The sequence below is a fragment of the Streptomyces sp. NPDC058295 genome (assembly GCF_042880655.1).
Classification (GTDB): Bacteria; Actinomycetota; Actinomycetes; order Streptomycetales; family Streptomycetaceae; genus Streptomyces; species Streptomyces coriariae.
Genome location: NZ_JBHVYO010000005.1, coordinates 224,927 through 278,671, shown reverse-complemented (window position 1 = coordinate 278,671; position 53,745 = coordinate 224,927). Strand labels below are relative to the sequence as shown.

General features: G+C 68.5%; 64 protein-coding genes and 2 pseudogenes (2 of these 66 only partly in view). 23 read left to right on the top strand and 43 right to left on the bottom strand.

Annotation, left to right across the window (positions count from 1 at the left end):
* The 31 genes from truA to rpsJ all read right to left on the bottom strand — a co-directional run.
* A protein-coding gene (gene truA, locus ACFVYS_RS08120; protein ID WP_389499897.1) for a tRNA pseudouridine(38-40) synthase TruA crosses the window boundary here: on the bottom strand, positions 1-337 show its start. It extends 521 nt beyond the left edge of the window; the window shows 337 of its 858 coding nt (coding positions 1-337); it begins with the start codon at positions 335-337; its stop codon lies off the left edge, out of view.
* Between the two features lie 134 nt (positions 338-471).
* The gene (gene rplQ / locus ACFVYS_RS08115) at positions 472-969 is read right to left on the bottom strand and encodes a 50S ribosomal protein L17 (RefSeq protein ID WP_020132192.1); all 498 of its coding nucleotides are present in this window, start codon (positions 967-969) and stop codon (positions 472-474) included.
* 218 nt (positions 970-1,187) lie between these two features.
* On the bottom strand, positions 1,188-2,210 hold the full coding sequence (locus ACFVYS_RS08110) for a DNA-directed RNA polymerase subunit alpha (RefSeq protein ID WP_081553201.1): 1,023 nt from the start codon (positions 2,208-2,210) through the stop codon (positions 1,188-1,190).
* 154 nt (positions 2,211-2,364) lie between these two features.
* Positions 2,365-2,769: a 30S ribosomal protein S11 gene (rpsK, locus tag ACFVYS_RS08105; protein WP_010354218.1), complete on the bottom strand. Its 405-nt coding sequence runs from the start codon at positions 2,767-2,769 to the stop codon at positions 2,365-2,367.
* 71 nt (positions 2,770-2,840) lie between these two features.
* On the bottom strand, positions 2,841-3,221 hold the full coding sequence (rpsM, locus tag ACFVYS_RS08100) for a 30S ribosomal protein S13 (RefSeq protein ID WP_020132619.1): 381 nt from the start codon (positions 3,219-3,221) through the stop codon (positions 2,841-2,843).
* A 229-nt stretch (positions 3,222-3,450) separates the two neighbouring features.
* Complete coding sequence (rpmJ, locus tag ACFVYS_RS08095; RefSeq protein WP_003998809.1) at positions 3,451-3,564, bottom strand: 50S ribosomal protein L36; 114 nt, start codon at positions 3,562-3,564, stop codon at positions 3,451-3,453.
* A gap of 72 nt (positions 3,565-3,636) precedes the next feature.
* Positions 3,637-3,858 carry a translation initiation factor IF-1 gene (gene infA, locus ACFVYS_RS08090; protein ID WP_003948620.1) on the bottom strand — a complete coding sequence of 74 codons (222 nt, stop codon included), beginning with the start codon at positions 3,856-3,858 and terminating at the stop codon, positions 3,637-3,639.
* Between the two features lie 391 nt (positions 3,859-4,249).
* Positions 4,250-5,086, bottom strand: coding sequence for a type I methionyl aminopeptidase (map, locus tag ACFVYS_RS08085; protein WP_389499894.1), 837 nt, complete (start codon positions 5,084-5,086; stop codon positions 4,250-4,252).
* A gap of 104 nt (positions 5,087-5,190) precedes the next feature.
* Complete coding sequence (locus ACFVYS_RS08080) at positions 5,191-5,853, bottom strand: adenylate kinase (RefSeq protein ID WP_389499892.1); 663 nt, start codon at positions 5,851-5,853, stop codon at positions 5,191-5,193.
* A complete protein-coding gene (gene secY, locus ACFVYS_RS08075) occupies positions 5,853-7,166 on the bottom strand; it encodes a preprotein translocase subunit SecY (protein WP_020132622.1) in 1,314 nt (437 codons plus the stop codon). Before secY ends, ACFVYS_RS08080 begins: the two co-directional genes overlap by 1 nt.
* A gap of 257 nt (positions 7,167-7,423) precedes the next feature.
* Complete coding sequence (gene rplO, locus ACFVYS_RS08070) at positions 7,424-7,879, bottom strand: 50S ribosomal protein L15 (protein WP_389499890.1); 456 nt, start codon at positions 7,877-7,879, stop codon at positions 7,424-7,426.
* A gap of 2 nt (positions 7,880-7,881) precedes the next feature.
* Positions 7,882-8,064, bottom strand: coding sequence for a 50S ribosomal protein L30 (gene rpmD / locus ACFVYS_RS08065; protein WP_005313525.1), 183 nt, complete (start codon positions 8,062-8,064; stop codon positions 7,882-7,884).
* The gene (gene rpsE / locus ACFVYS_RS08060) at positions 8,064-8,669 is read right to left on the bottom strand and encodes a 30S ribosomal protein S5 (protein ID WP_020132624.1); all 606 of its coding nucleotides are present in this window, start codon (positions 8,667-8,669) and stop codon (positions 8,064-8,066) included. The genes rpmD and rpsE overlap by 1 nt, the downstream gene beginning before the upstream one ends.
* A 64-nt stretch (positions 8,670-8,733) precedes the next feature.
* Positions 8,734-9,117 (bottom strand): 50S ribosomal protein L18, encoded by a 384-nt coding sequence (rplR, locus tag ACFVYS_RS08055; protein WP_020132625.1) that lies wholly within the window; start codon positions 9,115-9,117, stop codon positions 8,734-8,736.
* A gap of 3 nt (positions 9,118-9,120) precedes the next feature.
* On the bottom strand, positions 9,121-9,660 hold the full coding sequence (rplF, locus tag ACFVYS_RS08050; protein ID WP_171398928.1) for a 50S ribosomal protein L6: 540 nt from the start codon (positions 9,658-9,660) through the stop codon (positions 9,121-9,123).
* Positions 9,661-9,684: 24 nt separating this feature from the next.
* A complete protein-coding gene (rpsH, locus tag ACFVYS_RS08045; protein ID WP_028807312.1) occupies positions 9,685-10,083 on the bottom strand; it encodes a 30S ribosomal protein S8 in 399 nt (132 codons plus the stop codon).
* A 209-nt stretch (positions 10,084-10,292) separates the two neighbouring features.
* On the bottom strand, positions 10,293-10,478 hold the full coding sequence (locus ACFVYS_RS08040; protein ID WP_030890724.1) for a type Z 30S ribosomal protein S14: 186 nt from the start codon (positions 10,476-10,478) through the stop codon (positions 10,293-10,295).
* Between the two features lie 5 nt (positions 10,479-10,483).
* Complete coding sequence (rplE, locus tag ACFVYS_RS08035; protein ID WP_307661676.1) at positions 10,484-11,041, bottom strand: 50S ribosomal protein L5; 558 nt, start codon at positions 11,039-11,041, stop codon at positions 10,484-10,486.
* Positions 11,041-11,364: a 50S ribosomal protein L24 gene (gene rplX / locus ACFVYS_RS08030; RefSeq protein ID WP_006376030.1), complete on the bottom strand. Its 324-nt coding sequence runs from the start codon at positions 11,362-11,364 to the stop codon at positions 11,041-11,043. The genes rplE and rplX overlap by 1 nt, the downstream gene beginning before the upstream one ends.
* A gap of 2 nt (positions 11,365-11,366) precedes the next feature.
* Positions 11,367-11,735: a 50S ribosomal protein L14 gene (rplN, locus tag ACFVYS_RS08025; RefSeq protein WP_003992364.1), complete on the bottom strand. Its 369-nt coding sequence runs from the start codon at positions 11,733-11,735 to the stop codon at positions 11,367-11,369.
* Between the two features lie 129 nt (positions 11,736-11,864).
* Positions 11,865-12,152: a 30S ribosomal protein S17 gene (gene rpsQ / locus ACFVYS_RS08020; RefSeq protein WP_389499885.1), complete on the bottom strand. Its 288-nt coding sequence runs from the start codon at positions 12,150-12,152 to the stop codon at positions 11,865-11,867.
* Positions 12,152-12,376, bottom strand: a complete 225-nt coding sequence (gene rpmC, locus ACFVYS_RS08015) for a 50S ribosomal protein L29 (RefSeq protein WP_005481220.1) — start codon at positions 12,374-12,376, stop codon at positions 12,152-12,154. Before rpmC ends, rpsQ begins: the two co-directional genes overlap by 1 nt.
* Positions 12,376-12,795: a 50S ribosomal protein L16 gene (rplP, locus tag ACFVYS_RS08010; RefSeq protein WP_006140905.1), complete on the bottom strand. Its 420-nt coding sequence runs from the start codon at positions 12,793-12,795 to the stop codon at positions 12,376-12,378. The genes rpmC and rplP overlap by 1 nt, the downstream gene beginning before the upstream one ends.
* Positions 12,796-12,800: 5 nt before the next feature.
* The gene (rpsC, locus tag ACFVYS_RS08005; protein WP_054238784.1) at positions 12,801-13,634 is read right to left on the bottom strand and encodes a 30S ribosomal protein S3; all 834 of its coding nucleotides are present in this window, start codon (positions 13,632-13,634) and stop codon (positions 12,801-12,803) included.
* Positions 13,634-13,981 carry a 50S ribosomal protein L22 gene (gene rplV / locus ACFVYS_RS08000; RefSeq protein WP_054238783.1) on the bottom strand — a complete coding sequence of 116 codons (348 nt, stop codon included), beginning with the start codon at positions 13,979-13,981 and terminating at the stop codon, positions 13,634-13,636. The genes rpsC and rplV overlap by 1 nt, the downstream gene beginning before the upstream one ends.
* Positions 13,982-14,022: 41 nt before the next feature.
* Positions 14,023-14,304: a 30S ribosomal protein S19 gene (gene rpsS / locus ACFVYS_RS07995; protein ID WP_020132632.1), complete on the bottom strand. Its 282-nt coding sequence runs from the start codon at positions 14,302-14,304 to the stop codon at positions 14,023-14,025.
* Positions 14,305-14,316: 12 nt separating this feature from the next.
* Positions 14,317-15,153 carry a 50S ribosomal protein L2 gene (gene rplB / locus ACFVYS_RS07990; RefSeq protein ID WP_020132633.1) on the bottom strand — a complete coding sequence of 279 codons (837 nt, stop codon included), beginning with the start codon at positions 15,151-15,153 and terminating at the stop codon, positions 14,317-14,319.
* Between the two features lie 40 nt (positions 15,154-15,193).
* Positions 15,194-15,613: a 50S ribosomal protein L23 gene (gene rplW, locus ACFVYS_RS07985; protein ID WP_020132634.1), complete on the bottom strand. Its 420-nt coding sequence runs from the start codon at positions 15,611-15,613 to the stop codon at positions 15,194-15,196.
* Complete coding sequence (gene rplD, locus ACFVYS_RS07980) at positions 15,613-16,269, bottom strand: 50S ribosomal protein L4 (protein ID WP_020132635.1); 657 nt, start codon at positions 16,267-16,269, stop codon at positions 15,613-15,615. Before rplD ends, rplW begins: the two co-directional genes overlap by 1 nt.
* Before the next feature lie 7 nt (positions 16,270-16,276).
* Positions 16,277-16,921 (bottom strand): 50S ribosomal protein L3, encoded by a 645-nt coding sequence (gene rplC, locus ACFVYS_RS07975; RefSeq protein WP_020132636.1) that lies wholly within the window; start codon positions 16,919-16,921, stop codon positions 16,277-16,279.
* Between the two features lie 18 nt (positions 16,922-16,939).
* Entirely contained in the window at positions 16,940-17,248 is a 309-nt protein-coding gene (gene rpsJ / locus ACFVYS_RS07970) for a 30S ribosomal protein S10 (protein ID WP_003948644.1), read from the bottom strand.
* 533 nt (positions 17,249-17,781) lie between these two features.
* Between rpsJ and ACFVYS_RS07965 the strand changes: the two genes are divergently transcribed.
* Together ACFVYS_RS07965 and ACFVYS_RS07960 are read left to right on the top strand one after the other, a co-directional pair.
* A complete protein-coding gene (locus ACFVYS_RS07965; protein ID WP_389499880.1) occupies positions 17,782-18,387 on the top strand; it encodes an RNA polymerase sigma factor in 606 nt (201 codons plus the stop codon).
* Entirely contained in the window at positions 18,380-19,387 is a 1,008-nt protein-coding gene (locus ACFVYS_RS07960) for a hypothetical protein (RefSeq protein ID WP_389499878.1), read from the top strand. Before ACFVYS_RS07965 ends, ACFVYS_RS07960 begins: the two co-directional genes overlap by 8 nt.
* Before the next feature lie 104 nt (positions 19,388-19,491).
* Here the strand turns inward: ACFVYS_RS07960 and tuf are convergent, their stop codons facing one another.
* The 5 genes and pseudogenes from tuf to ACFVYS_RS07935 all read right to left on the bottom strand — a co-directional run bounded on the left by tuf (position 19,492) and on the right by ACFVYS_RS07935 (position 25,188).
* On the bottom strand, positions 19,492-20,685 hold the full coding sequence (tuf, locus tag ACFVYS_RS07955; protein ID WP_351757707.1) for an elongation factor Tu: 1,194 nt from the start codon (positions 20,683-20,685) through the stop codon (positions 19,492-19,494).
* A 156-nt stretch (positions 20,686-20,841) separates the two neighbouring features.
* The gene (gene fusA, locus ACFVYS_RS07950) at positions 20,842-22,968 is read right to left on the bottom strand and encodes an elongation factor G (protein ID WP_389499876.1); all 2,127 of its coding nucleotides are present in this window, start codon (positions 22,966-22,968) and stop codon (positions 20,842-20,844) included.
* A gap of 39 nt (positions 22,969-23,007) precedes the next feature.
* The gene (rpsG, locus tag ACFVYS_RS07945; protein ID WP_020132641.1) at positions 23,008-23,478 is read right to left on the bottom strand and encodes a 30S ribosomal protein S7; all 471 of its coding nucleotides are present in this window, start codon (positions 23,476-23,478) and stop codon (positions 23,008-23,010) included.
* A 3-nt stretch (positions 23,479-23,481) separates the two neighbouring features.
* Entirely contained in the window at positions 23,482-23,853 is a 372-nt protein-coding gene (gene rpsL, locus ACFVYS_RS07940) for a 30S ribosomal protein S12 (protein WP_003948652.1), read from the bottom strand.
* A gap of 257 nt (positions 23,854-24,110) precedes the next feature.
* Positions 24,111-25,188 (bottom strand): annotated as a pseudogene (locus tag ACFVYS_RS07935) (glycosyltransferase family 2 protein).
* A gap of 140 nt (positions 25,189-25,328) precedes the next feature.
* Here ACFVYS_RS07935 and ACFVYS_RS07930 point away from each other — a divergent pair.
* Positions 25,329-26,606 (top strand): hypothetical protein, encoded by a 1,278-nt coding sequence (locus ACFVYS_RS07930; protein ID WP_389499874.1) that lies wholly within the window; start codon positions 25,329-25,331, stop codon positions 26,604-26,606.
* Between the two features lie 99 nt (positions 26,607-26,705).
* Here ACFVYS_RS07930 and ACFVYS_RS07925 read toward each other — a convergent pair whose 3' ends face one another.
* From ACFVYS_RS07925 to ACFVYS_RS07915, 3 genes are read right to left on the bottom strand one after another with little or no spacing between them, the layout of a single operon-like run.
* On the bottom strand, positions 26,706-26,912 hold the full coding sequence (locus tag ACFVYS_RS07925) for a hypothetical protein (RefSeq protein ID WP_389499872.1): 207 nt from the start codon (positions 26,910-26,912) through the stop codon (positions 26,706-26,708).
* Positions 26,909-27,571 carry a hypothetical protein gene (locus ACFVYS_RS07920; RefSeq protein WP_389499870.1) on the bottom strand — a complete coding sequence of 221 codons (663 nt, stop codon included), beginning with the start codon at positions 27,569-27,571 and terminating at the stop codon, positions 26,909-26,911. The genes ACFVYS_RS07925 and ACFVYS_RS07920 overlap by 4 nt, the downstream gene beginning before the upstream one ends.
* On the bottom strand, positions 27,564-27,881 hold the full coding sequence (locus ACFVYS_RS07915; RefSeq protein ID WP_389499868.1) for a WhiB family transcriptional regulator: 318 nt from the start codon (positions 27,879-27,881) through the stop codon (positions 27,564-27,566). Before ACFVYS_RS07915 ends, ACFVYS_RS07920 begins: the two co-directional genes overlap by 8 nt.
* Before the next feature lie 221 nt (positions 27,882-28,102).
* On the opposite strand from ACFVYS_RS07915, the gene ACFVYS_RS07910 reads away from it, so the two are divergent.
* The 5 genes and pseudogenes from ACFVYS_RS07910 to ACFVYS_RS07890 form a co-directional block, all read left to right on the top strand.
* Positions 28,103-28,594, top strand: a complete 492-nt coding sequence (locus ACFVYS_RS07910) for a helix-turn-helix transcriptional regulator (protein ID WP_020132647.1) — start codon at positions 28,103-28,105, stop codon at positions 28,592-28,594.
* An 804-nt stretch (positions 28,595-29,398) separates the two neighbouring features.
* Positions 29,399-29,812, top strand: coding sequence for a hypothetical protein (locus ACFVYS_RS07905; protein WP_054238775.1), 414 nt, complete (start codon positions 29,399-29,401; stop codon positions 29,810-29,812).
* 145 nt (positions 29,813-29,957) lie between these two features.
* The gene (locus ACFVYS_RS07900) at positions 29,958-30,560 is read left to right on the top strand and encodes a phage tail protein (RefSeq protein ID WP_389499866.1); all 603 of its coding nucleotides are present in this window, start codon (positions 29,958-29,960) and stop codon (positions 30,558-30,560) included.
* A 94-nt stretch (positions 30,561-30,654) separates the two neighbouring features.
* A complete protein-coding gene (locus tag ACFVYS_RS07895) occupies positions 30,655-30,945 on the top strand; it encodes a hypothetical protein (RefSeq protein WP_054238774.1) in 291 nt (96 codons plus the stop codon).
* 65 nt (positions 30,946-31,010) lie between these two features.
* A pseudogene (locus ACFVYS_RS07890) lies at positions 31,011-31,265 on the top strand (hypothetical protein); the annotation flags it as partial.
* Positions 31,266-31,569: 304 nt separating this feature from the next.
* On the opposite strand, the gene ACFVYS_RS07885 reads toward ACFVYS_RS07890, so the two are convergent.
* Positions 31,570-32,727: a hypothetical protein gene (locus ACFVYS_RS07885; RefSeq protein WP_389499865.1), complete on the bottom strand. Its 1,158-nt coding sequence runs from the start codon at positions 32,725-32,727 to the stop codon at positions 31,570-31,572.
* 318 nt (positions 32,728-33,045) lie between these two features.
* Between ACFVYS_RS07885 and ACFVYS_RS07880 the strand changes: the two genes are divergently transcribed.
* Positions 33,046-33,252 carry a hypothetical protein gene (locus ACFVYS_RS07880; protein WP_389499863.1) on the top strand — a complete coding sequence of 69 codons (207 nt, stop codon included), beginning with the start codon at positions 33,046-33,048 and terminating at the stop codon, positions 33,250-33,252.
* Positions 33,253-33,314: 62 nt separating this feature from the next.
* Here ACFVYS_RS07880 and ACFVYS_RS07875 read toward each other — a convergent pair whose 3' ends face one another.
* Positions 33,315-33,959: a hypothetical protein gene (locus ACFVYS_RS07875; protein ID WP_389499861.1), complete on the bottom strand. Its 645-nt coding sequence runs from the start codon at positions 33,957-33,959 to the stop codon at positions 33,315-33,317.
* 130 nt (positions 33,960-34,089) lie between these two features.
* Between ACFVYS_RS07875 and ACFVYS_RS07870 the strand changes: the two genes are divergently transcribed.
* The 14 genes from ACFVYS_RS07870 to ACFVYS_RS07805 all read left to right on the top strand — a co-directional run bounded on the left by ACFVYS_RS07870 (position 34,090) and on the right by ACFVYS_RS07805 (position 46,963).
* A complete protein-coding gene (locus tag ACFVYS_RS07870; protein WP_389499860.1) occupies positions 34,090-34,707 on the top strand; it encodes a hypothetical protein in 618 nt (205 codons plus the stop codon).
* Between the two features lie 28 nt (positions 34,708-34,735).
* Positions 34,736-35,929 (top strand): phage tail protein, encoded by a 1,194-nt coding sequence (locus ACFVYS_RS07865; protein WP_389499858.1) that lies wholly within the window; start codon positions 34,736-34,738, stop codon positions 35,927-35,929.
* On the top strand, positions 35,926-37,215 hold the full coding sequence (locus tag ACFVYS_RS07860; RefSeq protein ID WP_389499856.1) for a tape-measure protein: 1,290 nt from the start codon (positions 35,926-35,928) through the stop codon (positions 37,213-37,215). The genes ACFVYS_RS07865 and ACFVYS_RS07860 overlap by 4 nt, the downstream gene beginning before the upstream one ends.
* Before the next feature lie 19 nt (positions 37,216-37,234).
* Entirely contained in the window at positions 37,235-38,155 is a 921-nt protein-coding gene (locus ACFVYS_RS07855; protein WP_389499854.1) for a phage distal tail protein, read from the top strand.
* Positions 38,156-38,159: 4 nt separating this feature from the next.
* Positions 38,160-39,476: a hypothetical protein gene (locus ACFVYS_RS07850; protein WP_389499852.1), complete on the top strand. Its 1,317-nt coding sequence runs from the start codon at positions 38,160-38,162 to the stop codon at positions 39,474-39,476.
* Positions 39,477-39,559: 83 nt separating this feature from the next.
* Entirely contained in the window at positions 39,560-40,774 is a 1,215-nt protein-coding gene (locus ACFVYS_RS07845) for a hypothetical protein (protein WP_389499851.1), read from the top strand.
* A gap of 26 nt (positions 40,775-40,800) precedes the next feature.
* The gene (locus ACFVYS_RS07840) at positions 40,801-41,988 is read left to right on the top strand and encodes a hypothetical protein (RefSeq protein ID WP_389499849.1); all 1,188 of its coding nucleotides are present in this window, start codon (positions 40,801-40,803) and stop codon (positions 41,986-41,988) included.
* Between the two features lie 43 nt (positions 41,989-42,031).
* A complete protein-coding gene (locus tag ACFVYS_RS07835; protein WP_389499847.1) occupies positions 42,032-43,129 on the top strand; it encodes a hypothetical protein in 1,098 nt (365 codons plus the stop codon).
* Entirely contained in the window at positions 43,126-44,268 is a 1,143-nt protein-coding gene (locus tag ACFVYS_RS07830) for a hypothetical protein (protein ID WP_389499845.1), read from the top strand. Before ACFVYS_RS07835 ends, ACFVYS_RS07830 begins: the two co-directional genes overlap by 4 nt.
* On the top strand, positions 44,268-45,008 hold the full coding sequence (locus tag ACFVYS_RS07825; protein WP_389499844.1) for a hypothetical protein: 741 nt from the start codon (positions 44,268-44,270) through the stop codon (positions 45,006-45,008). The genes ACFVYS_RS07830 and ACFVYS_RS07825 overlap by 1 nt, the downstream gene beginning before the upstream one ends.
* Positions 45,009-45,038: 30 nt before the next feature.
* Positions 45,039-45,455, top strand: coding sequence for an ATP-binding protein (locus tag ACFVYS_RS07820; RefSeq protein ID WP_389499842.1), 417 nt, complete (start codon positions 45,039-45,041; stop codon positions 45,453-45,455).
* Positions 45,456-45,554: 99 nt separating this feature from the next.
* A complete protein-coding gene (locus ACFVYS_RS07815; RefSeq protein WP_389499840.1) occupies positions 45,555-46,442 on the top strand; it encodes a peptidoglycan-binding protein in 888 nt (295 codons plus the stop codon).
* 15 nt (positions 46,443-46,457) lie between these two features.
* Positions 46,458-46,706, top strand: coding sequence for a hypothetical protein (locus ACFVYS_RS07810; protein ID WP_267018877.1), 249 nt, complete (start codon positions 46,458-46,460; stop codon positions 46,704-46,706).
* The gene (locus tag ACFVYS_RS07805) at positions 46,703-46,963 is read left to right on the top strand and encodes a hypothetical protein (RefSeq protein ID WP_054238759.1); all 261 of its coding nucleotides are present in this window, start codon (positions 46,703-46,705) and stop codon (positions 46,961-46,963) included. The genes ACFVYS_RS07810 and ACFVYS_RS07805 overlap by 4 nt, the downstream gene beginning before the upstream one ends.
* Before the next feature lie 80 nt (positions 46,964-47,043).
* Here the strand turns inward: ACFVYS_RS07805 and ACFVYS_RS07800 are convergent, their stop codons facing one another.
* Together ACFVYS_RS07800 and rpoB are read right to left on the bottom strand one after the other, a co-directional pair.
* Positions 47,044-50,943, bottom strand: a complete 3,900-nt coding sequence (locus tag ACFVYS_RS07800; RefSeq protein ID WP_171398903.1) for a DNA-directed RNA polymerase subunit beta' — start codon at positions 50,941-50,943, stop codon at positions 47,044-47,046.
* Between the two features lie 97 nt (positions 50,944-51,040).
* Positions 51,041-53,745: the 3' portion of a DNA-directed RNA polymerase subunit beta gene (rpoB, locus tag ACFVYS_RS07795; protein ID WP_389499837.1), read on the bottom strand. Its footprint extends 781 nt past the window's final position; only the last 2,705 of its 3,486 coding nucleotides appear in the window; the start codon falls outside the window, past its right edge — the gene reads right to left on this strand; its stop codon occupies positions 51,041-51,043.

Genomic DNA, 53,745 nt, shown 5'->3' with positions numbered 1-53,745 from the left:
CGGCGGGTGCCTCCTCCAGGGACCAGATCCGCACATCCTTGGCGAGCCGCCCGGCGAGCCGCTTGAGCAGCTTCTCCCGGTGCTCGGCCCAGAGGTCCTCCGGCAGGTCGACGTGCGCCACCTGCCCGCGCGCGTGCACACCGGCGTCCGTCCGCCCGGCCACGGTCAGCTCGTACGTGGTCTCCCGCGACCGGGTCACGGTCCGCAGGGCGTCCTCGATCTCCCCCTGCACGGTCCGCCGCCCGCCGGCCTGCTTGGCCCACCCGGAGAACCCGCTCCCGTCGTACGAGAGGTCCATCCGCACCCGTACGAACCCGGGCTGTACTTCGTCACTCACTCCTGGATCCTCTCAAGCCTGCGACCTTCGGAGACGCCTTCCGAGACGCATCCGGAAACGCCTTCGCAAACGCCTTAGGAAACGCGGAACGGGCCCGCCCCGAAGGGCGGACCCGTCCACTGCGAGGCGATGCCTCAGGCGTCCTTGGACTCCTCGGCCGCAGCCTCGTCGGCCGGCTTGGCGTCCTCGACGGCCTCGTCCTTCTTGAGGCTGTCTTCCTTGACCGCACGCTTGGTGGCGGCCTCGGCCTCACCAGTGGCCTGCTGCGCGACGGTCAGCGCCTCGACCAGCTCGATGACAGCCATGGGCGCGTTGTCGCCACGACGGTTACCGATCTTGGTGATGCGGGTGTAGCCACCCGGGCGGTTCTCGTAGCGCGGGCCGATCTCGGTGAAGAGCGTGTGCACGATGCTCTTGTCCGTGATCACCTGGAGCACCTGACGACGGTTGTGAAGGTCGCCCTTCTTCGCCTTGGTGACCAGACGCTCGGCGTACGGACGCAGCTTGCGCGCCTTCGCCTCGGTGGTGGTGATGCGGCCGTGCTCGAACAGCGACTTCGCGAGGTTCGCGAGGAGCAGCTTCTCGTGCGCGGCGCTGCCGCCCAGACGGGCACCCTTGGTGGGCTTCGGCATGGTCTTTCTCCTAGGTGTCTGCCCCGGCCGTATCAGGTACCGGGGTCAGTGTCCGAGCGGGCGATTGCCCGTCGGAGATCCGGGCGCCTCTTGCGAAGCGCACGGAGGATCCGCGCCCCCGAAGGGGCGCGGGACGGTGTCCATCTGCGACTCCGTCGCGTGGGCGCGACCAGCCGAAGCGGACCCGCGGTCACAGAACCGGCCTCCTCGCGGAGTGCTCAGTACTGCTCGGTCTCCACAAATCCCGCATCCGCGTCGTCGTCCGCGCCGAACGCGTCCGCCGCGGCGGTGGGGTCGAATCCGGGCGGGCTGTCCTTGAGCGCGAGGCCCATGCCGGCCAGCTTCGCCTTGACCTCGTCGATGGACTTCGCACCGAAGTTACGGATGTCCAGCAGGTCGGCCTCGGAACGAGCGACGAGCTCACCCACGGAGTGGATGCCCTCACGCTTGAGGCAGTTGTACGACCGAACGGTGAGCTCGAGCTCCTCGATCGGCAGGGCGAGATCAGCGGCAAGAGCGGCGTCCGTGGGGGACGGGCCCATGTCGATGCCCTCGGCGTCGATGTTCAGCTCGCGGGCGAGACCGAACAGCTCGACCAGCGTCTTACCGGCGGAGGCCATGGCGTCACGGGGACGCATCGCCTGCTTGGTCTCGACGTCGACGATCAGCTTGTCGAAGTCGGTGCGCTGCTCGACACGCGTGGCCTCGACCTTGTACGTGACCTTGAGAACCGGCGAGTAGATCGAGTCGACCGGGACGCGCCCGATCTCCTGACCCAGCTGCTTGTTCTGCACGGCGGAGACGTAACCGCGACCGCGCTCGACGGTCAGCTCCATCTCCAGCTTGCCCTTGCCGTTGAGCGTGGCGAGGACGAGGTCGGGGTTGTGCACCTCGACACCGGCCGGGGGCGCGATGTCGGCGGCGGTGACCAGACCCGGGCCCTGCTTGCGCAGGTACATCACGACCGGCTCGTCGTGCTCCGAGGAGACGACCAGCTGCTTGATGTTGAGGATCAGGTCGGTGACGTCCTCCTTGACGCCCGGCACGGTGGTGAACTCGTGCAGCACGCCGTCGATACGGATGGACGTGACGGCCGCACCCGGGATCGAGGACAGGAGGGTCCGGCGGAGGGAGTTTCCGAGGGTGTAACCGAAGCCCGGCTCCAGCGGCTCGATCACGAACCGGGAGCGGAACTCGTCGACGACCTCTTCGGTCAACGAGGGACGCTGAGCGATCAGCATGTGGCGATCAGATCCTTCTTTCGTGGACGCCCGCTATTTGACGCCCGACGGAACTGTGCGTTTTCACCGCACGGGTACTGCAAGGGTACGGGCGATACGGCCCTTTACAGAGCCGTACCGCCCGAAAGCCTTCAGACCGACACGCGGCCGTGCGTCAGACGCGACGACGCTTCGGCGGGCGGCAGCCGTTGTGCGGGGTCGGGGTGACGTCCTGGATGGAGCCGACCTCGAGGCCCGTCGCCTGCAGGGAGCGGATGGCGGTCTCACGACCGGCGCCCGGGCCCTTGACGAAGACGTCGACCTTGCGCATGCCGTGCTCCTGCGCGCGACGGGCAGCCGACTCGGCGGCCATCTGCGCGGCGAACGGCGTGGACTTGCGCGAGCCCTTGAAACCGACGTGGCCGGCGGAGGCCCACGAGATCACGTTTCCGGCCGGGTCCGTGATGGACACGATCGTGTTGTTGAACGTGCTCTTGATGTGCGCCTGGCCATGCGCGACGTTCTTCTTTTCCTTGCGGCGCACCTTCTTGGCAGCGCCCTGACGACCCTTGGGGGGCATCTACAAACTCCTACGGGGAGGTGGTCGGTCCTACAGCGAAGACCGCTGATGAAGCGTTGTCCCGCTGAGGACTACTTCTTGCCCGGCTTCTTCTTGCCGGCGATGGCGCGACGCGGGCCCTTGCGGGTACGAGCGTTCGTGCTGGTGCGCTGACCGCGGACAGGCAGACCACGACGGTGACGGAGACCCTGGTAGCAACCGATCTCGACCTTGCGGCGGATGTCGGCCTGGATCTCGCGACGAAGGTCACCCTCGGTCTTGATGTTGGCGTCCACGTACTCGCGGATCGCGACGAGCTGCTCCTCGGAGAGGTCGCGAACGCGGGTGTTCGGGTCGACGCCGGTCGCTGCCAGCGTCTCCTGGGACAGGGTCCGGCCGATGCCGAACACGTAGGTGAGGGCGACCTCCACACGCTTTTCGCGCGGGATGTCGACACCGGAAACGCGTGCCATTCAATGGCTCCAGTTGATCTTCGGAGGTCTTCCGCAGAACCGACTCCCATCCGCCGGCCTCCTCCGGTCACTCGATGAGCGACAGGGGATTAGGTACGAATGGGTCCCCGGCCTCCGAGCCGGGGGTATCAGGAGGGTGAACCCGCCTGGGATCTGCGTATGAACAAATTCAGCTCGCGTCGCGCGAAGTCTCTGCGATGTCGATGCAGAGGGTGTGATCTGTAAGCGATCAGCCCTGGCGCTGCTTGTGGCGCGGGTTCTCGCAAATGACCATGACCCGACCGTGACGGCGGATCACCCTGCACTTGTCGCAGATCTTCTTGACGCTCGGCTTGACCTTCATTGGGTGAGGTTCTCCGGGTCAGTTGCCGACAGCCCCGCACGCCCGACCGGGCGCACAAGACCTGGGCAAGATCTACTTGTAGCGGTAGACGATCCGGCCACGCGTCAGGTCGTACGGAGACAGCTCCACCACGACCCGGTCGTCAGGGAGGATACGGATGTAGTGCATACGCATCTTGCCGCTGATGTGCGCCAGGACCTGGTGGCCGTTCTGGAGCTCGACCTTGAACATGGCGTTCGGAAGAGACTCGACGACAGTGCCCTCGATCTCGATGGCACCTTGCTTCTTGGCCACGCTTCGCCCTTCGAATCGACTACCTTGATCGACTCCCCTGCGTTTCCCCTAAGGGTGCATGCAGACATGCGGGTGCACGAGAGCCGACGAGTCAGTCTACGTCAGGCCCCGCGGAAACACGAATCCGGAAGTCTGCCCCACAGAGGAGATCCTTAAGCAAAGCCCCACCCCACCCGCCACCTCACCCCGTCGGCGCGCTTGAGGACGAGGCCGTCCAGGCCCGGGAAGATCCGCGGGCCGTCACCCCACCCACCCGGGACCTCAGCCCGTCCGGCGTTTGAGAACGAGGCCGTCCAGGCCGCAGCGGGGGTCTGGGGGCGCAGCCCCGAGGGACGGGAAGGGAAGGGGCGGCGGGGGCGAGAGACCCCACAGCGCGCCCCGGGAGGGAACCTCAGCCCAGCGGGTCCGGCGCCGCCGTAACCCCGTGCTCCGCCAGCTTCGCCTTGCCGCCGTCGACAGCCGTCAGCACCAGCGGCCCCGCCTCCGTCAGCGCGACCGAGTGCTCCCAGTGCGAGGACCAGGTCCCGTCGGTCGTGATGACCGTCCAGTCGTCCTCGAGGACCTCGGTCCGCGGGGTGCCCAGGGACACCATCGGCTCGATGGCCAGGCAGAAGCCGGGAACCAGCTTCGGCCCCTTGCCCCGCCGGCGGTCGACGTAGTTCAGCAGATGCGGGTCCATGTGCATCTCGGTGCCGATGCCGTGACCGCCGTAATCCTCGACGATGCCGTAGCGCCCGCCGCCCGGCTTGGGCTGACGCCGGACGTACGTCTCGATCGCGCGGGAGACGTCGACCAGCCGGCCGCCCGTCTTCATGGCGGCGATGCCGGCCCACATCGACTCCTCGGTGACCCGGGAGAGCTCGATCAGCTCCGGAGCGTGCCCCGAGCCGACGAACGCCGTGTACGCCGCGTCACCGTGCCAGCCGTCGACGATCGCGCCGCAGTCGATGGAGATGAGGTCGCCGTCCTTGAGGACGACCTCGTCGGAGGGGATGCCGTGCACCACCACGTCGTTCACCGAGGTGCAGATCGTCGCGGGGAAGCCGCCGTAGCCGAGGAAGTTCGACTTCGCGCCGTTCTCCGCCAGGACCTTGCGGGCGACGTCGTCCAGGTCCTTCGTCGTCGCCCCCGGCACCGCCGCTTCGCGCGTGGCCGCGTGGATGGCGGCGACGACCAGCCCCGCCTCACGCATCTTGGCGATCTGCTCGGGGCTCTTGATCTGCACCATGGGGGGCCTGCGCTCTCCGTCACTCAGGTCGGTCGGGTTACGTATGCACACAACAGTACGGCCGTGGTGTCCCGAAGGACTCCACGGCCGTACAGGAGCGACGCCTACTGGTCGTCGCCCTCACGCTTCAGTGCGGCCAGCGCACGGGCGGTGACCTCTTCCACCGGGCCCATGGCCTCGATCGTCACGACCAGGCCCTGCGACTTGTAGTAGTCGATGATCGGCTCGGTCTGCGTGTGGTAGACCTCGAGCCGCGTGCGGACCGTCTCCTCGGAGTCGTCGTCCCGCTGGTACAGCTCGCCGCCGCAGACGTCACAGACGCCTTCCTTGGCGGGCTTCTTGTACGTCACGTGGAAGACGTGCGAGGAGTCGTTACGGCAGATGCGCCGGCCGGCGATCCGCTTGACGACCTCCTCCTCCGGGGCCTCCAGGTCCAGTACCGCGTCCAGCTTGATGCCCTCGATGGTGAGGAGCTCGTCCAGCGCCTCGGCCTGCGAGACGTTGCGCGGGAAACCGTCCAGCAGGAAACCGCGCTCGGCGTCCGGCTGCTCCATGCGGTCCTTGGCCATGGCGATGGTGACCTCGTCGGGGACGAGGTTGCCGGCGTCCATGTAGGACTTCGCGAGTTTCCCGAGCTCCGTCTGCTGGCTGATGTTGGCGCGGAACAGGTCGCCCGTGGAGATGTGCGGAACGCGGAGCTTCTCGGCCAGACGTGTGGCCTGCGTTCCCTTTCCGGCGCCCGGCGGCCCGACGAGGACGATACGCATCAGCGGAGGAACCCTTCGTAATTGCGCTGCTGGAGCTGGCTCTCGATTTGCTTCACCGTCTCGAGACCGACACCCACGATGATCAGGATGCTGGTACCACCGAACGGGAAGTTCTGGCTTGCCCCGAAGCCAACCAACGCCATCGTCGGTACAAGAGCGATCAGACCCAGATACAGCGAACCCGGCCAGGTGATCCGGTTGAGTACGTAGGACAGGTACTCAGCGGTCGGTCGGCCAGCCCGGATGCCCGGGATGAAGCCACCATACTTCTTCATGTTGTCGGCTACTTCCTCGGGGTTGAAGGAGATAGCCACGTAGAAGAACGCGAAGAAAACGATCAGCAGGAAGTACATGCTGATGTAGATCGGGTGGTCACCCTTGGTCAGGTTGGTCTCGATCCAGGTCTTCCAGGTGGACGTTCCGCTGGAGAACTGGGCGACGAGAGCCGGGATGTAGAGCAGCGACGAGGCGAAGATGACCGGGATCACACCGGCCTGGTTCACCTTCAGCGGGATGTACGTCGAGGTACCGCCGTAGGACCGGCGGCCGATCATGCGCTTCGCGTACTGCACGGGGATCCGGCGCTGGGCCTGCTCGACGAAGACCACCAGACCGACCATGACCAGGCCGACCAGGATGACGGTGCCGAACTCGATCCAGCCGCCCGCGAGCGTGCCCTGCTTCTTGATGGCCCACAGGGCCGAGGGGAAGGTCGCGGCGATCGAGATGAACATCAGGATCGACATGCCGTTGCCGATACCGCGGTCGGTGATGAGCTCACCGAGCCACATGACCATGGCCGTACCGGCGGTCATGCAGATGACCATGACGATGGTGGTGAAGATCGCGCGGTCCGGGACGATGCTCGAGGCGACCGTGCAACCGGAGAACAGGGCGCCGCTGCGGGCGGTGGCCACCAGGCCGGTGCCCTGGAGAATGGCGAGCGCCACGGTGAGGTAGCGGGTGTACTGCGTGATCTTCGCGGTGCCGGCCTGGCCCTCCTTCTTGAGGGCTTCCAGACGCGGGATCACCACGGTCAGCAGCTGAAGGATGATGCTCGCGGTGATGTACGGCATGATGCCCAGCGCGAAAATGGTGATCTGGAGCAGCGCGCCGCCGCTGAACATGTTCACCAGACCGAAGAGGCCCTGGTTGCCGGACGCCTCGTCCACACACCGCTGAACGGACGTGTAGTCGACACCGGGGATCGGAATATGCGTTCCGAGCCGGTAGATCACGATGATGGCAAGCGTGAAGAGCAGCTTCTTGCGCAGGTCGGGCGTCCTGAACGCCCGGGCGAACGCGGTGAGCACGGTGCCTCCTGCGACCCCCGCGCATCTGCGTCAAGGGTGACGGTCTTGAGGGTCCAATAAGAACAACGACAACGACAACGACATGTGTAACGGTCGACTGCCGCTCAAGGTGCCCCATGGGAAGCATCTTGTGAAAGTGGGCAGTGCAGGTCACCTTACCGGCGAGAGTACCGCCGTAGGAACGACCAACCGGGGATACCCCAAATGTGGGGTATCCCCGGTCGGGATCGCTCAAGTCATCGAGACGCCTGTGGTGTTCAGACGAGCTCGGTGACGGTACCGCCGGCGGCGGTGATCTTCTCCTTGGCGGACCCGGAGACGGCGTCGACCGTCACCTGGAGCGCCACGGAGATCTCGCCCTGGCCGAGGACCTTGACGAGGCTGTTCTTGCGAACGGCGCCCTTGGCGATGAGGCCCTCGACGGTGACCTCGCCACCCTCGGGGTACAGCGCCGCCAGCTTGTCGAGGTTCACGACCTGGAACTCGATCTTGAACGGGTTCCTGAAGCCCTTGAGCTTCGGAAGACGCATGTGGAGGGGCATCTGCCCACCCTCGAAGCGCTCCGGAACCTGGTAACGGGCCTTCGTGCCCTTGGTACCACGACCGGCCGTCTTACCCTTCGACGCCTCACCACGACCGACACGGGTCTTGGCGGTCTTGGCGCCCGGGGCGGGACGGAGGTTGTGGATCTTGAGCGGGTTGTTTTCCGCCATGATCAGTCGACCTCCTCAACCGTCACGAGGTGGCGGACGGTGTGCACCATTCCGCGGAACTCGGGGCGGTCCTCCTTGACGACCACGTCGTTCAGGCGCTTGAGCCCGAGCGAACGCAGCGTGTCGCGGTGGTTCTGCTTGCTGCCGATGTACGACTTCGTCTGCGTGATCTTGAGGCGAGCCATTACGCACCAGCCCCGGCACGCGCACGAAGCAGAGCCGCGGGAGCGACGTCCTCGAGGGGCAGACCACGGCGGGCCGCGATCTCCTCGGGACGCTGCAGGCCCTTCAGGGCCTCCACGGTCGCGTGCACGATGTTGATCGCGTTCGACGAGCCGAGCGACTTCGACAGGATGTCGTGAACGCCGGCGCACTCGAGCACGGCACGCACCGGGCCACCGGCGATAACGCCGGTACCGGGGGAAGCAGGCTTGAGCAGGACGACGCCCGCGGCCTTCTCGCCCGTGATCGGGTGCGGGATGGTGCCCTGGATACGGGGGACCTTGAAGAAGTGCTTCTTGGCCTCTTCAACACCCTTGGCGATCGCGGCCGGCACCTCCTTGGCCTTGCCGTAACCGACACCGACGGTGCCATCGCCATCGCCCACTACGACGAGCGCAGTGAAGCTGAAGCGACGACCACCCTTCACAACCTTGGCGACACGGTTGATCGCGACGACGCGCTCAACGTACGCGGTCTTCTCGGCGGCAGCAGCGCCGCCGTCACGGCCCTTCCGGTCCCGCCGCTCGCCGCCACCGGCACCGCTTCCGCGGCGCTGGGGTCCAGCCATTGGATTACCTCTCTCTTTTTCCGCTAGCTACGCAGCGACCGAAGTCGCTAGCGCGACGGGCGACTCAGAACTTGAGTCCGGCTTCGCGGGCGGCGTCCGCCAGGGCGGCGATGCGCCCGGCGTACTGGTTGCCACCACGGTCGAATACGACAGCCTCGACACCGGCGGCCTTGGCGCGCTCGGCGACCAGGGCGCCGACCGACTTGGCCTGCGCGGACTTGTCGCCCTCGCCGCCGCGGATCGTCGTGTCCAGGGTCGACGCCGACGCCAGGGTGTGACCCTTGATGTCGTCGATGACCTGAGCCACGATGTGGCGGTTCGAGCGTGTCACGACCAGGCGCGGACGCTCAGCCGTACCCGAGATGTGCTTACGGATCCGGATGTGGCGACGCTTGATCGCGGCACGCTTGTAAGCGTCGCCCTTGAGGATCTTCTGTCCGTATGCCATGGCTTACTTACCCGCCTTTCCGACCTTGCGGCGGATGACTTCGCCCTCGTACTTGACACCCTTGGCCTTGTACGGGTCGGGCTTGCGCAGCTTGCGGATGTTGGCCGCAACCTCGCCGACCTTCTGCTTGTCGATGCCCTCGACCGAGAACCGGGTGGGGTTCTCGACCTTGAAGGAGATTCCCTCGGGGGCCTCGACGGTGATCGGGTGGCTGTAACCGAGCGCGAACTCGAGGTTCGAGCCCTTCGCGGTCACGCGGTAACCGACACCACTGATCTCGAGCTTCTTCACGTAACCCTGGGTCACGCCGGTGATCATGTTCGCCACCAGCGTGCGGGACAGGCCGTGCAGGGCCTTGCTCTGACGCTCGTCGTTGGGGCGGGTGACGTTCAGAACGCCGTCCTCACCCTTGGCGATCTCGATCGGCGCAACGACGGTGTGGGTCAGCGTGCCCTTGGGGCCCTTGACCGCAACCGTCTGGCCGTCGATGGTGACGTCCACGCCGGCGGGAACCGTGATGGGGAGCTTGCCAATGCGCGACATAGCTGTTTCCTCCGTTCCCTTCCGCTACCAGACGTAGGCGAGAACTTCTCCGCCTACGCCCTTCTTGCCGGCCTGCTTGTCGGTGAGGAGACCGTGCGACGTGGAGATGATCGCCACGCCGAGGCCGCCCAGCACCTTGGGCAGGGAGGTGGACTTCGCGTAAACCCGGAGACCGGGCTTGGAGATCCGCTTGATGCCCGCAATGGAGCGCTCACGGTTCGGGCCGAACTTGAGCTCGAGGGTGAGGTCCTTGCCGACCTCGGCGTCCTCGACCTTCCAGCCCGTGATGAAGCCCTCCTGCTGGAGGATCTCCGCGATGTGAGACTTGATCTTGGACGCCGGCATCGTCACGGAATCGTGGTACGCCGAGTTCGCGTTCCGCAGACGCGTCAGCATGTCTGCGATCGGATCAGTCATGGTCATGAATTGGCCTGTGGCCTCTCTCGCCGGGGTTTCCTGGTGCGCCATCCCTCTCCCCGATCCGAGACGGGACGGGTGCGGCGCGGTGGACCTACGGCGTAGTAAGTCGTACGGGCGTCAGGTGCCCAACCCTCCAAGCCTAAGCCATGAAGAGGTGGGCAACTGACACACCCATTGCTTACCGAGAGCGCCTGGAACCCCTAAAAGGGGGTTTACCAGGAGCTCTTGGTCACGCCCGGCAGCTCGCCGCGGTGAGCCATCTCACGAAGGCACACACGGCAGAGGCCGAACTTGCGGTACACGGAGTGGGGACGGCCGCAACGCTGGCAGCGGTTGTACGCCCGCACAGCGAACTTGGGCTTACGAGCAGCCTTTGCGATCAGAGCCTTCTTCGCCATCTCGCTCACGCCTCCTTGAAGGGGAAGCCGAGGTGACGAAGGAGCGCACGGCCCTCAGCGTCGTTGGTCGCCGTGGTGACCACGGTGATGTCCATACCCCGGACACGGTCGATCTTGTCCTGGTCGATCTCGTGGAACATGACCTGCTCCGTGAGACCGAAGGTGTAGTTGCCACGGCCGTCGAACTGCTTGGGGGACAGACCACGGAAGTCGCGGATGCGCGGAAGCGCGAGCGACAGGGTGCGGTCCAGGAACTCCCACATGCGGTCGCCACGAAGCGTGACGTGGGCACCGATCGGCTGACCCTCACGCAGCTTGAACTGCGCGATGGACTTGCGGGCCTTGGTGACGGCCGGCTTCTGACCGGTGATCGTGGTGAGGTCGCGGATGGCGCCATCGATCAGCTTGGAGTCGCGGGCGGCGTCGCCCACACCCATGTTGACCACGATCTTGACGAGGCCGGGGATCTGCATGACGTTCTCGTAGGAGAACTCCTCACGCAGCTTGCCCGCGATCTCCTCGCGGTACTTCGTCTTGAGACGCGGAGTGGTGGTGGTAGCCATCAGATGTCCTCACCCGTCCGCTTGGCAACGCGGATCTTGTTGCCCTCGTCGTCGAAGCGGTAACCCACACGCGTGACGACCTTGTTGCCGTCCTTCTCAACGACCAGCTGGACGTTGGAGACGTGGACAGGCGCCTCGGTCGTGACGATGCCGCCGGCCTGCGAACCCTTTGCGGTCGGGCCGGCCTTGGTGTGCTTCTTGACCCGGTTGACACCCTCGACCAGGACGCGGTCCTCACGGGGGAAGGCCGCGATGACCTTGCCCTGCTTGCCCTTGTCCTTACCGGTGATGACCTGAACCAGGTCGCCCTTCTTGATCTTCATGCTTACAGCACCTCCGGAGCCAGCGAGATGATCTTCATGAACTTCTTCTCGCGCAGCTCCCGGCCGACCGGGCCGAAGATACGGGTGCCACGAGGGTCGCCGTCGTTCTTCAGAATGACAGCGGCGTTCTCGTCGAAGCGGATGTACGAGCCGTCGGGACGGCGACGCTCCTTGACGGTGCGAACGATGACCGCCTTGATGACGTCACCCTTCTTCACGTTGCCGCCGGGGATCGCGTCCTTGACGGTGGCGACGATGACGTCACCGATGCCCGCGTAGCGGCGACCGGAGCCACCGAGCACACGGATGCAAAGGATTTCCTTCGCACCAGTGTTGTCGGCGACGCGCAGTCGCGACTCCTGCTGGATCACGTCTATCTCCTGTGTGTCTGCCGGTTCCCCGCAGGGGCCTCGTAAGAGGACCCCTGCGGAGCCTGGCGGAACTGTCCTGCGAGGGATGCCCCGCAGGCCGACTTACTGGAATTCCCTTGCGGGAATTACCTACTTGGCCTTCTCGAGGATCTCGACGACGCGCCAGCGCTTCGTGGCGGACAGCGGCCGGGTCTCCGCGAGGAGGACACGGTCGCCGACGCCCGCGGCGTTCTGCTCGTCGTGAGCCTTGAGCTTGTTCGTACGGCGGATGACCTTGCCGTACAGCGCGTGCTTCACACGGTCCTCGACGGCGACGACGACGGTCTTGTCCATCTTGTCGCTGACGACGAGACCCTCACGGGTCTTGCGGAATCCGCGCGCCTCAGTGTTGTTCTCGGTCACGTTGCTCTCGCTCATCAGGCGCTCTCCACCGTCTCGATGCCCAGCTCGCGCTCACGCATCAGGGTGTAGATCCGCGCGATGTCCTTACGGACGGCCTTGAGCCGACCGTGGTTCTCGAGCTGACCCGTCGCCGCCTGGAAGCGGAGGTTGAACAGCTCTTCCTTGGCTTCGCGGAGCTTGTTGAGAAGCTCCTCGTCACCCAGTTCGCGCAGCTCGGACGCCTTGGTACCGGCCGACATCACGCTTCACCTGCCTCGCGCTTGACGATCCGGCACTTCATCGGCAGCTTGTGGGCTGCGCGAGTGAGGGCCTCACGGGCGATCTTCTCGTTGGGGTAGGACAGTTCGAACATGACCCGACCCGGGTGCACGTTCGCGATCCACCACTCCGGAGAACCCTTACCGGAACCCATGCGGGTCTCGGCAGGCTTCTTCGTGAGCGGGCGGTCCGGGTAGATGTTGATCCAGACCTTGCCACCACGCTTGATGTGGCGGGTCATCGCGATACGGGCCGCCTCGATCTGGCGGTTGGTCACGTACGCCGGCGTGAGGGCCTGAATGCCGTACTCGCCGAACGAGACCGTCGTACCGCCCTTGGCCTGACCACGGCGCTTCGGGTGGTGCTGCTTGCGGTGCTTGACCCTACGGGGGATCAGCATTTCGGTCAGGCCTCCGTTCCGGTGCTCTCAGCCGGAGCGGCCGCCGGAGCCTCGGCCTTGGGGGCCTCGGCAGCGGGAGCCTGCTGCGGCTTGCGACCGCGACCGCCACGCTCGCCACCACGGCCACCACGGGCCGGGCGGTCGGCGCCGCCGCCACCACGGGCCGGGCGGTTGCCGGCGCGGGCAGCAGCGTTCTCGGCGCGGACCTCGGCGATGTTCTTGACATCGCCCTTGTAGATCCAGACCTTCACGCCGATGCGGCCGAAGGTCGTCTTGGCCTCGAAGAAGCCGTAGTCCACGTTCGCGCGGAGCGTGTGCAGGGGCACACGGCCCTCGCGGTAGAACTCCGAGCGGGACATCTCGGCGCCACCGAGGCGGCCACCGCACTGGATCTTGATGCCCTTGGCGCCCGCCTTCATCGCCGACTGCATGCTCTTACGCATGGCGCGACGGAAGGAGACGCGGGAGGAGAGCTGCTCGGCGACGGCCTGAGCCACCAGCTGAGCGTCGACCTCGGGGTTCTTGACCTCGAGGATGTTCAGCTGAACCTGCTTCTTGGTCAGCTTCTCCAGGTCGCCACGAATACGGTCGGCCTCGGCGCCGCGGCGGCCGATGACGATGCCCGGGCGAGCGGTGTGGATGTCCACACGCACGCGGTCACGGGTGCGCTCGATCTCCACCTTCGAGATGCCGGCGCGCTCCATGCCGGACGTCATCATCCGACGGATGGCGACGTCTTCTCCGACGTATTCCTTGTACGACTTGTCGGCGTACCAACGGGACTTGAAGTCCGTGGTGATGCCGAGCCGGAACCCATGCGGGTTAACCTTCTGGCCCATTACCGGGATCCTTCCTTGCTGCTGAGGACCACGGTGATGTGGCTGGTCCGCTTGCGGATCCGGTATGCGCGGCCCTGGGCACGCGGACGGAACCGCTTCAGGGTCGGACCCTCGTCGACGTACGCCTCGGAAATGAAGAGGCTGTCGGCGTCAGTGTGGTCGTAGTTGTGCGCGGCGTTGGCAATGGCGCTGTCCAGCACCTTGCCGACCGGCACGCTCGCGGCCTGCGGGGCGAAACGCAGGACCGCCTGAGCCTCCGTGGCGTCCATGCCACGGATAAGGTCCACCACCCGGCGGGCCTTCATGGGCGTGACGCGGATGTACCGCGCCTGGGCCCTGGCTTCCATGGTTGTCCTTCCAGTGTCTGTCATGGTCATTCCACCCCGCGTTAGCGGCGCTTCGACTTCCGGTCGTCCTTGACGTGACCCCGGAAGGTGCGCGTCGGCGAGAACTCGCCGAGCTTGTGGCCGACCATCGACTCGGTGACAAACACCGGAATGTGGGTCTTGCCGTTGTGCACCGCGATCGTGTGACCCAGCATGGCCGGGATGATCATCGAGCGACGGGACCAGGTCTTGATGACGTTCTTGGAACCGGCTTCGTTCTGGGCGTCCACCTTCTTTACGAGGTGTCCGTCGACGAAGGGCCCCTTCTTGAGACTGCGCGGCATCTAAACCCGCTCCTAGCGCTTCTTGTTCGTCTTGCGGCGGCGGACGATGTACTTGTTCGAAGCCTTCTTCGGCGAACGAGTACGACCCTCCTTCTGACCCCAGGGGCTGACCGGGTGGCGACCACCGGAGGTCTTGCCCTCACCACCACCGTGGGGGTGGTCAACCGGGTTCATCGCCACACCGCGAACGGTCGGGCGGACGCCCAGCCAGCGCTTACGGCCGGCCTTGCCCCAGTTGATGTTGCTCTGCTCGGCGTTGCCGACCTCGCCGACCGTGGCGCGGCAGCGCTGGTCGACCAGACGGATCTCACCGGACGGCATACGAAGGTGGGCCATCGTGCCCTCCTTCGCGAGCAGCTGCACCGAGGCACCGGCGGAGCGGGCGAACTTGGCGCCGCCACCCGGACGGATCTCGATCGCGTGGATCGTGGTACCGACCGGGATGTTGCGGAGCGCCAGGTTGTTGCCCGGCTTGATGTCGGCCCCGGGACCGTTCTCGACGCGGTCGCCCTGCGACAGGTTGCGCGGCGCGAGGATGTAGCGCTTCTCGCCGTCGGCATAGTGCAGCAGCGCGATGCGCGCGGTGCGGTTGGGGTCGTACTCGATGTGCGCGACCTTCGCCGGCACGCCGTCCTTGTCGTGACGACGGAAGTCGATCACTCGGTAGGCGCGCTTGTGTCCGCCACCCTGGTGGCGAACGGTCACACGACCGGCGTTGTTACGGCCGCCCTTGCTGTGCAGCGGGCGGACCAGCGACTTCTCCGGCGTGGACCGCGTGACCTCGACGAAGTCGGCGACGCTGGAGCCACGACGGCCCGGCGTAGTCGGCTTGTACTTGCGGATTCCCATTATTCAGTCCTCGTCCGATATCGGACGATCCGGACCGCCCTCAGGCGGTCGGACCGCCGAAGATGTCGATACGGTCGCCCTCGGCAAGGGTCACGATCGCGCGCTTCGTGCCGGCACGCTGACCGAAACCGGTCTTCGTGCGCTTGCGCTTGCCGATGCGGTTGATCGTGTTGACCCCGGTGACCTTGACCGAGAAGACCGCCTGGACGGCCTGCTTGATCTGGGTCTTGTTGGCGTTCGGGGCGACGATGAACGTGTACTTGTTCTCGTCGAGGAGCGCGTAGCTCTTCTCCGACACGACCGGCTTCAGCAGCACGTCACGGAGGTCCGTGAACGCCTTGCTGGGCGCGGTGACGACGGTGTTCTTGCCTTCGGTGGCGTGGCGCTTCGCCTTGGCGACGCGCGCGGCCTTGGCGACCTTGGCCGCCTTGGAGGCGATGCTCGGGTGACGCGTAGCCATCAGGCGTCACTCCCTTCGGTGTCGTTGGCCTGCGGGCCGGCGACGAAGGACTCGAGAGCGGCCTGGGTGAAGACCACGTCGTCCGAGACGATCACGTCGTACGTGTTCAGCTGGCCCGGCTCCAGGATGTGCACCTGGGGCAGGTTGCGGGCGGACAGCCACGCGGCCTCGTCGGCGCGGTCGACGACCAGGAGCAGGTTCTTGCGCTCCGAGATCTTGCCGAACAGCGTGCGAGCGGCCTTCGTGGAGGGAGCCTCGCCCTCGATCACGCCGGTGACGACGTGAATGCGGTTGTGGCGGGCCCGGTCGGTGAGGGCGTGACGCAGAGCGGCAGCCTTCATCTTCTTCGGGGTCCGCTGCGAGTAGTCACGCGGCTGCGGGCCGTGGACGACGCCACCGCCGGCGAACTGCGGCGCGCGGGTCGAGCCCTGGCGCGCGCGGCCGGTGCCCTTCTGGCGGTAAGGCTTCTTACCGCCACCGCGGACTTCACCGCGGCGCTTGGTCTTGTGCGTGCCCTGGCGGGCAGCCGCGTTCTGCGCGACGACGACCTGGTGGATCAGCGGGATGCTGATCTTCTCCACGCCGAAGATCTCCGCGGGGAGCTCGACGCTTCCGGTCTTCTCGCCTGCAGGCGAAAGGATGTCAACAGTGCTCATCGGTACCTCAGGCCCCCTTGGCCGCAGTGCGGACCAGGACGAGGCCGCCGTTCGGACCGGGGACAGCGCCCTTGATGAGCAGCAGACCCTTCTCCGCGTCAACGGCGTGGACGGTCAGGTTCTGGGTGGTGACACGCTCGTTGCCCATGCGACCCGCCATGCGGAGGCCCTTGAACACGCGGCCCGGGGTGGCGCAGCCACCGATGGAACCGGGCGAGCGGTGCTTGCGCTGGGTGCCGTGTCCGGCGCCGAGGCCCTTGAAGTTGTGACGCTTCATGACACCGGCGAAGCCCTTGCCCTTGCTCTTGCCGGTCACGTCGACCTTCACGCCGGCCTCGAACACCTCAGCGGTGATCTCCTGGCCCAGCGTGTACTCGGAGGCGTCCGCGGTGCGGATCTCGACGAGGTGGCGACGGGGGGTGACGTCGGCCTTGGCGAAGTGACCCTTGAGGGGCTTGTTCACCTTGCGCGGGTCGATCTCGCCGAAGGCGATCTGGACGGACTCGTAGCCGTCGCTGTCGTTCGTACGGACCTGGGTCACGACATTGGGGCTGGCCTTGACGACGGTGACCGGAACAACACGGTTGTTCTCGTCCCACACCTGCGTCATGCCGAGCTTCTCGCCCAGGATGCCCTTGATCTGCTTAGCCATTCTTCAGATCACCGGCCCCTAAAGCTTGATCTCGATGTCGACACCGGCCGGGAGGTCGAGTCGCATCAGAGAGTCAACGGTCTTGGGAGTCGGGTCGAGAATGTCGATCAGGCGCTTGTGCGTGCGCATCTCGAAGTGCTCGCGCGAGTCCTTGTACTTGTGCGGCGACTTGATGACGCAGTACACGTTCTTCTCAGTGGGCAGCGGCACCGGGCCCGCGACCGACGCACCAGTGCGGGTCACCGTCTCGACGATCTTCTTCGCCGAGGAGTCGATGACCTCGTGGTCGTAGGCCTTGAGCCGGATGCGGATCTTCTGTCCCGCCATGGCTACTCAGTAGTCCTGTCTCTTCTAACGCTCTGGAACCAGATGGTCCGTTTACTTCGTTTCTCCGACCCACGCGGTCGGGTGTGTCGCGCTCTCGCCGACACAGATGCCCCTTGTTCGAACATCCCTGCCGGGAAAACACGGCCCTTCCGGAACCGCAAGCCGGGGACGAAAGGTCCACCGGGTGCCTGGTCGGCGCTCTATTGACACTTCCCGAAAGATTCCCGTACGTCCGCCCCAGCGCTGCCAACAGGCAGTTAGGGCGACGAGTACTGTGGGACTCGCTTTCGGTCCTCCCGGCGGGAGGCGCGCAACATCAACACTCGACCGAGCAACTCCGACAGTCTGCCATATGGGGCACCGCCTCCGCCAATCGAGCCGGAGACAATACCCCGGACGTGACGTAGGTCAAACGCCGAGCCCGTCCGGCAGGGGCCTTTCGGGGCCCGGACGTGAGGCCGGTCACCGTGAACCCGTTCGAGGGCTACGGGTAACAACGGGTGTATCCGACCGACGGCAGACACGGAGCCCGCGTGAACAGCCCCCCTGGCAGACATGACGAGGACGCCTCCGTCATCGCCGACTCCCTGACCCGACCCGAGTTGTTCGGGGAGCTCTACCACCGGCACGCGGCGGTGATCCACCGGTACGCGGCCCGACGGCTGGGCGAGGACGCGGCCGAGGACATCACCGCCGACACCTTCCTGGCCGCGTTCCGCACGCGGGGGCGTTACGACGTCTCGCGCGCCAGTGCCCGGCCCTGGCTGTACGGAATCGCCGCCAACCTCATCGGCAAGCAGCGCCGTACCGAGGTGCGGGCGCTCAGGGCCCTGGCCCGCACGGGCCACGACCCCGTGGCCGACTCCTGGACCGACCGCAGCGACAGCCGGGTCACCGCGCAGGCCGCACAGAGCCGCCTGGCCGGCGCGCTGGCCGGTCTCTCGCGCGGTGACCGGGACGTCCTGCTGCTGGTCGCCTGGGCGGACCTCGGCTACCAGGAGGTCGCCGAGGCACTGTCCATCCCGGTGGGCACGGTGCGCTCCCGCCTCAACCGGGCCCGCAGAAAGGTACGCCTCGCACTCGGTGATGTGGACCCCACGTTCGTACGCGACTCCGCGGAGGTGATCGGCCATGGCTGAACCGGCGATGGACGAGATGACAGCGGTCCGGCAATTGCGCGCCGACGCTCCCGTGCCCGACCACGCCCGGCTCACCCCGGCCCGTCAGCGACTGCTGGACGAGATCGGCGCGCCCCGGCGCGGGTACGGCGGCTGGCAGCTCAGGGCGCTCGCCGTGGTCGCCGCAGTGGTGGCCGCTGCCCTGCTCTCCACGCTGACGCTACGGGGGGACCACACGACGCCGGCCAAACCGGCAGCCCCGATCGGGGCACACCAGTGGGTGTACCTGGAGAGCCGGTACGACACATGGAGCTGCCGGACGAATCTGGGCCCGCAAGGGTACGGCGAGGCCGGCGCGTTCTACATGAATCCCGGAGCGGAGCCGTGCACCAGGGAACCGGCCAGGTCCACGGACGACGAGGCGTGGACCCGGTACGACGGCGGGAAGCAGGCCGTCGGGGACGCGAGTGGTACGGGCGCCGTACACAAGTGGGGCGGCCCCAACTCGAACTACCTCTCGCCCCAGGCCACTGACGCCCTGGTGGCGGACCTCCCCGAGGACCCCGACGCCGCGCTGCGGCTGATCCTTGAGCGGTCCGTCCCCGACCGCGCCACCTACAAGGTCAGGCTCACCCAGGCCCAGCGCGACTTCGACGAGGTGGTCGAGGTTCTCTCCGGAGCCACGGACGTCCCTTCCGACAAGGCCCGCACGATCCACCGCGTCATCACCGGCCTTGCCGGAGCCACCGAGCCCGTCGACACGACCGACGGCGCGGGACGGAAGGTCCTGGCGATCGGCGTCGACGGCAACTTCCGCGACTACGCGTGGGAGCGCAACAGCATGCAGGTGCTGCTCGACCCGGAGACCTTCGCCTACCGAGGTGTCCGCTGGGTGGCCGGCATGGACTACTACGCGGGCGGCAAGGCCTCCGGCGGCCCGTTCGTCCCGAAGGGCACGGTCGTCGCCACGTCCACCCGTCTCGCCACCGTCGTCGTCGACAAGGCGGGCGAGCGGGACTGAGCCGCCCGCCGCCCGCGCATGCGAAAGGGCCCGTACGACCGGAGTCGTACGGGCCCTCTCAGGTGCTCAGCTCAGGCTGGAGCTACCAGGTCGATCAGCAAGAACTACTTGGTGATCTTGGTGACCTGGCCGGCGCCCACCGTGCGACCACCCTCACGGATGGCGAACTTCAGGCCCTCTTCCATGGCGATGGGCTGGATGAGCTCCACCTTCATCTCGGTGTTGTCACCCGGCATCACCATTTCGGTGCCCTCGGGGAGGGTCACAACGCCCGTCACGTCCGTCGTACGGAAGTAGAACTGCGGACGGTAGTTGTTGAAGAACGGCGTGTGGCGGCCACCCTCGTCCTTGGACAGGATGTAGGCCTGGGCCTCGAAGTCGGTGTGCGGCGTGACCGAACCCGGCTTGATGATGACCTGGCCGCGCTCGACGTCCTCGCGCTTGATGCCACGGAGGAGCAGACCGACGTTCTCGCCCGCCTGGCCCTCGTCGAGCAGCTTGCGGAACATCTCGATGCCGGTGACCGTGGTGGTGGTCTTCTCCTGCTTGATGCCGATGATGTCAACGGTCTCGTTGACCTTCAGGACACCACGCTCGATACGGCCGGTGACGACCGTACCGCGACCGGTGATCGTGAAGACGTCCTCGACGGGCATGAGGAACGGCTTGTCGACGTCACGCTCGGGGGTCGGGATCGCCTCGTCGACGGCGGCCATGAGGTCGAGAACCGACTGACCCCACTCGGCGTCGCCCTCGAGCGCCTTGAGCGCCGAGACCTTGACGACCGGCAGGTCGTCGCCCGGGAACTCGTACTCGGAGAGGAGCTCACGGACCTCGAGCTCGACGAGCTCCAGGATCTCCTCGTCGTCCACCATGTCGGCCTTGTTCAGGGCGACGACGATGTACGGAACGCCGACCTGGCGGGCCAGGAGCACGTGCTCCTTGGTCTGCGGCATCGGGCCGTCGGTGGCGGCGACCACGAGGATCGCGCCGTCCATCTGCGCGGCACCGGTGATCATGTTCTTGATGTAGTCCGCGTGACCCGGGCAGTCGACGTGGGCGTAGTGGCGGCCCTCCGTCTGGTACTCGACGTGCGCGATGGAGATGGTGATACCGCGCTGGCGCTCTTCGGGAGCCTTGTCGATCTGGTCGAAGGCCGAGGCCTCGTTCAGGTCCGGGTACTTGTCGTGCAGCACCTTGGTAATGGCGGCCGTGAGGGTCGTCTTACCGTGGTCGATGTGACCGATGGTGCCGATGTTGACGTGCGGCTTAGTCCGCTCGAACTTCGCCTTCGCCACGGGGGTCCTCCTGGGAGTGGTTCTGGAACGCCTTGCTTCATCGGCGCCAGGTGATCTTTGCTGGAAAGCCCGGGTCCAGGGGGCAAACATCCGGGGATGCGGCTGTTTGCCCCTTGAGGCTCCGGAGTCAAGCCTACGGCGTGTAAACCGAGTGTGTTACTCGCCCTTGGCCTTCGCGATGATCTCCTCGGCGACGTTCCGGGGAACCTCGGCGTAGGAGTCGAACTGCATCGAGTAGCTTGCGCGACCCGACGTCTTGCTGCGGAGGTCGCCGACGTAGCCGAACATCTCCGACAGGGGCACCAGGCCCTTGACGACGCGGGCACCGGCCCGCTCCTCCATGGCCTGGATCTGACCACGGCGGGAGTTGATGTCGCCGATGACCTCGCCCATGTAGTCCTCGGGCGTGGTGACCTCGACGGCCATCATCGGCTCGAGCAGCACGGGGCTGGCCTTGCGCGCGGCCTCCTTGAAGGCCTGCGAACCGGCGATCTTGAACGCGAGCTCGGAGGAGTCCACCTCGTGGTAGCCACCGTCGAGCAGGATCACGCGCACGCCGGTCATCTCGTAACCGGCGAGGATGCCGAACTGCATGGCCTCCTGCGCACCGGCGTCGACCGAAGGGATGTACTCCTTCGGGATACGACCACCGGTCACCTTGTTCACGAACTCGTACGAGGCGTCGCCGCCCTCGATCGGCTCGATCGCGATCTGCACCTTCGCGAACTGGCCGGTACCGCCAGTCTGCTTCTTGTGCGTGTAGTCGACCCGGTCGACCGCCTTGCGGATGGTCTCGCGGTAGGCGACCTGCGGCTTGCCGACGTTGGCCTCGACCTTGAACTCACGGCGCATACGGTCGACCAGCACCTCGAGGTGCAGCTCGCCCATGCCACCGATGATGGTCTGGCCGGTCTCCTCGTCCGAGTGGACCTGGAACGACGGGTCCTCTTCGGCCAGGCGCTGGATCGCGATGCCCAGCTTCTCCTGGTCGCCCTTCGACTTGGGCTCGATGGCGACCTGGATGACCGGAGCCGGGAAGTCCATGGACTCCAGGATCACGGGCTGCTTGTCGTCGCACAGCGTCTCGCCGGTCGTGGTCTGCTTCAGACCCATGACGGCGACGATGTCGCCGGCGCCGACCGACGCGATCTCCTCACGCTTGTTCGCGTGCATGCGGTAGATCTTGCCGATGCGCTCCTTCTTGCCCTTGACGGAGTTCAGCACGGCGGTGCCGGACTCCAGGCGGCCCGAGTAAACCCGGACGAAGGTGAGCTTGCCGAGGTGCGGGTCGCTCATGATCTTGAACGCCAGCGCGGACAGCGGCTCGTCGTCGGACGGCTTGCGCTTGACGATCGCCTCCGGGTCCTTGACGTCGTGGCCCTCGATGGCCTCGACGTCCAGGGGGGAGGGAAGGTAGCGCACGACCGCGTCGAGCAGGGGCTGAACGCCCTTGTTCTTGAACGCGGTGCCACAGAACACCGGGGTGACCGTGGTGTCGTTGGACTTGCCGGACGCGATGGTGATGCGACGGATCGCGGCGTACAGCTGCTCCACGGAAGGCTCCTGGCCCTCCAGGTACAGCTCCATGATCTCGTCGTCGTTCTCGGCGACGGTCTCGACGAGCTTGCCGCGGTACTCCTCGGCAGCCTCGGTGTGGGTGGCCGGGATGTCGACGACGTCGTACATCTCGCCCTTCTCCGCCTCGGCGGACCACACGAAGGCCTTCATCGTGACCAGGTCGACGACGCCCTTGAAGTCGGCCTCGGCACCGATCGGCAGCTGCATGACGATCGGCTGCGCGCCGAGGCGGCTGCTGATCATGTCGACACAGCGGTGGAACTCGGCACCGGTCCGGTCGAGCTTGTTGACGAAGCAGATACGCGGGACGCCGTAGCGGTCCGCCTGACGCCAAACGGTCTCGGACTGGGGCTCGACACCCGCGACACCGTCGAACACCGTCACGGCACCGTCGAGCACGCGCAGCGAACGCTCCACCTCGACGGTGAAGTCGACGTGGCCCGGGGTGTCGATGATGTTGATGGTGTGGTCGACATCGGCAAGCGGCCAGTGACAGGTGGTGGCAGCAGAGGTGATCGTGATGCCACGCTCCTGCTCCTGCTCCATCCAGTCCATCGTGGCGGCGCCGTCGTGGACCTCACCGATCTTGTAGGAGACGCCGGTGTAGAACAGGATCCGCTCGGTGGTGGTCGTCTTGCCCGCGTCGATATGGGCCATGATCCCGATGTTGCGGACCTTGGCCAGGTCAAGTGAAGTGGTAGCCATAAGGCTTTCGTCTTCTCTCGGTCTCGATGTGGGTAGCGACTACCAGCGGTAGTGCGCGAAGGCCTTGTTGGACTCGGCCATCTTGTGGGTGTCCTCGCGCTTCTTCACAGCGGCGCCGAGGCCGTTGGACGCGTCGAGAAGCTCGTTGAGGAGGCGCTCGGTCATGGTCTTCTCGCGACGGGCGCGGGAGTAACCGACGAGCCAGCGCAGCGCCAGGGTGCTCGCGCGACCCGGCTTGACCTCGATCGGGACCTGGTAGGTCGCGCCACCGACACGGCGGGACTTGACCTCGATGGTCGGCTTGATGTTCTCGAGAGCGCGCTTCAGCGTGATGACCGGGTCGTTGCCGGTCTTCTCGCGCAGGCCCTCCATGGCGCCGTAGACGATGCGCTCGGCGGTGGAGCGCTTGCCGTTCAGCAGCACCTTGTTGATGAGCGACGTGACAAGAGGAGAACCGTAGACCGGGTCGATGATGACCGGGCGCTTCGGGGCAGGGCCCTTACGAGGCATTGTTTACTTCTCCTTCTTGGCGCCGTAGCGGCTGCGGGCCTGCTTGCGGTTCTTGACACCCTGGGTGTCGAGCGAACCGCGGATGATCTTGTAGCGAACACCGGGCAGGTCCTTCACACGGCCACCACGCACGAGCACGATGGAGTGCTCCTGCAGGTTGTGTCCCTCACCCGGAATGTAAGCAGTGACCTCGATACCGCTGGTCAGACGCACACGCGCGACCTTACGCAGGGCCGAGTTCGGCTTCTTCGGGGTGGTCGTGAACACACGCGTGCAGACGCCGCGACGCTGGGGCGAACCCTCGAGTGCGGGCGTCTTGTTCTTCTCGACCTTGTCCTGCCGGCCCTTCCGGACCAGCTGCTGGATCGTAGGCACTACTTCTCCGGTTTCTGTGTGCCGAATGGTGAAGCTAACCTGGAACTTCGCCGACCCACGCGGTCGGGTGTGTCGGATCCGGCGGACTTCCGCCGCGAGGCAGGAAGAGGCGCAGATCACAGTGGCCGCTAGCTAGGCCCCGTGTGCGGTTGAAGACACGCACGAGGGCCAGGGCACACCCCAGGCACAAGGTCTGAGCGTACCTAGCGCATTCACTCCGGTCAAAACAGAAGCCCCGCCACCGACACGCCGGAGGTTTACGAGCGCCGCCCCAGGCCCTGTGATACCGGCGCCGCGGGGTCCGCGGAACCTCCCGGGGGCGACGTCGGGGACGGCACGGTCGGATCGCCGCCGGCCCGGAACGGCCCCCCGGCGGCGTCCGCCGCCGTGTCGTGACCGATGAAGTACGTCGGACGGTTCTGCACGGCCGTGTAGATGCGGCCGACGTACTCGCCCAGCAGGCCCACGCAGACCAGCTGGACCGCGCCGATGAACAGCACGCCGATGAAGAGGGACGTCCAGCCGGGGACGGTGTGCTGGAAGGCGTGGGCGCTCAGGGTGTAGATCATCAGGGCCATGCAGACCAGGAACGCGAAGCCGCCCAGCCAGGTGGCGATGCGCAGGGGCGCCGCCGAGAAGCCCGTGACGCTGTCGACGGCCAGCCGGATCATCCGGCCGAGGGGGTACTTGCTCTGGCCCGCCGGTCGCGGGGCGCGCTCGTAGCGGACCTCGCCGCTGGGGAAGCCCAGCCAGGGCACGAGGTAGGCGGTAGACCCGCTGCTGGTCCGGCAGGGCCTTCAGGGCGTCCACCGCGGCCCGGCTCAGCAGCCGGAAGTCACCGGCCTGAGCCGGGACCGACGGTCCGGCGAGCCTGCGGACGAGCCGGTAGTACAGGCCCGCCGTCCACCGCTTGAAGCCGGTGTCGCTGGCCCGGTCGGCGCGGATGCCGTAGACGATGTCGAGGCCCCCGGTGCGGGCCAGCGCGAGCATCTCGGGAATCTTCTCGGGCGGGTCCTGGAGGTCGGCGTCGATACTGACGACGTACGCGCCGTGTGCCCGGTCCAGACCCGCGGTCAGGGCGGCCTGGTGGCCGGAGTTGCGGCGCAGGCCGATGACCCGCAGTTCCGGCCAGCCGAGCCGGAAGGCGGCCAGCAGCTCGGCCGTGCGGTCGGTGCTGCCGTCGTCGACCGCGACGACCTCGTAGCCCACGCCGAGATCCGCCAGGACCGGACGCAACCGGCTGACCAGCGCGGGAAGAACCTCTTCCTCGTTGTACATGGGTATGACGACCGACAAGACGGTCGCCGTGGCCGTGGTGTTCGGCGCTTCGGTCATCCGTCCTCCCCCAAGCTGTGGCGCACATGTGCGACTCTGTTGCGATCTTATGACCACACTCTTATGACCACACTTCACGATCATCCGGACAATGGTGCCGCCCCTGGCGTCCGGCGATCGGCCGAGGGGGGACCCCAGCAATGAGCACGGCTTCCAGCGACACGGCGACGGACCCCGCCGTGCCCGACGGGCCACAGGAGCGCTCGCCGAGACTGCGCCGCCTCACCCTGCCGGACGGTGTACGACCGTACCTCGCTCCGCTGCTCCTCTACGGTGTCACGAAGCTCGTGGGCCTGACCGTCTTCGCCTGGCTCCTGGAGTCGGCCGACGAGTACCAGAAGAAGAACCCGCGTTTCGGCGGCGGCGCCCACTGGTGGGACGTCCTGGCCACCTGGGACGGCTGGTGGTACCTCCAGGTCGCCGAGAAGGGGTACGACCCCCGCCCGCTGGAGCAGCTCGCCCCGGGCGGGCTGTTCACCGTCAAGCAGAACTCGGTCGCCTTCTTCCCGCTCTACCCGGGCCTGATCCGGGGCGTCTCCGAGATCACCGGGCTGGGGCTGTACGGCTCCGGGATCCTGGTCTCGGTGCTCGCCTCCTTCGTCGCGGCCGCCGGCATCTACGCCGTGATCTCGACGCTCGCCGGGGTGCGGGCGGGCACGATCGCGGCCGGGCTGTGGGCGGTGGCACCCGGCGCGGGCGTGGAGTGGGCGGTCTACTCGGAGTCGCTCTTCGTCGCCATCGCCGCCTGGTGCTGCTACTGCGTGATGAAGCGGCGGTGGGTCGCGGCGGGGCTGCTCGCCTTCGTGGCCGGGCTCAACCGGCCGACCTCCGCCGCGCTCATCGGCGCGGTCGGGCTGGCCGCGATCGTCGCCCTGGCCCGGCGGGAGAGCAGGCGCGAGCACAGGGTCTCGGGGCCCCTGTACGCCATGTTCGCCGCGCCGCTCGGCCTGCTCACCTACATCACCTGGGTCGGCCTCAGCATGGGCGACCTCACCGCGTACTTCACGCTCCAGCGCGAGGGCTGGGCGCACTACTTCGACTTCGGCTCCTACACCCTCGACGTGCTGGGCAACACGGCGATCGGTCGCCACAACTACCTGTTCGCGTTCTCGGTCCCCGACCTCCTCGGCGTCCAACTGGTGCTGGCGCTGCCCTTCCTGATCGCGCTGATGCTCCGCAAGAAACCGCCGCTGGTGCTGGTCGCGTACACCCTGGCGAGCGTGATCACCGTGCTGGGCACCCAGCAGATGTTCGGCAATACGGGGCGTTACCTGCTGCCGGTCTTCCCGCTGCTGCTGGCCCCGGCGGCGGCACTGAGCCGGTTGAAGTGGCCGAGCCTGGCGGTGTTCTTCGGGACGGCGGCCCTCGCGTCGGGGTGGTACGCGCACTACGTGATCTTCGAGTTGGGCATTCCGTAGACCGGTTGCGGTGACCCGGGGCGGTGATGCGGTGCGGTGACCCGGGGCGGTGACCCGGTGTGGTGATGCGGGGCGGTGATGCGGTGCGGCGAAGGGCCGTCACCGGGTCCGGCGGGTGGCGCGTTCGGCGGCGAACACGTCCTCCAGCCGGAAGAGCTGGGCCCGCCCCGCCTTGCCCGCCGGTTCGAGATGCCCCAGCTGGACCCACTTGCGAATGGTGGCGGGGGCCACACCGACCTCCTGAGCGGCGAGAGGGCCGGGAATCAGGGTCGGTCGCCCGGCGGTGCGTCGGTCGGCGGTGCTCATGCGCGCGCCCACTCCCCCTCGTCCCAGGTGTGCCGGTAGGCCGGGTCGTCGTGGCAGCCGCAGTCCGGTTCCGGGCAGCGGCAGGCCGGATTGACGCAGAGGACGGCCGCGCGGTCGGGGAACGCGCGCAGAGAGACGGAGTCGCACCAGGGGCAGCGGCCGGCGACCCGGACGACGGTCTCGGTGTCGCCCAGCGCGCGGGCGCAGCGGCGGGCCATCCGCCGGGTCTCGTCGCGCACATGCGCGGCCAGGACGGTGTCGGCGGCCACGCGGTCGAGGAGGGACGCGATCCGGCGCAGCCGCTCGGGCACGGAGGCGCGGCGCGAGCGGGGCAGTCCGAGCCGGTCGCGTACCGCCTCCTCCAGTTCGAGCACGCCGTCGGTGATGTCCCGGATGGCGTCGGAGACATGCAGGCGGAGCGGGGCCGCGCCGTGGCCCGGCGCCACGAGGCCGTGCCGCTGCTGGAGCAGCAGCTGCTCCTCGCGCTCCTCACGCAGGCGGGCGCCGAGATCGGCGGGGGGCCGCGATGCGGCGGGGCGCTGGGCAGGGGTGGTGCGGCCGGGGACCAGTTCCGTGGACAGCTCGGGGAACTGCTGCAGAAGGGTGCCGATCCAGAGCGCGGCCTGGGCGGTGGGACGGTCCTCGCAGGCGTCAGCCACGGGGGCCTCCCTGGGCCGGGAGGCGGGCGAGGCCGACGGCCGGGGCCGGCGGGAGGAGATGCGCGGGCACGGGGACCGGACGGCCGGAGCGCCAGAGCCGGCCGCCGCAGACGCCGTCGAACCAGTTGTCGGCCGGTGCCACCGCCTCCTCGCAGGGCCGCCGCACGCGGCAGCCGGCGCAGGCCCGGAGCGCGGGGGCGGCGACCTTGGCCTTCTTGGAGAAGACGACCCGCGGGGAGAGCCCGGCACAGGCGGCCGCGGACTGCCAACCGGGGGCTGACGGGCAGGAACTCGTTTCGGGCATGGACATGGGACCCCCTGGGTTCGTGAACGAGCCGTACTGGGTGAACGCCCCCCAGACTACAGATTGCGTGCGCGCCCGCAACGAAATTCAGGCGGACCGGAGCCCGGACCGTCCCCCGAATCTCCACGAACCGCACAAACTTTCCTCAGTGCTTGCTCGAGAGCACGTAATTCCGCGCGCGCAAGCAAGCTAAACTCTTGCCCACCCCCGAAGGAAGAGAGAAAGACATGACCAACCAGGGCTTGGACGCATTCGCCGCGTGGGTCGAAGACCTCATGCGCGAACGCGGCTACGACATCGACAGTCCACGCGGCGGCGGCAAGTCGAGAATCGCGGACGAGGCCGGCGTGCATCGCGCCGCGGTCACCCGTCTGCTCCAGCGGCAGAGCATGCCGGACCTCGAGACCACCCGCAGGCTCGCCCGCGTGCTCGGGGTGCCGGTCCGCGACATGCTCATCCGCTCCGGCCGGCTGACCGCGGAGGAGCTGGCCGACCCGCACGACTACCTGGCCTCGCCCGCGCCCAGCGCGGATTTCGGCCGCCGCCCCACGCTGGAGGAGGTCGCCGACCTGCTGGGCGTGCCCGCCGACCGGCGGGAGATGTTCGTCAGGGTGGTGGAGCAGTTCCTGCCGAGCGAGGCCGAGGCCGAGGTGACGCAGGTGCGTGAGGACCGACGGGTCCTGGTGGAGACGGCCGCGGCCGCGCCCACCGCCGACTGACCGAGCCGGAACCACCGGTCACGCCTGCCGTGCCGGTTCCGATCGAAGGGCACCCGTGGGCCGACGGGGGCTCCGGTCGACGGCGCCACGGCTCGCACCCGCCCGCACCACGGCTTGACCCTGCACGACGCCTGCACAACGGCTCACGCCGGCACCACCCATGCACGACGGCCTACGCGGGCACCACCCACGCACGACGGCTTGGCCCCGCACGACGCCTGCACCATGGCTCGCGCCCGTACCCGCCGGCACCACGGCTTGCGCCTGCACCCCGCCGGCACGACGGCTTGCGCCCGTACCCCGGCGCCGCATTCGACCGGCAGGCGCGTGACCTGACGAGCGCCCGCGCCTCAGCACCACGGCTTGCGCCCGCACCGTGCCCGCACCACAGCTTGCCGCCCGCACCCGCCCGCACGGCGGCTTGCGCAGCGCCTGCACCACGGCTTGCGCCCGCCCGCACCAGGTCTTGGGCCCGCACTCCGGCTTGCGCCCGCGCGTCGGCTGCACCACGAGTGCAATCCGGCCCCTCCCCTCCTGACCTGCGCTCGCCCCTGCGCTCACCCCGCGCTCGCCCCTGCACCCCCGCCCCTCCCGCACCTCGTCTCACATCCCTCTCGCCGTTTTAGTTGCGTGCGCGCACGCTCCTCTGTCACAGTTGGTGCAGCGGCGGAGCTGTGACCGCGAGCCCCCAGCGGGCCGCACCCGCCGCCGTACGCCGGGCCGAGGCGCCGCGCGCCTCCCCTTCCCCGCCCCCGCGCGGCGCCCGCCCGGCGACTTCCCCTTCTTCCGGCGAGGTGACCCGGCATGACCACACCCACCCCACCGAGCGCCTTCCCCGACGTCGAGGCCCTGGTCGTCGACATCCTGGAGGCCGACTCGGCGCTCTCCACGGCGCTCGTCGCCGTCGAACCGCCCGCGAACTTCGACGGCACGACCGCCGCCGTCCTCGTCAACCGGCGCGGCGGCGCGTGGATCGGCGAACTGCACGTCGACCAGCCGCTGATCGAGCTGGAGGTGTACGGCCCGACCAAGCAGGCCGCGCACGTCCTGGCCAACTCGGCCCGCCGCGCGCTGCTGGCCGCGGCCGGCAACCGGTACGGCACCAACCTCATCACCGAGGTGGAGGAGCAGGACGGCCCGCGCTGGCTGCCCGACTACCTCTACTCCGCGGCCAACCGCTACGTCGGCGTGCTCAAGGTGTTCCTGGACGTTCACTGACAGGCCCGCGCGGGCCACCCGTCCGCCACCGCACCCCACAGACCGAAGGCCCCGCCCTCGCACCCGCGAGACGGCGGGGCCTTCGCCGTACCCGGAACCGCCGGGAACGGCGCCCCGCATCACCCCCATATAAGGAGATCCACCCATGGCAGGCACCAACTCCTCCGAGATCCGCATCGCCGGCGTCGGCCGCCTCTACGTCGGCGCCGCCGACACCAAGGTTCCGACGACCTTCTCCACCGACCCGTCCACCGACTGGGCCACCGGCTGGAAGAACCTCGGCTTCACCACGGGCGACGGCGTCACCTTCAGCAAGAAGGACAAGCTGGAGCCGGTCGACGTGTGGCAGGCCGTCAGCCCGGTGCACTTCGTGTACTCGGACCGCGACCTGACCCTGAAGTTCTCGCTGATGCAGTTCAACGAGGACACGCTGCCGCTCTTCATGGGCGGCGGCGCGGTCGAGGCCGTCACCGGCTCCACGGGTGTCTACAAGTACGAGATCGCCGACCGTCCGTACGCGGACGTGCGTGCCCTCGGCCTGGAGTTCACCGACGTCCGCGCAAGCGACGGGACCGCCGTGACCTACCGCTTCGGCATCCCGCGCGGCCAGGTCACGGCGGCGGACGACATCAAGCTGGCCCGCAAGTCGGCGGCCCAGCTCGGCATCACCTACACGGCGATGGCCGCCGCCGACGGTTCGGCGCTGGCCAGCTTCGTGATGAAGGACGCCGCCTACGCCGCGTCCTGACGCTCCGGGGCGGGGCGGGCTCCCCGCCCGCCCCGCCCCGGAGCCCCGTTCCTCTTCTCCTCACGCTGTACGGACCCAAGGAGCACCCATCACCATGGCCCGTTTCGACGTCAACGCCGCCCGCGCCCAGCGCCTCGAAGCCCTCGGCCGTACCTGGTCGTTCGAGCTGGACGACGAGAGTTTCACCCTGCCCACCGAGCTGACCCGCGCCACCGCGAAGGCACTGCGCGAGCTCGACGACAACGACGTGGACGGGCTGCTCGGGCTGCTCATGGGCGAGCAGCAGTTCGCCCGCTTCGAGCGGCACGAGGTCACCATGCAGGACATCGCAGCGATCCTGGAGGCCTACGGCAAGGAGACCGGGCTCGGCCTGGGGGAAGGCTGAGCCTCGTCGGGTTCGTCGACGAACACGCCGAGGCCCTCGAAGCGGACCTGCTCCGCTATTACGGGATCGATCTGCTCGACTGGCACCGTGAGCGCCTCTCCGCGCGGCGGCTCGCGGTGCTCATCAAGCAGTTGCCGCGCGACAGCGCGCTGAACCGGGAACTGCACGGCGAGGCCGCCGAGTGGTCGGTGACGGACCATCTGCTGGCCGCCGCCGTGGACCACCTGGCGGCCGCCAACTGGATGTTCGCCTGCGTCAACTCGGAGGAGGGGGACCAGCCGGACGCCCCGGCGCCGGTGCCTCGTCCGACGGAACCGGCCGAGAACGGCACCTACGGCACCTACGGCGCGGGCGACGCGTACGAGGAGCAGGAGGATCGCGAGGTGTACGGGGAGCACGAGGAAACGGGCGAACGTTCCGGGGGCGTGGGACGGGCGGCCCCGGGGTCGGCTCCCACGGCGGACGGGTCGCGGGCGCCCGCGCCGGACGGGGTGCCGTCGGCGTTCCAACTGGCCCGCTTCTTCGGCTGATCCGCCCGGTCGCCGATTTCCTCCCGGCTTCCCGGTCGTCCGGTTTTCCGGTCACCCACCGGACGGCCGGTCACGACGTGCCCGTCGGCTCCGCTCAGCGGGAGCCCGACGGGCCGTTCTGCTCGTCCCGGCGCCGGCCGCCGGCCCGGCCCTCCAGTTCGTCCGCGAGGGCACGGGCTTTGTCCGAAAGCAGCCGTGGCCGGCGCTCGTCGCGCACGCCCTGCGGCTCGACCGGCTCGACCGACTCCTCGGCCGGCTCGGCGACCGGCTCGACCGGTTCCGGCCGCTCGACGTCATCCGCCTGCTCGGGCCGCTCGGTCCGCTCGGACTGATCAGTCCGCTCCGGCCGCTCCCGCGGTGGCCTTTCCGCGGTCCCGGCGCCGTCCGGCCTGCGTGCCCTCTCCCGTCCGGTGGATCCGATCTCGCCGGGCAGGGCCAGCGGGGGCACACTCGGCCGGCCGTTGCGCCGGACCACCGGCCGCCGGTCGGCGGGCATGACGCGCTTCCCGCGCACCTCACGTGCGGAGAGCAGGATGTCCCCCTCGGCACCGGAGCCGGCCTCGGCCCCACCGGTGCCCCCAGCCCCACCCGCACCGCCGGCCTCGTCTTCGACGCCCCGGTCCTCCTCGTGCGACCCCCTGGCCGGGCTGCTCGCGCTCGTCGGCCCGGTCGGACTCGTCGTTGCGACAACGTTGGCCGTGTCCGGGTCGCCGTACGGAGCCTCCTCGCTCCCGTCCGTCCCCCCTGCCGGGGGAGGCGACGGCACCGGGGTTCCGTCCGCCACCGAACGTTCCCGTTCGCCGCGTTCCTCTACGCGCGTCCATGCGGAGGGAGGGCGCAGCAGTTCGACATAGGGAAGCGGAATGACCTCGCCGCCGCGCTCGTGCTCGCGCTCCCCCTCGGCCCGTCGGGCCCGGTGGGGGCGGTGGCCGGTGCGGGCGTCCTCCTGGCCCTGGAGGTAGGCGGCGGTGATCCGCTCCTCGTACGCGCGGCGGATCGCGGGTAGCTGTTCGTCGACCACATCGGCCCAGCCCGCGCTGTACGCGGCCAGTTCCCGCCGGTCGAGTTCGCTGCGGGGAAGCACCACCAGGTCGTCCGGTGCATGGCCGAGCAGGAGGACAAGCTCCGAGACACGGGCGATGAGATGCGGCAGATCGGAGGCCTGTTCGAGCCAATCGATCACATGCTCGCGCCGCACGTCGCTCGCGTCCCCGTCCACCCCGTAGGCCTTGCTCTCGTCCCCTGGCCCCATCGCGCCCCCGCGCGAGGACGGCTGCCCGTCGCCGTCCACCGTCGTCTGGCGGCCACTCAGTTCCCTTGCGGAGCGCCGCTGTTCACCTTTTCGAATCCGACGGGAGAACGGCCGGATCCTACTCCACGAACCTGGGCGGCACTTCGGCCGCACCCCGGCATCACCGCAGGTCCCGACCGCTGAACGACGGGCGCTCCTCGCCAAACACGGAACGACACCACAGGATTACTCGTACACTAGTTCGAACACGCGTTTTCGAACGCCCCAGAGGCGCCACCTGTACCACAGCCCAGCGGACAGACCGGAAAGCAGGCCGACATGGTGACTGGCACGAGCAACTCCCCGAAGCAGCCGATCGACACCTACACCCGCCTCGCCCACCTCCTGCACACCACGCCCCCCGACCGTGAGGCCCTGCTCGACCAGGTGTACGAGGAACTGCTCGCCCGGGAGTCCCGCGCCTACGCGGCCGGCTGGTCGGATGCCCTGACGGAGGCGCGGCGGGGGCGGCGGGGCCGACCGTAGCCGAGCTCGCCGACGAGAGGCCTGCGGTGGACCCCCGGGGGCCCGTGCCCGAGACCCCGCGCTCAACCGATGGGGGTCACCTTCCGCCAGCGCCGCACCGCTCGCCTGATGCGTCTGGACGTCAACCAGCGTGTCATCGAGGACCAGTTACCGACCTTGAGGACGACGAAATTGTCCGGGTCGCCCGGTTCACGGCCCAGCGTGTCGATCACGCCCAGCGAGCACACGCGCTCCACGGACGAGTCAGCCCCTATGAACACCCAGAAGACGGGATGGCGCTCCACACGTTTCATCGTGGCCATGAACTCGGCGTCATCGCCCGGGGCCTCCGTAAGAAGGACGACGCACACGGTGTGACCTCTCAGGGTCGCCGAGGCGTCCACGACCGCGGCGAGCGTAGGAGCCAGGCGTACGACGTACTCGTCGCGCAGTGCCCCCTCCTTCTTCAGACGCCGCAGGGCATTGTCCTTGGCGGTGCCGCGCCGCCGCTCCGTCGGTGTCCCCTCGTCGAGCCAGTCGGCGGCCCAGGCTTCCAGGCCTTCCGGTCCGGGAGCGGGGATCCTCGTCGGCTCGTGGGCAAAAAGCCAGACGCCGGCGTCCACACCGCCGAAATCGGTCTCCGCCAACCGCACGGCGAAGCGGGCTCCGTCCGCCGCCAGGGAAGGCAGGCGGCCGCGCGGGACGCCCACCGCGACAGCACCCTTCACACGTCTCTCCCCCCTGCCGCCGCACTTCTGCCCGTCGACCGACGGCCGTCGAACAAGCATCACACCGGCTGTCACCGGACCTCAAGTGCTCCAGGCGGGAGAGCACACAACCAAGAAAGGCGGTACCCCTATGGCCGGCCCCTCCACGTCGGGCGGCAACGCCGAACACACCTTGAATCTGAATGAGATCTCGCCTGCCGTTCGTGACGCGTTCCAGCTGTACTTCCGCAAAGACGAGGCGAAGACCCTCGTCATGAAGGTCACCGCGATCAACCACACGGTGGACTACCTGAAAATCGGCCTGGCGGCCGTCGCGACGGGTCTCACTCTGGTCAAAGCGGACTTCACCATCGCGAAGGTCGACGAAAAAGGAATCAGTTGGCTGGGCAACACCCTCTACACCTTCCCCTGGGCGAAAGAGGGACACAACTGGTGGCGCACGATCATGCCCGAGAAGTTGGTCCGGAAATTCGACGAGAAGGAGGAAGAGAAGAAGGAGCTGCGCAACTACGTCGACCGGACCTTCTACCAGGCATCCCGCGCGGAGGGTCTCCACACCGGAATTCGGCGCGCCAAGGACGCGGCGGCACAGGCACAGCGTGACGTCGACTCCCTGCGCGCCGGGTTGCGCAGTGCCGCGGCGGCAGGCGCACCGAGGTCCGTGACGCGGGATCTGTCCGCGAAGAAGGACGTCACAGAGCTCAGGGCCTCCGTCACCTCCCTGAGCGCGGCCCTCGCAGGCATCTGAGCGCGATCACGAAAGGACCGGACGACGGATGTCACTTGTTCGAGCACTCGAAAGATCAGCCTCCGGGCTCAAGAATTTCCAGACACAGGCGAATTCGGCCGGCACCGCCGCGAAGGGCGTCGGTGACAAGGCGAAGTCCGGGGAAGGGCAGCTCAAGCAGTTCAAAACCGCCGCCCAGGGCGCCGAAAAGGAACTGAAGGATCTCAAGACCGCCTCCGACCAGGCCGAGAAGTCGCTCGGCAAGGCCGGGAAGACCGGGTCCAGTGCCGGTACGAACCTCGGCAAGTACGAGTCCGGGGCGGGCAAGGCCGCCAAGGGCCAGGACAAGATGAACAAGTCGATGAAGGGCAACTTCTTCGGCATGCTCATGGACCTGCTGGCACCGCTCATCGAGAAGGTCGTCGAAATGGCGACCAAGTCGAAGACCATGCAGAAGGTCCTCAAGACCGCCTTCGGCGTCATCAAGTCCGTGATCAGCACGGTCATGAAGGCCATCGGGCCGATCATGAAGAACGCGGCCAAGCTCATCAAGTCGGTCTGGACCGGCATCAAGACGGCGATCTCGGCCGTCGTCAAGGCCGTCGCCACGGTGATCAAGACCTACGTCGCCATCTGGAAGAAGGTCATCACCACCGCGCTGAACGCGATCAAGACGGTCGTCTCCAGCGTCTGGAAGGGCATCAAGGCCGTCATCTCGCCGGTCGTCAACTGGGTCAAGTCCGCGATCCCCAACGCCTTCAAGGCCGTCAAGGACAAGCTGTCCAGCATCTGGGGCGGCCTCAAGGGCATCGCGGGCCGCGCCTTCGACGGCATCAAGAGCGCGGTGAAGGGCCCGATCAACGCGGTCATCGGCATCATCAACCGCGCGATCGGCGCCCTCAACGGCATCAAGGTGTCGATTCCCGGCTGGGTCCCGGGCGTCGGCGGCAAGACCTTCGGCGTCAGCCTGCCCAGGATCCCGATGCTGGCCACCGGCGGTGTCGTCATGCCCCGCTCCGGCGGTGTCCCCGCGATCCTCGCCGAGGCCGGTGAGGCGGAGGCCGTCCTGCCGCTGAGCAAGCTGGACCGGCTGCTGCGACGGGCCGCCGCCCAGGGCTCGGCGTACGCCGGGGCCGCCGGTTCGGGCGGCGCGCTGCACATCGAGCACTACTACGCGGCCGAGGGCAGCAGCCCGCAGCGGACCGCCGACGCGCTGATGTTCCTGGCGAAGGCACGCGGATGAGTGCCGCCGCACTGCCTGCGGGAGGCGGGGCGGCCGATCTGTTCGCCGGGGTGGCACCGGCTCTCCAGGCCTTCCGGTCCCGGCTGGGACAGAACACCGCCGCGGCGCGCTCGCTGGCCGGCCGGATCAGGAGTGCCGCCACCGGCGTCGACGCCGTCCGTTCCGCCGCTTCCCAGGGCGCCACCGCCGTGCGTCAGGTCAAGACCGGCGCCGACGCCGCGAGCCGCTCCGTCGCGAAGACCGGACAGACCGCCACCACCGCCGCCTCCGGCATCAAGTCGGCCGGCACCCGGGCCAAGGGCGCCGGCAAGTCGCTCGGCACCCTGAACTCCGCGTTCGGCGGTGTCCTCGCCATCGTCGGTGCGCTCATCGAGGCCTCCGGTGTGCTCGGCGACCTCATGGGCGCCTTCGGCACCGCCATGACCATCGGCTCCGGCGTGATGCTGGTCATCAACGCCCTCACCCGCGCCAACCCCATCGGGTTCGTCACCGGTCTCCTCCTGCCCGTCGCCGGCTGGCTGATCGATCTCGCGCTGAACTCCGAGACCGGGCAACGGCTGATGGAGCAGCTCGCCACCCTCGTACTGAAGTACGTCGAGGGCTATCTGACCGTCATGACGCCGCTGCTCAAGGGCATCGCGAGCGCGGTGAACACGTACGTCACCGGATACCTGGCCGTCATCACCACCGCGCTCACCGTCATCGGCACGCTCCTCGGTACCGGCTTCGCCGTCATGAAGGCGCTGACCACCGGGGACACCCGGGCGCTCAGCGGCAAGGTGTCATCGGTCTGGCGGGGGTTCAAGGACGCGGTGCGGCCGGCGCTGGAGTGGATCACCAGGGACGTCCCCCGGATGTTCGCCCGGATCAAGGAGGCCACCTCCCGCACCCTCGACGCGATGGGCAGGTTCGTGACGACCGGCGCCCAGACCGTCGCCGGCGTGGTCAAGGGGCCGATCCAGGGACTCATCGCCTTCGCCAACTGGGTCATCGACGGGCTCAACTCCCTGAGTTTCTCGATCCTCGGCAAGAAGTTCGGCATCCACCTGGACAAGATCCCGATGCTCGCGGAGGGCGGCATCGCCGTCCCCGGCGCCGCCCGGGGCGCGGGCCGGGTACTGCCGCTGACCACCCTGGAGCGGCAGCGGGCGCTCGCCCGGCACAACGGGGCGCCGACGTCCCGACCGGCTCACCGGGTCAAGGAGTTCCACGAGAGCGCGGGCACGGGCGCCCGCGGCACCGCGGAAGACCTGCTCTTCCTCGCCTCCGCCCACGCCCGCACATGAGAGTGAGGTGACGGCCACCATGGCCGAGATCACGACAACCGCATACACAGACGATGTGGCCCCCGGCTCACTCATCACCCGCGACGGGCAGATGCAGTGGGCCGGACTGCTGATGGGCCCCGGCACCTCCTACGAGATCGACCGCGGCGGCCTCAGCGGCTGGGAGGACCTGCCGGAGTACGACTCCTCCGACGCCGACCACCCCACCGCGCACGGCGCCTGGCCGGGCGCCCGCTACGCCAAGCCGCGCAAGGTCGGCGGCACGGTGTGGACCGTCCCGGCGCAGGACGACGCCGCCTCCTCGCTCATCGCCACCCGTGTCCTGCGCCAGGCGCTGCTGCTCGGCGACGCGGAGCGCTGGCTGGCGGTGCGGCTGCACGGCGAGACGCTGGCCGTACGGGCCCGAGTCAGCCAGCGGGTGCTGGCCGCCGACCGGACGTACACCACGCAGGGCGTCTCCCGGGCGTCCGTGCAGTGGTACGCCACCGACCCGCGCCGCTACTCGGTCACCGAGCAGACCGCGGTCACCGGCGCCCCGCAGCCGGAGAGCGGTCTGACCTGGCCGCTGACCTGGCCGCTGTACTGGGGGCAGGCGGCCTCCACCGGGGACGTCAACGCCGACAACGGCGGCTCCGCACCCACCCATCCGGTGATCACCTTCACCGGGCCGTGCGCCAATCCGACGGTGACCGACCGGACCTCGGCGCAGCGGCTGCGCTACGAGATCGCGCTGGCCTCGGGCGACGAGCTCGTCGTCGACACCGCCGCCGGCACGGTCACCCTCAACAGCACCGCCTCGCGCCGGCACACCGCGGCAGCGGACAGCAGCCCCGAGGAACTCTTCGCGTTCGCCCCCGGCCGCGCGCAACTGGCCTTCCGACCCGACACCTACGGATCCGGCGCCCAGATGACGGTGCGCTGGCGAGAAGCGGAGTGGTGATCCCATGACCGTGCGAGCCGCCTGGCTCACGGAGACCGGCCAGACCCGGGAGGACACCCGGGTCACCCTGTCCGGACTCCTCACCCCGAACGCCCTGGTCCCGGAGAACATCCCGCTCAAGGCCCGCGGCGGCATCGTCCCCGGCGGCTTCGCGCTCAGCGGCACCACCGGGGGCATGACCCTCACGATCGGCACCGGCCGCGCCTTCGTCCAGGGCGGCCGGACCAACCAGGGCACCTACCCCGTGGCGGTGACCGAACCCGAGAGCCTGACGATCGAGGACGGCGACCCCACGCACCAGCGGATCGACCTGGTCGAACTCGTCGTCCAGGACAGCGCCTACGACGGCACCGCGGACACCGTGGCACGCGTCCGGCTGGTCAAGGGCACTCCCTCGGCCACGCCCCAGCAGCCGGTCGGCCCCGACGGCAGCACCCTGCCGCTCTACCGGATCCTGGTGCCCGCCGGGGCGTCGGCCGGCTCCGGCGGACTGGCCTGGGACTCCGCCGTCACCAACCTGCGCTACGCCACGGTGGCGCTCGGCGGCATCGTCCCCGCCGCCGGTTTCAACGGCGCGTACGCCGGCCAGTACCGGGACAACGCGGGCGTCCTGGAGCGCTGGGACGGCTCCGTCTGGGTCGCGTACCCCAAGGGCCTCGGCGGGATCCCGCCGGCCGGCACCCTGACGGCGGGCAGTTACGCCGGCCAGTACCAGGAGGACCCCACCGGTCCGCTCCAGCGCTGGAACGGTAGCGCCTGGGTCCCGTACCCGAAGTCCGTCGGCGGCATCGCTCCCTCCGGCACCGTCGCCACCGGCGGCTATCCCGGCCAGTACCGGGAGGACTCCGCCGGGCTGCTCCAGCGCTGGAACGGCACGGCCTGGGTCTACGCGGAGGGCCGCACGACGGTGCTGCTCAGCGTCTCGCAGACCAGCGAGCAGTCCGTGGCTCCCAACGCCTGGACGCAGCTGACCCTGCAGAGCGCCGACGTGGACGACGCGGCCGGCTGGTCGGGGTCCACCACCTACACGGTGCCGAGGGCCGGCTGGTGGCGGGTCTCGGGATCCGTCACCTGGTACATGCAGCCCTCCGCCGGCTCGCGCGGCGCTCGCGTCCACCTCAACGGCGGCGGTGTCGCGCGCGCCACCTGGCTGGTCGGCGCCGGCCCCGGCGCGACCTCGGTCGGCGGCACCGCCCTGATCCGGTGCGCCGCGGGCGACAAGCTCACACTGAACGGGCTGCAGAGCTCCGGCTCGACCATCAACACCCTCGGCGGCTCCGGCTACTACACCAACTTCACGGCCGAGTGGCTCAGGTCCTGACGCGTCCTGACGCGTCCTGACGAGCCCTCACCTCATCCACGCACAGCCGGAGCCCACCTCCGAAGACCACAGGAGACCAGCAGATGAACCTGCGCAGCTCATGGCTGGCCGAGACCGGCCAGACCCGCGAGGACACCCGACTGACCCAGCTCGGCGCGACCACCCCGGCCAACCCGCTGGACGTCCGCTCCGGCATCCTGCCCGGCTCCTACGACGGCCAGTACCGCCTCTCGGGCTTCTGGATGGAGGGCGGCGCGGGCACCATGACCGCCACCGTCCACGAGGGCCGGGCCGTCGTCCAGGCCGACAGCAACCAGGGCGCCTACCCGGTCACGCTGGCCGAGCCGATCACCCTCACCTTCGCCGACGGCGACGCCTCCTACGGCCGGATCGACGTCGTCGTCCTGCGCGTCTACGACGACCTGTACGACGACTCGGGCTTCACCAAGGCCGCCGTGGAGATCGTCCGGGGCACACCGGCGGCCACCCCCGCCGTGCCCGCGCTCCCGGAGATCGCGCTGCCGGTCTACCAGGTGGCCGTCCGGGCCGGCATCAGCGCCGGCAAGGGCGGGATCAACTGGAGCACCGACGTGACCGACCTGCGCACGCCCACCGTCGCGGTCGGCGGCATCCTGCCCGTCTACGGCGACACCGGCAACGGCGCCTACCCGGGCCAGTACCGCGACTCCGGCGGCGCCCTCCAGCGCTGGGACGGCTCCGCCTGGGTGTCCTACCCCAGCGCCCTGGGCGGCATCGCCCCCTCCGGCACCGTCACCACGGCCAGTTACACCGGCCAGTACCGCGACACCCCCGCCGGGCTCCAGCGCTGGAACGGCACCGCCTGGGTGACGTACCAGCCGGTCCCGACCTGGACGAATTACACACCGCTCTGGCGCTGCGAGACCGGCGCGGCGCCCACGCTGGGCAACGGCACGCTGGCCGGGGCGTATGTGAAGACGGGCACCGTCGTCACCTTCCGGATCTACCTCAAGATCGGTTCGACGACCAACCTGTCCGCCCAGGACGCCAACGGCGACTGGACCTTCTCGCTGCCGGCCGCACCGGTCTCCACCGCCTGGAAGCTGGACGGACGGGTGCTGAACGCGGAGGCCTTCGACGAGTCCACCGGCCTCACGTACCAGGGCAGCGGACTCCTCGCGGTGGCCAACGGCGGAGTGGTCCGCTCGCTGCGCGACACCCTCAAGACCAGCAACAGCCCGTGGGACAAGTCGGTCCCGTTCGCCTGGGCCGTCAACGACATCCTCTCCGTCCACGGCACCTACGAGTCGGCTTCCTGACCGGCCTCCTGACGAAGGGAACCACCATGGCCGTACGTTCCGCCTGGCTGTCGCCCGACGGCCAGACCCGGGAGGACACCCGGGTCACCCAGATCGGGGCGGTCACCCCGGTCACCGACATCAAGGGGCGCTCCGGAGTCCTGCCCGGCTCCGAGAACGGCCTGTACCGGGTCACCGGTCTCTGGCTGAACGGCACCACCGGCGGCATGACCGCCACCGTCGGGGTGGGCCGGGCCGTCATCCAGACGTCCGTCGCCCGCGGCGCCTACCCGGTCGCCGTCACCGAACCGGTCCCGCTCACCTTCGACGCCGGCGACCCCCAGTTCGGCCGTGTCGACCTCGTCGTCCTGCGGATCTACGACGACGCCTACGACGGCTCCGACCGCACCGAGGCCGCCGTCGAGATCGTCAAGGGCACCGCGGCCGCCACCCCGGTCGCCCCCGCCGCCCCGGACGCCTCCCTCGTCCTGTTCACCGTCGCGGTGGCCAAGAACGCCGGGGCCGGCAGTGGCGGCATCGACTGGGACAACGCCCGCGTCGATCTGCGCCCCACCACCGTCCCGCTCGGCGGCATCCTGCCGACCCGCTCCGACGACACCACTCCCGGCGGCTACCCCGGGCACTACCGGGACATCAACGACACGCTCCAGCGCTGGAGTTCCACGGCCTGGGTGCCCTACCCCAAGGGCGTCGGCGGGGTCGTCCCGGCCGGGGTACTGACCACCGGCGGCTATGCCGGCCAGTACCGCGACTCCTCGCTCGGCCAGCTCCAGCGCTGGAACGGCGGTGCCTGGCAGCCGGCCGTTCCGGGGCCCGCCTTCGTACAGTCGCTGGACGCCGGGACCACCGCCTCGACGACGTACACGGCCGCGCTGGCCTCCACCACCGTCACGGCGCTCACGCTCAACTTCACCGCTCCGCCGTCCGGCTCCGTGATCATCGGCCTGGGCGCCCGGATGTCCTCGGGCGGCGAGACCGCGCAGGCGCACATGTCCCCGCAGGTCACGCAGGGCTCCACGGTGATCTGGGCGGCCGACGACGAGCGGGCCGCGTCCGGTTCGGGCGCCGTATCCAAGTCGACGTCGACGCAACTGCGCCTGAACTCCCTCACCGCCGGCTCGACCTACACCGTCACCGCGATGCACCGGTCGAGCAACGCGAGCTTCACCTGCGCGTTCGACACCCTCTTCCTGCGCGTCGACCCGATCGCCTGAACCACCGTCCCGCTCCCGCCCGTTCTCCCGAAAGGAGTCGACCATGCCCGTGCGCTCCGGATGGCTCTCCCCCGACGGCCAGTCCCGTGAGGACACCCGCCTCGTCTCGCTCGGCGCCCTGACCCCCACCTCGTCCGTCGCCACCCGCTCCGGTGTGCTGCCGGGCTCCTCCGACGGCGCCTCCCGCATCTCCGGCTTCACGCTCACCGGCACGGCGAACAGCATGTCCGCCACGGTCAGCCCCGGACGTGCCGTGCTCCAGAGCACCGACGCCAGGGGCGCCTACCCGGTCGCCCTCACCGAGTACCTGCCCGTGACGTTCGCGGACGGCAACGCCCAGTACAACCGCATCGACCTGCTCGTCCTGCGGATCCACGACGACGCCTACGACGGCTTCGGCCGCACCGAGGCCGTCGTCGAGATCGTCCCGGGCACCCCGGCCGCGGCCCCGACGGTACCGGCGGCGCCCGGCCTGTCGCTGCCGCTGTACGAGGTCACCGTGCCGGCCAACGCGAGCGCGGGCACCGGCGGCATCGCCTGGGCCTCGGCGCTGGTCGGCCGCCGCACCGCCACGGTCGGCGTCGGCGGCATCCTCCCGGTGACCACGGACACCTCCAACGGCGCCTACCCCGGCCAGTACCGGGACCTCGGCGGTCAGTTGCAGCGCTGGACCGGCACGGCCTGGACCGACTACCCGGCGCTGCCGACCTGGCAGAGCTGGACGCCGGCGTGGACGACCAGCACCGGCCTGGCGACGCCGTCCTACGGCAACGCCACCGTGAACTGCCGGTACGTGAAGTCCGGCAGGACCGTGCACTGCAACTTCACGATCGTCTTCGGCAGCACCACCACCTACGGCACCGGCTCCGCCACGACCGACAACTGGCGGTTCTCCCTGCCGGTGCCGGCCGCGGGCGCACAGTCGGTCGTCGGGTTCGCCGAACTCGGCGTGGACAACACCAGCCGGATCGTCTCGCGCGTGCAGATCCCCACCTCCACCACATTCGAACTGGTGATCTCCACCGGCCGTTCCAGCGGGGCCGCGCTCGCCAACACCGGTGTCGTGGACGCCACCTCGCCATGGACCTGGGCGAGCACAAACTCCATCCTCGGCACCGCCACCTACGAGGCGGCCTCATGAGCGTCAACACGCCCTACCGCGCGATCTTCTGCGATCTGCGCACCGACGACACCATCGACATCCTGCCCCTGCGGGACGTCACCGTCGACGACTACATCGGCAAGGCCGGATCCCTCTCCGGCACCGTCCCCGTCCCCAACGCGCAGGTGGCCGCCCGCGTCCGCCGCATCGAGGAGGGCCGCACCGCGGTCTACCTCCAGCGCGGCAACGACCTGTGGTGGGGCGGCATCATCTGGACGTCCACCCTGCAGAGCGACGACCGGGGCGTGCTCACCCTCGGCATCCAGGCGGCCACCTTCGAGTCGTACGCCGGCCGCCGCCGTATCCGCCAGGACCTCACCTTCTCCGGAACCCACGACCAGCTGGAGGTGGCGCGGCGGCTGTGGCGTCACCTCCAGACCGGCGAGCTCGTCGACGACGGCACGCCTCCTCCGCCGACCGGCGGCGACATCGGCGTCACCTTCGGGCAGGAGCTCTCCGGGGTGACGCGCTCGGTGTCGTACCGCGACGGCGACGAGAGCGTCTACCTGGAGGCGATCGACGCCCTGGCGGCGCTGGAGAACGGCTTCGAGCACTACATCGCCGTCTACCGCGACCCGGTCACCGGCACCCGGGTCCGCCGGCTGCGGCTGGGCAGCCCGAAGATCACCACCGGCAGCACCGACCTGGTGATGGACCGGCCCGGCACGATCCTTTCGTACAGCTTCCCGCGCGACGCCACCCGCGGCGGGACCACGGCCCGGGCCCGCGGCGCCACCGACAACACCAACCAGGCCGTCGAGTCCCGCCCGCTGTTCGCCGACGCCGACATCCCCGACGGCCAGGCCCTGATCGACGTCGGCTACCCGCGTATCGACCTCGCCTCGGACCACAACGACATCGCGAGCACGACGATCCTGCGGTCCCTGGCCAACGCCGAACTCGCCGAGGCCACCGGTGCCGTGGTGATCCCCGAGATCAGCGTGCGCCTCGACGACCTGGTGCCGTCCGCGCTGCTGGGCCGCACCGTCCGCCTGCGGATCACCGACGAGTGGTGGACCGAGGGCCTGGACGCCCGCTACCGGATCATCGGCGTCAAGGTCAGCCCGGCCCAGCGCGGCCGTCCCGACACCGCCGAGCTCTACCTGGAGGACGCCTGATGCCCCAGCTCCCCGAAGACATCATCGACCGGCTCACCCAGATGGAACGCCGCATCCAGCAGCTGTCCACCGCCGTCAACACCCGCCCCGCCCTCAACACGATCACCGGCGGTGAGGTGGAGATCAAGGACGGCACCCTGAAGGTCACCGACGGCGGCACCTTGCTCGTCCAGCGGCCCGGCAGCACCGACACGATGTTCCGGGTGGGCTCGTGGAAGGACGCCGAGTACGGCCTGGAGATCCACCGCCAGACCGGCAGCCTCGCCATGACCCTGTTCAACGGGGACGGCAGCGCCAACTCGCTCCAGCCGCTGCGCATCTACGACAACGGCAACCGGGAGATCTTCTCCGACGACGTCAACAGCGGCGGCCTGGCCCGGCCCTGGCTGGCCATGCTGCCCCCGCAGGACTCGGCACAGGCGCGCTGGCCGCAGACCACCTCGACCGCCTGGGCGACGATCGCGATGTCGTACAACCCGGTCTGGCAGCCGAAGATGCGGCTCCGGCTGAGCACCGCGGCCGGTTCCGGCGCGACCGGCCAGGTCCGGGTGCTGGTGAACAGCGCCCAGTGGGGCCCCACGGTCGCCGCCGGCACCGAGTTCGACTACACGGACCTGGTCAGCGCCACCTTCTCCTCCGTGTACACCACCACCCTCAAGGTGGAGATCCAGGCCGTCGTCACGAGCACCTCGGGCACCGTCTACGCCACCCCGGTCCTCATGCACGGCCGCCAGAGCTGATCCCCGACAACACAGGAAGGCAGCGCGTCCATGGACATCGACCCCACCCAGCCCTGGGGCCTCGCGATCGACTACGCGGGCCGGGCCACCCTTACCGAGAGCGGCCACACGATCCACGTCAACGTCTCCGACACCAGCCTCAGCTCGGTCGTCGGCCCCGACTCGATCAGCGGCACCTACTCGCCGGTCAACGTCACCGCCCAGTTCACCGAGACCGGCGAGGGCGGCGCGGTCCTGCGCGGCACCGGCCGCATCACGATCATGCCCGTCGGCACGGACCCGGTCGTCCCCGACCCGACGGCCGTCCAGCGAGCGGTCGCCGACGCCCTGACCGACTTCGCGGCCAGCGCTGCGGCCTACGTCGCCCTGTGCGCCCGCTGGCAGCCGGACGAAGGCACCGAGGACGGCGACGGCACCAGCACCGACGGCGACCCCGCCATGGTCTGAGGCCACCGCACAACAGCAGAACCACCCCCGCCACCCCGAGCCGCTCCCCCGCCGGCCGGGGTTTTCTCATGCCCGAACACTCCCCAGGGAGGCACCACCATGGCCAACCCCCTCTCCGCCGACGCCCTCGTGTCCGCGCTGCGGGCCGAGGGCGTCACCGTCGTCGAACACTCCGGCTGGCGCACCAACAATCGCAACCACAAGGGCAGTTGGGGCCCGGTCAACGGGGTGATCGTGCACCACACCGTCACCTCCGGCACCGGCAACAGCGTGAGCCTGTGCTTCGACGGCCACTCCGCCCTGCCCGGTCCCCTCTGCCACGGCGTGATCGCCAAGGACGGCACGGTCCACCTCGTCGGCAACGGCCGCGCCAACCACGCCGGCAGCGGCGACGGTGACGTCCTGAGGGCCGTCATCGCCGAGAAGGCGCTGCCCGCGCCGAACGAGAGCGACACGGACGGCAACGTCCACTTCTACGGGTTCGAGTGCGTCAACCTCGGCGACGGCAAGGACCCGTGGCCGACGGTCCAGCTGGAAGCCATGGTCCGCGCCTCGGCCGCGCTGTGCCGGGCGCACGGCTGGTCCGCCGCCTCCGTGATCGGCCACAAGGAGTGGACGAACAAGAAGACCGACCCGCGCGGCTTCACCATGGCCGACTTCCGTGCCAGGGTCGCGACCCGGCTGGGCAAGCCGACCACCCCGGGCACCGGAACCGGCACCGGCACCGGTACGCCGCAGTACCAGCCCTTCCCCGGCGCCGCCTGGTTCCGGAAGAACCCGAAGTCGGCGATCGTCACCGCGCTGGGCAAGCGCCTGGTCGCCGTCGGCTGCTCCGCCTACACCTCCGGCCCCGGCCCGCAGTGGACCGAGGCCGACCGTCTCTCCTACGCCAAGTGGCAGCGCAAGCTCGGCTACACCGGCTCCTCCGCCGACGGCTGGCCCGGCGCCAAGTCCTGGGCGGCGCTGAAGGTCCCCCACAGCTCCTGAGAATCGAGGCTCCCGATGTCAGAGGCCGCCAAGCGCACCCTCCGTACCGTTCTCCAGACCGCTGTCGGCCTGTGCGTCCTGCTGCCGACGGTCGTCGACGCCGCCGGCATCCCCGGCACCCTGCCCTGGGCCGCCGCGGCCCTCACCGCGGCCGCCGGCGTCACCAGGGTCATGGCCCTGCCCGCCGTACAGACCCTGCTGCCCTCGTGGCTGCGCACGGACACCCCGGCCGGCGGAAGGCCCAGCGAAAAGAGCGACGCGTGAACGAACCCTTCTCCGACCCGGCCGCCGTGGCCCTGGAACTGGAGCGGCTGCGCGGCACCGTCGAGGCCGGCTTCGCCCGCGTCGACGGCTCGCTCGCCCTGCTGGTCCAGCGCAGCGACCAGACCGACAAACAGATCGCCGACCACGAACAGCGCCTCGACGCCCTGGAACGCTCCCGCTGGCCGCTCGCCAGCATCGGCGCCCTGGCCGCCCTGGCGACGGTCGCCGTCACCGCCTGGGAGCTGACCGGCCGCTAGCGCCGGCCCCCGGACATGCCGAAGGGCGGCCACCCCGTGCGCAACGGGGTGACCGCCCTTCAGTACTTCAGACGTACGCCTTACTGGTTGTACGGACCGTAGTCGTAGTCCTCCAGCGGAACGGCCTGGCCGGAGCCCGTGCCGAACGGCGAGTAGTCGATGTCGTCGTAGCCGACGGCCGAGTACATCGCGGCCTTGGCCTCCTCGGTCGGCTCGACCCGGATGTTGCGGTAGCGGGACAGACCCGTACCGGCCGGGATGAGCTTACCGATGATGACGTTCTCCTTGAGGCCGATCAGGGAGTCGGACTTGGCGTTGATCGCCGCGTCCGTCAGCACCCTGGTCGTCTCCTGGAAGGACGCCGCCGACAGCCAGGACTCCGTGGCCAGCGAGGCCTTGGTGATACCCATGAGCTGCGGACGACCGGAGGCCGGGTGACCGCCCTCCTGCACCACACGACGGTTCTCGACCTCGAACTTCGAGCGCTCGACGAGCTCGCCGGGCAGCAGCTCGGCGTCGCCGGACTCGATGATCGTCACGCGGCGCAGCATCTGCCGGATGATGATCTCGATGTGCTTGTCGTGGATCGACACACCCTGCGAGTTGTACACCTTCTGGACCTCGCCGACCAGGTGGACCTGGACGGCACGCTGACCCAGGATGCGCAGCACGTCGTGCGGGTTGGTGGCACCCACGGTGAGCTTCTGGCCCACCTCTACGTGCTCGCCCTCGCTGACCAGGAGACGGGCACGCTTCGAGATCGGGAACGCCGTCTCGTCGCTGCCGTCGTCCGGCGTGATGACGATCTTCTTGGTCTTCTCGGTCTCCTCGATCCGCACGCGGCCCTGGGCCTCGGAGATCGGGGCGACACCCTTCGGGGTACGGGCCTCGAAGAGCTCGACGACACGCGGCAGACCCTGGGTGATGTCGTCACCGGCCACACCACCGGTGTGGAAGGTACGCATCGTCAGCTGGGTACCGGGCTCACCGATGGACTGGGCGGCGATGATGCCGACCGCCTCACCGATGTCGACCAGCTTGCCGGTGGCCAGCGAGCGGCCGTAGCACATGGCGCAGGTGCCGACCTGGGACTCACAGGTCAGGATCGAGCGGGTCTTGACCTCCTCGACACCGTGGCGCACGAGCTGGTCGATGAGCACGTCGCCCAGGTCCACGTTGGCCGGCGCGATCACCTTGCCGTCGATGACGACGTCCTCGGCGAGCATGCGGGCGTAGACGCTGGTCTCGACGTCCTCGGCCTTGCGCAGCACGCCGGCCTCGTCGTGCGAGGCGATCCGCAGCTTCAGACCGCGCTCGGTGCCACAGTCCTCCTCGCGGATGATGACGTCCTGCGAGACGTCCACCAGACGACGGGTCAGGTAACCCGAGTCGGCGGTACGCAGGGCGGTGTCGGCCAGACCCTTACGGGCACCGTGCGTGGAGATGAAGTACTCGAGGACGGACAGGCCCTCACGGAACGAGGCCTTGATCGGACGCGGGATGGTCTCGTTCTTCGCGTTCGACACCAGACCACGCATACCGGCGATCTGCCGCATCTGCATCATGTTTCCTCGGGCACCCGAGTCAACCATCATGAAGATGGGGTTCGTCTTGGGGAAGTTCGCGTTCATCGCCTCGGCGACCTCGTTGGTCGCCTTGGTCCAGATCGCGATGAGCTCCTGCGTGCGCTCTTCCTTGGTGATCAGACCGCGCTCGTACTGCTTCTGGACCTTCTCGTCCAGCTCCTCGTAGCCCTTGACGATGGCCTTCTTGGCCTCGGGCACGACAACGTCGGAGATGGCCACGGTGACACCGGAGCGGGTGCCCCAGTAGAAGCCGGCCGCCTTCAGGTTGTCGAGCGTCGCCGCCACGATGACCTTGGGGTAGCGCTCCGCGAGGTCGTTGACGATCTCGCCGAGCTGCTTCTTGCCCACCGAGTAGTCGACGAACGGGTAGTCCTCGGGCAGCAGCTCGTTGAAGAGCGCGCGGCCCAGGGTCGTCCGCAGGCGGAAGGTGTCACCCTGCTGCCACTCCGGCTCGCCCTCTTCGCGGGCCGGCGGGGTCCAGCCGCGCGGCGGGATGGTGCCCACCGGGAAGCGGATGTCGATCGCCGACTGCAGCGCGAGCTCACCGGCGTCGAACGCCATGATCGCCTCGGCCGTGGAGCCGAACGCGCGGCCCTCGCCCTTGGTGTCACGCAGCTCGCCGTCGGTGGTGAGGAAGAACAGACCGAGGACCATGTCCTGGGTCGGCATCGTCACCGGACGGCCGTCGGCGGGCTTCAGGATGTTGTTCGAGGACAGCATCAGGATGCGGGCCTCGGCCTGCGCCTCCGCGGAGAGCGGCAGGTGGACGGCCATCTGGTCACCGTCGAAGTCCGCGTTGAACGCGGTGCAGACGAGCGGGTGGATCTGGATGGCCTTGCCTTCGACCAGCTGCGGCTCGAAGGCCTGGATGCCGAGGCGGTGCAGGGTGGGCGCACGGTTCAGCAGAACCGGGTGCTCGGCGATGACCTCTTCGAGGACGTCGTACACGACCGTGCGGCCGCGCTCCACCATGCGCTTCGCGCTCTTGATGTTCTGCGCGTGGTTCAGGTCGACCAGGCGCTTCATCACGAACGGCTTGAAGAGCTCCAGCGCCATCGCCTTCGGCAGACCGCACTGGTGCAGCTTCAGCTGCGGACCGACGACGATCACGGAACGCGCGGAGTAGTCCACACGCTTGCCGAGCAGGTTCTGACGGAATCGACCCTGCTTGCCCTTCAGCATGTCGCTGAGGGACTTCAGCGGGCGGTTACCGGGACCGGTGACCGGGCGACCACGACGACCGTTGTCGAAGAGGGCGTCGACGGCCTCCTGGAGCATGCGCTTCTCGTTGTTCACGATGATCTCGGGCGCACCGAGGTCGAGAAGGCGCTTCAGGCGGTTGTTCCGGTTGATCACACGGCGGTACAGGTCGTTCAGGTCGGAGGTCGCGAAGCGGCCACCGTCCAGCTGCACCATCGGGCGAAGGTCCGGCGGGATGACCGGCACGCAGTCCAGCACCATGCCCTTGGGGCTGTTGCTGGTCTGCAGGAACGCGGAGACGACCTTGAGGCGCTTGAGCGCACGGGTCTTCTTCTGGCCCTTGCCGGTACGGATGATCTCGCGGAGGCGCTCGGCCTCCTCGTCGAGGTCGAAGGACTCCAGGCGCTTCTGCAGCGCCGCGGCACCCATCGAACCGTCGAAGTACGTGCCGAAGCGGTCACGCAGCTCGCGGTAGAGCAGCTCGTCGCCCTCGAGGTCCTGGACCTTGAGGTTCTTGAAGCGGGCCCACACCTCGTCGAGACGGTCGATCTCGCGCTGGGCGCGGTCACGGAGCTGCTTCATCTCACGCTCGGCGCCTTCGCGCACCTTGCGGCGCACGTCGGCCTTGGCGCCCTCGGCCTCGAGCTCGGCCAGGTCGGTCTCGAGCTTCTTGGCGCGGGCCTCGAGGTCGGAGTCGCGGCGGTTCTCGATCTGCTGACGCTCGACGGAGACGTGCGCCTCCAGCGAGGGCAGGTCACGAGTACGGCGCTCGTCGTCGACGTACGTGATCATGTACGCCGCGAAGTAGATGACCTTCTCGAGGTCCTTCGGAGCCAGGTCGAGCAGGTAGCCCAGACGGCTCGGGACACCCTTGAAGTACCAGATGTGCGTGACGGGAGCGGCAAGCTCGATGTGGCCCATCCGCTCACGACGCACCTTGGCGCGGGTCACCTCGACGCCGCAGCGCTCACAGATGATGCCCTTGAAGCGGACACGCTTGTACTTGCCGCAGTAGCACTCCCAGTCCCGGGTCGGACCGAAGATCTTCTCGCAGAAGAGTCCGTCCTTTTCGGGCTTGAGCGTGCGGTAGTTGATCGTCTCGGGCTTCTTGACCTCGCCGTGGCTCCACTGACGGATGTCGTCAGCGGTAGCCAGACCGATCCGGAGCTCGTCGAAGAAGTTGACGTCGAGCACTATGCGTCAATCCCTCTCAGGGTTGTAAGTCTTAGGGTCTGATACGGGGGTCCCGGGGCCGGCAGGGCTCAACGTCGTGAGCCCTGCCGAACCCCCGTCAGACCTCTTCGACGCTGCTCGGCTCACGCCGGGACAGGTCGATGCCGAGCTCCTCCGCAGCGCGGAAGACATCCTCGTCGGTGTCACGCATCTCGATGGACATACCGTCACTGGACAGCACCTCCACGTTCAGGCAGAGAGACTGCATCTCCTTGATGAGCACCTTGAAGGACTCGGGGATGCCGGGCTCGGGGATGTTCTCGCCCTTGACGATGGCCTCGTAGACCTTCACGCGGCCGGTGACGTCGTCGGACTTGATCGTCAGCAGCTCCTGGAGGGCGTACGCGGCGCCATAAGCCTCCAGCGCCCACACCTCCATCTCACCGAAGCGCTGACCGCCGAACTGCGCCTTACCACCCAGCGGCTGCTGGGTGATCATCGAGTACGGACCGGTCGAGCGGGCGTGCAGCTTGTCGTCGACCAGGTGGTGCAGCTTCAGGATGTACATGTAGCCGACCGAGATCGGCTCCGGGAACGGCTCGCCGGAGCGGCCGTCGAACATCCTGGCCTTACCGGTCGGGAGCACCATGCGCTCGCCGTCACGGTTCGGGATGGTGTGGTTCAGCAGACCCGCGAGCTCGTCCTCACGCGCACCGTCGAAGACGGGGGTGGCGACGTTGGTACCCGGGGAGACCTGGTCGGCGCCGATGGCCTGCAGGCGCTTGGCCCAGTCCTCGCCGAGTCCGGAGACGTCCCAGCCGCGGCTGGCGAGCCAGCCGAGGTGGATCTCCAGCACCTGTCCCGGGTTCATTCGGGACGGCACACCCAGCGGGTTGAGGATGATGTCGACCGGGGTCCCGTCCTCGAGGAACGGCATGTCCTCGATGGGCAGGATCTTGGAGATGACACCCTTGTTGCCGTGACGGCCGGCGAGCTTGTCACCGTCCGTGATCTTGCGCTTCTGCGCCACGTAGACCCGAACCAGCTGGTTCACGCCCGGCGGCAGCTCGTCGCCCTCTTCACGGTCGAAGACGCGGACGCCGATGACCTTGCCGATCTCGCCGTGCGGCACCTTCAGCGAGGTGTCACGGACCTCACGGGCCTTCTCACCGAAGATGGCGCGCAGCAGGCGCTCCTCCGGGGTCAGCTCGGTCTCACCCTTGGGCGTGACCTTGCCGACGAGGATGTCACCGGCGACGACCTCGGCACCGATACGGATGATGCCGCGCTCGTCGAGGTCGGCGAGGACCTCCTCGGAGACGTTCGGGATGTCCCGGGTGATCTCCTCCGGGCCGAGCTTGGTGTCACGGGCGTCGACCTCGTGCTCCTCGATGTGGATCGAGGAGAGGACGTCGTCCTGCACGAGGCGCTGCGACAGGATGATCGCGTCCTCGTAGTTGTGACCCTCCCACGGCATGAACGCCACGAGCAGGTTCTTGCCCAGGGCCATCTCGCCGTTCTCGGTGGCCGGGCCGTCGGCGAGGACCTGACCGGTGATGATCCGGTCGCCCTCGTTGACGATGACCTTCTGGTTGACCGAGGTGCCCTGGTTGGACCGGGAGAACTTGGCCAGGCGGTACGTGATGTACGTGCCGTCGTCGTTGGTCGTGGTGATGTAGTCCGCGGAGACCTCCTGGACCACACCGTCCTTCTCGGCCTTGACCACGTCGCCGGCGTCGACGGCGGAGCGGTACTCCATGCCGGTGCCGACGAGCGGGGCCTCGCTCTTGATGAGCGGCACGGCCTGACGCATCATGTTCGCGCCCATGAGGGCACGGTTGGCGTCGTCGTGCTCGAGGAACGGGATCATGGCGGTCGCGACCGACACCATCTGGCGCGGCGAGACGTCCATGTAGTCCACGTCGTCACCGGGGACGTAGTCGACCTCGCCGCCACGGCGGCGGACCAGGACGCGGTTCTCGGTGAAGCGCAGGTCGTCGTCGAGCGTGGCGTTGGCCTGCGCGATGACGAACCGGTCCTCTTCGTCGGCCGTCAGGTAGTCGACCTCGTCGGTGACGACACCGTCGGTGACCCGGCGGTACGGCGTCTCCACGAAACCGAACGCGTTGACGCGGCCGTAGGAGGCGAGCGAACCGATCAGACCGATGTTCGGGCCTTCGGGGGTCTCGATCGGGCACATGCGTCCGTAGTGGGACGGGTGCACGTCACGGACCTCGAAGCCGGCCCGCTCACGGGACAGACCACCCGGGCCGAGGGCGTTGAGACGACGCTTGTGCGTCAGACCCGACAGCGGGTTGTTCTGGTCCATGAACTGCGACAGCTGGCTGGTGCCGAAGAACTCCTTGATGGAGGCGACGACCGGCCGGATGTTGATCAGGGTCTGCGGCGTGATCGCCTCGACGTCCTGGGTCGTCATGCGCTCACGCACGACGCGCTCCATACGAGCCAGACCCGTACGGACCTGGTTCTGGATGAGCTCGCCGACGCTGCGGATACGACGGTTGCCGAAGTGGTCGATGTCGTCGGTCTCGACCATGATCGAGCGACCGGACTCGCCGACCGTCTCGGTCTCCCCGGCGTGCAGCTTCACCAGGTACTTGATCGTCGCGATGACGTCCTCGACGGTCAGGACACCCGCGTTGAGCGGGGCCTCGCCACCGAGCTTCTTGTTGACCTTGTAGCGGCCGACCTTGGCCAGGTCGTAGCGCTTGGGGTTGAAGTAGAGGTTCTCGAGCAGCGTCTGCGCGGCCTCACGCGTGGGCGGCTCGCCCGGACGCAGCTTGCGGTAGATGTCCAGCAGCG

Coding starts and splice junctions, on each gene's coding strand:
- rplQ (WP_020132192.1), bottom strand. CDS start 969: ATGCCGAAGCCCACCAAGGGTGCCCGTCTGGGCGGCAGCGCCGCGCAC.
- ACFVYS_RS08110 (WP_081553201.1), bottom strand. CDS start 2,210: ATGCTGATCGCTCAGCGTCCCTCGTTGACCGAAGAGGTCGTCGACGAG.
- rpsK (WP_010354218.1), bottom strand. CDS start 2,769: ATGCCCCCCAAGGGTCGTCAGGGCGCTGCCAAGAAGGTGCGCCGCAAG.
- rpsM (WP_020132619.1), bottom strand. CDS start 3,221: ATGGCACGCGTTTCCGGTGTCGACATCCCGCGCGAAAAGCGTGTGGAG.
- rpmJ (WP_003998809.1), bottom strand. CDS start 3,564: ATGAAGGTCAAGCCGAGCGTCAAGAAGATCTGCGACAAGTGCAGGGTG.
- map (WP_389499894.1), bottom strand. CDS start 5,086: ATGGTGCAGATCAAGAGCCCCGAGCAGATCGCCAAGATGCGTGAGGCG.
- ACFVYS_RS08080 (WP_389499892.1), bottom strand. CDS start 5,853: ATGCGTATCGTCCTCGTCGGGCCGCCGGGCGCCGGAAAGGGAACGCAG.
- rplO (WP_389499890.1), bottom strand. CDS start 7,879: ATGGCGGAAAACAACCCGCTCAAGATCCACAACCTCCGTCCCGCCCCG.
- rpmD (WP_005313525.1), bottom strand. CDS start 8,064: ATGGCTCGCCTCAAGATCACGCAGACGAAGTCGTACATCGGCAGCAAG.
- rpsE (WP_020132624.1), bottom strand. CDS start 8,669: ATGGCTGGACCCCAGCGCCGCGGAAGCGGTGCCGGTGGCGGCGAGCGG.
- rplR (WP_020132625.1), bottom strand. CDS start 9,117: ATGGCATACGGACAGAAGATCCTCAAGGGCGACGCTTACAAGCGTGCC.
- rplF (WP_171398928.1), bottom strand. CDS start 9,660: ATGTCGCGCATTGGCAAGCTCCCCATCACGGTTCCCGCCGGCGTGGAC.
- rpsH (WP_028807312.1), bottom strand. CDS start 10,083: ATGACCATGACTGATCCGATCGCAGACATGCTGACGCGTCTGCGGAAC.
- ACFVYS_RS08040 (WP_030890724.1), bottom strand. CDS start 10,478: ATGGCGAAGAAGGCTCTGATCGCAAAGGCTGCTCGTAAGCCCAAGTTC.
- rplE (WP_307661676.1), bottom strand. CDS start 11,041: ATGGCTACCACCACCACTCCGCGTCTCAAGACGAAGTACCGCGAGGAG.
- rplX (WP_006376030.1), bottom strand. CDS start 11,364: ATGAAGATCAAGAAGGGCGACCTGGTTCAGGTCATCACCGGTAAGGAC.
- rpsQ (WP_389499885.1), bottom strand. CDS start 12,152: ATGAGCGAGAGCAACGTGACCGAGAACAACACTGAGGCGCGCGGATTC.
- rpmC (WP_005481220.1), bottom strand. CDS start 12,376: ATGTCGGCCGGTACCAAGGCGTCCGAGCTGCGCGAACTGGGTGACGAG.
- rplP (WP_006140905.1), bottom strand. CDS start 12,795: ATGCTGATCCCCCGTAGGGTCAAGCACCGCAAGCAGCACCACCCGAAG.
- rpsC (WP_054238784.1), bottom strand. CDS start 13,634: ATGGGCCAGAAGGTTAACCCGCATGGGTTCCGGCTCGGCATCACCACG.
- rplV (WP_054238783.1), bottom strand. CDS start 13,981: ATGGAAGCCAGGGCCCAGGCGCGGTACATCCGCGTCACGCCCATGAAG.
- rpsS (WP_020132632.1), bottom strand. CDS start 14,304: ATGCCGCGCAGTCTCAAGAAGGGGCCCTTCGTCGACGGACACCTCGTA.
- rplB (WP_020132633.1), bottom strand. CDS start 15,153: ATGGGAATCCGCAAGTACAAGCCGACTACGCCGGGCCGTCGTGGCTCC.
- rplW (WP_020132634.1), bottom strand. CDS start 15,613: ATGGCTACGCGTCACCCGAGCATCGCCTCCAAGGCGGCCAAGGTCGCC.
- rplD (WP_020132635.1), bottom strand. CDS start 16,269: ATGAGCACTGTTGACATCCTTTCGCCTGCAGGCGAGAAGACCGGAAGC.
- rplC (WP_020132636.1), bottom strand. CDS start 16,921: ATGGCTAAGCAGATCAAGGGCATCCTGGGCGAGAAGCTCGGCATGACG.
- rpsJ (WP_003948644.1), bottom strand. CDS start 17,248: ATGGCGGGACAGAAGATCCGCATCCGGCTCAAGGCCTACGACCACGAG.
- ACFVYS_RS07960 (WP_389499878.1), top strand. CDS start 18,380: ATGGCTGAACCGGCGATGGACGAGATGACAGCGGTCCGGCAATTGCGC.
- fusA (WP_389499876.1), bottom strand. CDS start 22,968: ATGGCTACCACTTCACTTGACCTGGCCAAGGTCCGCAACATCGGGATC.
- rpsG (WP_020132641.1), bottom strand. CDS start 23,478: ATGCCTCGTAAGGGCCCTGCCCCGAAGCGCCCGGTCATCATCGACCCG.
- ACFVYS_RS07930 (WP_389499874.1), top strand. CDS start 25,329: ATGAGCACGGCTTCCAGCGACACGGCGACGGACCCCGCCGTGCCCGAC.
- ACFVYS_RS07925 (WP_389499872.1), bottom strand. CDS start 26,912: ATGAGCACCGCCGACCGACGCACCGCCGGGCGACCGACCCTGATTCCC.
- ACFVYS_RS07915 (WP_389499868.1), bottom strand. CDS start 27,881: ATGTCCATGCCCGAAACGAGTTCCTGCCCGTCAGCCCCCGGTTGGCAG.
- ACFVYS_RS07910 (WP_020132647.1), top strand. CDS start 28,103: ATGACCAACCAGGGCTTGGACGCATTCGCCGCGTGGGTCGAAGACCTC.
- ACFVYS_RS07905 (WP_054238775.1), top strand. CDS start 29,399: ATGACCACACCCACCCCACCGAGCGCCTTCCCCGACGTCGAGGCCCTG.
- ACFVYS_RS07900 (WP_389499866.1), top strand. CDS start 29,958: ATGGCAGGCACCAACTCCTCCGAGATCCGCATCGCCGGCGTCGGCCGC.
- ACFVYS_RS07895 (WP_054238774.1), top strand. CDS start 30,655: ATGGCCCGTTTCGACGTCAACGCCGCCCGCGCCCAGCGCCTCGAAGCC.
- ACFVYS_RS07885 (WP_389499865.1), bottom strand. CDS start 32,727: ATGGGGCCAGGGGACGAGAGCAAGGCCTACGGGGTGGACGGGGACGCG.
- ACFVYS_RS07880 (WP_389499863.1), top strand. CDS start 33,046: ATGGTGACTGGCACGAGCAACTCCCCGAAGCAGCCGATCGACACCTAC.
- ACFVYS_RS07870 (WP_389499860.1), top strand. CDS start 34,090: ATGGCCGGCCCCTCCACGTCGGGCGGCAACGCCGAACACACCTTGAAT.
- ACFVYS_RS07865 (WP_389499858.1), top strand. CDS start 34,736: ATGTCACTTGTTCGAGCACTCGAAAGATCAGCCTCCGGGCTCAAGAAT.
- ACFVYS_RS07860 (WP_389499856.1), top strand. CDS start 35,926: ATGAGTGCCGCCGCACTGCCTGCGGGAGGCGGGGCGGCCGATCTGTTC.
- ACFVYS_RS07855 (WP_389499854.1), top strand. CDS start 37,235: ATGGCCGAGATCACGACAACCGCATACACAGACGATGTGGCCCCCGGC.
- ACFVYS_RS07850 (WP_389499852.1), top strand. CDS start 38,160: ATGACCGTGCGAGCCGCCTGGCTCACGGAGACCGGCCAGACCCGGGAG.
- ACFVYS_RS07845 (WP_389499851.1), top strand. CDS start 39,560: ATGAACCTGCGCAGCTCATGGCTGGCCGAGACCGGCCAGACCCGCGAG.
- ACFVYS_RS07840 (WP_389499849.1), top strand. CDS start 40,801: ATGGCCGTACGTTCCGCCTGGCTGTCGCCCGACGGCCAGACCCGGGAG.
- ACFVYS_RS07835 (WP_389499847.1), top strand. CDS start 42,032: ATGCCCGTGCGCTCCGGATGGCTCTCCCCCGACGGCCAGTCCCGTGAG.
- ACFVYS_RS07830 (WP_389499845.1), top strand. CDS start 43,126: ATGAGCGTCAACACGCCCTACCGCGCGATCTTCTGCGATCTGCGCACC.
- ACFVYS_RS07825 (WP_389499844.1), top strand. CDS start 44,268: ATGCCCCAGCTCCCCGAAGACATCATCGACCGGCTCACCCAGATGGAA.
- ACFVYS_RS07820 (WP_389499842.1), top strand. CDS start 45,039: ATGGACATCGACCCCACCCAGCCCTGGGGCCTCGCGATCGACTACGCG.
- ACFVYS_RS07815 (WP_389499840.1), top strand. CDS start 45,555: ATGGCCAACCCCCTCTCCGCCGACGCCCTCGTGTCCGCGCTGCGGGCC.
- ACFVYS_RS07810 (WP_267018877.1), top strand. CDS start 46,458: ATGTCAGAGGCCGCCAAGCGCACCCTCCGTACCGTTCTCCAGACCGCT.